A 57,671-nucleotide genomic window follows, 5' to 3' on the forward strand; every position below is an offset into this window, starting at 1 on the left:
ACCACCGCGGCGACCTTGTCGAGCCAGGGCATGGCGACCGGGTTACCGGTTTCCAGCACCACGATGGTGTTGGGGTTCACCGCCGCTACTGCCGCGATCATCGCATCCTGGCCTTCCGGTAGCGACAGGTCGGCTTGGTCAAAGCCTTCGGATGCCCACTTGGTGGCAAAGATGACCACCACTTCCGCGCGCTTCGCCTGCGCTACAGCGTCGGCGATGTAACGGCCATCACGGTAGAAAACCTGCGCCTTGGGCGCCAGCGCCTTGATCGCCGCCAGGGGCGAAGAGCGATGATAGGCCTGCGCCAGGAACGGCGACCATTCGCCGCCGCCGCTTAGCGGAACATTGACGGCTGGCCCGCCTTCGCCCTGCACCTGGCTGGAACCGCCGCCCGAAAGCACACCCGAATCCGCATAGCCGCCGATGAGCGCAATCGTCTTCGCGGTTTTCGCCAGCGGTAGTGCGGCGCGTTCGTTGCGCAGCAGCACGATGCCCTGCTTTGCGGTTTCCAGCGCAACCGCGCCATCGGCGGCAAAGTCGATCTTGCCGCCCTTGCTGACCGGATGCGTGTCCAGCCCGTTATCGTAGATGGCCCAGAGGATCCGCTTGTTCATGTCGTCAAGCCGCGCGGCGTAGGCCGGGTTGCTGCTGGCGGCAGCGGCCAGTTTGTCCCCGAAGAACACGCCGGGGTCGAGTTGCTCGCCAGACTGCTGGTCCAGCCCCTTGAGCGCCGCATCCAGACCGGGAACTGCGCCCCAGTCGGACATCACGAAGCCCTTGTAGCCCCAATCTTTCTTGAGCACGGTGTTGAGCAGGTAGTCGCTGGCGCAGGCCTGCTCCCCATGAATGCGGTTGTAGGCGCACATGACAGAACCCGGGTTGCCGATCTCGATGCCGATCTTGAACGCCAGCAGGTCGCTTTCGCGCGCATGGGCATCGGAAATCTGCACGTCGGCAAACTTGCGGCCCGTTTCCTGGCCGTTGAGCGCGAAGTGCTTGATCGTGGAAATGACGTGATTGGACTGGATGCCCTGAAGAGCATTGCCCACCAGCACGCCGGTCAGCAGCGGGTCTTCGGACAGGTATTCGAACGTGCGCCCGTTGCGCGGATCGCGCATCAGGTTCGCGCCGCCGGCCAGCAGCACGTTGAACCCTTTGGCGCGCGTTTCCGATCCGATCATCGCCCCGCCACGGCGCAGGATATCCGGGTTCCACGTGGACGCCATGGCCAGGCCCGAGGGCAGGGCGGTGGCCCCGTCCTTGCGAATGCCGAAAACGTAGGAGACGCCAAGACTGGCATCGGTTTCGGTAAGCGCCGGCACGCCAAGGCGCGGGATACCGGCCACGTAGCCAGCGCCTGGCACCGCGTCATCCGGGAACTTGGGCGGATTGGGCCCGATCGGCAGCGGCATGACCCCGTGCGTCAGGATGGTCTTTTCCGCCGGCGTCATCTGCTTCACCGTTGCGACCGCGCGGTCCTCGGCGGCCTTCGATGCGGCCGGGGTCGCGGTCTGTGCAAAGCTGGTGCCGGCGATCGCCAGTGCCGCAAGGCCCACGCTGCCGGCAATTACCCGCTTGAATGATGTTTGCATAAATCCCTCATGACGTGCGGCTGCGCCAAAGCGCATGTGATGACCGGCCCTCAATATCATCGCCGAGGCCCGGCACTGGAAATCTCGATGGCGGACACGATGGCTTCCCCCTTCGAAGGCAGAAACGCAAGATCCAGGACACCATTTGACACAGTGACGGTCGCGGTGCGCTTGATCGCGGCTGACAGTCCGGCAAGCGCGGCAATATCCAGCTTGCCAACCACGACCCGGCCATTGGCCGTCACGTCGAACACCCGCTGCCCGGCGGGCTTTTCAGGCTCCACGAAAGTCAGCGTGACCTGATAGCGCCCGTTGCCGACCGGCACACGGTAATGGAACGTACCTTCGCGATACGTGGCGGCGACGGCGCTGTCTGCCGTCCCGCTGATGACGGCGGCGACGGCAGGTTTGCCGTAATCGGCAGGCTTGTCCAGCGTGCCGGTCTTGCCGCCATCGAAGAAGGCATCCGATCCAAACCGTACGGAAGCGGGCGCGGCAACGATGGTTCCGGCATCGATACGGACATGCGCTTGCGCGTCGCTAGCAAGGTTCCAGGTTACACTGTCGCTGACAATCCCTGACGCGAATTGACCCTTGGCGACGATAGCATTGGCGCCCCCGTTGAGCGTTACGGCCTTCCATTCGCAAACGGCATCGACGCAGGCCTGACGGGTCCCGAGCGAGCGGCCATTAACGAACAGTTCGGTCGCCGGCGCATTGCTGTAAACGCGTACGTCAGTGATCTTGTACGCGCGATCGGCATAACGGCGGCCGTTGATGTGCACGCTTGGCGCAGCATTCCAGTTCGCCTTGTAGAAGTAGAAGGCGTCCTTGCGGGTCTTGCGGTCATAGGTGACCAGACCCTTGGTGTTGATGTCCTGCGCATCGCCTTCGTTGCGGATAGTGGTGGCAAAATCGAAGCTGTTCCACAGCCACGTCGCCCACAGATACGGCCGCGCCTTCAGCGCCTTCCAGGCCTCTTCATGAATGTAGCTTTCGTATTCTTCGGGCTGGCGGGCACCGCGCGAATCGATGGGGCCGCCGTGTACGTCGTCGGTGTGGATGGTGGTTGCGCCGCCTGCACCGTATTCGGTCACGGCCAGCGGTTGCGCCGGGCGCTTGGCATGAAGGGCGTCAAGTGCGGGCCCGAAATCGCCAGGTACGCCGAAATACCACCCGAAATAACGGTTGGCGCCGCCCAGATCGGCAGCGACAGCCGTGACAGGGATGTCCACGCCTTCATTGAACAGCCGGCCTTCGCAGCAGGTCGCCAGCGCAGTGGGGCGCGAAGGATCCTGCGCGTGGGCCAGCGTCTGCAGCCGGGCGAGCAGCGGCATGGGATCGGGGACCTTGCCGTCCTTGTACCCGGTGAGGAACGCCGGGAACGAGTTGCCGAAATCGACCTCATTCGCGATGCCCCAGTTTACCACCGAGGCATGGTTCTGGTTCTGGCGGATCAGTTCGCGCAGTTGCTGTTCGGCATTCGCCACCAGAGCCGGGCGGGGTTCAAGTTCGCCCTTGCGGGTCCAGGCCGAGACCAGCGGTATCTCGTCCCACAGCAGAAACCCGTAGCGGTCCGCAAGGTCGTGGATGGTCTGGCCATGCTGGTAGTGCGTCAGGCGGATGGCGTTCACCCCCATGTCGCGCATGGTCGTCATGTCATCGGCCACATCCGCCGGAGTGATCGCCCACCCTTTGCCTTCGCGGTCCTGGTGATAGCCCACGCCGTGCACGTCCACATGCTTGCCGTTGAGGAACAGGCCCTTGTCGGCATCGATCCGGATTGTGCGCACGCCAAACGGCTGGCTCACGCTATCCAGCACGCGGCCTTTGGCATCACGAACAGCGACTTGCAGAGTGTAAAGGTATGGATCCTCGACGCCTTGCCACAAGTGCGGTGCGGCTACATTCAATGCTGCGGACACGTCGCTGATCGTGCCGGGCGCCACTTTGACCGGAACCGTGGTGACTGCCGCTTCGCCGCCCTGCCGGTCGATAAGCCGGGCCTGAAGGGTCAGGTTGGCGGTGCGGGTTCCATCGTTGGCGATGCGCCCCGAAAGGCTGATGCGTGCCGTCTGCGCGCTTGCGGATACCGTCGTCGCCCGGAAGCCCGGCCCGCCGTAATCGGCCATATCCAGATGGACCGGATCTGTCAGGACGAGCCGCGCGGGACGGTATATGCCGCCGTGGACGAAGAAATCGCCGGTCAATGGCAGCACATCTGCCGTGGGTGAATTGGCGGTATCAACGGCGGTGTTGTCCGCACGAACGACGAGGACGTTGACCTGACCCGGCTTGATCGCCTTGGTCGCATCGACGCGAAAGCGCGAAAACCCGCCTGCGTGATCCCCCAGTTTCACGCCGTTCAGCCAGACGCTGGCGATCCGGCTGACGGCGTCGAATTCGATCCAGGCGCGCTTGTTACGCGCCGATGCATCGGGGGTGAAGGTCAGGCGGTACCAGCCGGGGCCCTGCGTCTTGTCAACCGTATCAGCCCGATTGAGGTGACTGGCGGGATCGGGACGGTAATAGCCGACGCGGTTCCACGTATGCGGCAGGGCTACCGCCTGCCAAGCGCTATCGTCGAACGACGGGGTAACTGCCAAGGCCGGCGCGTCCCCTTTCTGGAAACGCCAACCGGTATCGAGATCAATCGTCTGCCGGGGTTCCGCACGTGGCGACGCATCCAAGCTTTGTACTGCTGGCTGATGGGCGCGGGCAACGCCGGGGATCGTCAGCGCAAGCAGAACGCCCAAGGTAAACTGGCTTTTCGACACGGTGATTGCTCTCCCAGCTCTTACCATATTGATCTTACCACTCCTTTCGGCGGTGGGTGATGAGTTGTCAATGGAGCTGACTACGGCGGGTCAACCGTTGGCGGGTTAGGCGTGGTAAAATTGTCGAAGCAGGATAAAATCACCAATTGGCCTAACAATCAGCGTTGACCTTACAAAGTCCGTTGATAAAGAGGCCTTACCAGATCGCTTCACAAGCGGCTTATCCGGAGGAGGTTACCTTGCGCCATTCATCAGTCCTGTTCGCCACGTCAGCGGTTCTTGCGCTGGCGGCAATCCCCGCGCATGCGCAATCCGCTTCCCCCGCCGCCGCCCAAGCTGCCGACGCTGCGCCGCAGGCTGCCGAGCAGAGCGGCGGCCTGGAAGAAATCGTGGTGACCGCGCAGAAGCGCGAACAGAACCTGCAGGACGTGCCTGTCGCTGTCAGCGCGATCGGTGCCGACCAGATCGAAGCGCGCGGCGTGGCGACGTTCACTGACGTTGCCCGCGTTTCGCCCAGCTTGACCATCACTGAAAATACCAACGCAACTGGCAGCAGCATCAACTTGCGCGGTATCGGCACGTTTTCCTTCAGCATCGGCATCGAGCCCAGCGTCGCCATCGTCGTGGACGACGTGGCGCTGCTGCAGCAGGCGCAGGCGTTCTCGGGCCTTAACGACATCGCGCGCCTCGAAGTGCTGCGCGGTCCGCAAGGTACCCTGTTTGGCAAGAACGCGTCTGCCGGCGTCATCAACATCGTCACGCAGGGCCCGACCAAAACGCTGACCGGTTCGGTCGGCGCGGTGCTGACCACGGATGACCAGCGCCGGATCGAAGGCATGCTGTCGGGTCCGCTGACGCAGGGCGTCGGCTTCCGCCTGAACGCGTTCTACGATGACCGCGATGGTTACGTCAAAAACCTGAACACCGGGCACGATCTCAATGGCGAACGCAGCTATGGCGTTCGCGGCCGTGTTGACGTGGAAGCGGCCTCCAATCTCGATGTCGTGCTGACCGGTGCATACTCCAACACCAAGAGCAACGGCCTGGTACGTACGTTCCGCAGCGTGAATCCGGGCGCCAGCGTATTTGGCGCGCCGATCGCAGGATCGATCGTCGGCATCGAGCCGTCCGACGACAACTACAAGATCCGTCTTGATACCGAGCCGGAAAACGTCAGCAAGCAGGCGATGTTTACCGGGCACGCAACGCTTGATCTGGGCGGCGCCAATCTGGTGTCGATCACGGCTTATCAGGACTGGCGCTTCAATTTCATCGAGGATCTGGACACGCTCGGCACGCCGACTCTGCTCAACACGGCTGATCCCACCAGCATCCTGCCTAACGGCTCTTCGGCAGTCGCCAACTTCCACGCGAAGAACTTCACGCAGGAATTGCGCCTCGTTTCCACCGGCAGCCGCCGTCTCGATTACCTGTTCGCACTGTTCTACGCGAACGGCGATACCACGCGTGACTATGCACGTGGTCCCAACGCGGCGACCAGCTGGGACGCCAGCGCCAAGACCGAAACGTTCGCGGCCTTCGCGCAGCTGACGTACGACATCACCGATACCACGCACCTCGATGGCGGCATCCGCTATAACCACGAGAAGATCGGCGCGAGCTTCCTCAACACCACCAACGTGGCGGTGCCGCCGGCCAACAACGCCAGCTGCCTTTCGGAATGCACTGGCTCCGGCACCGATGACCGCGTGACTTACAAGGTTTCGCTGCGCCAGGATGTTGCGGACCAGGTGATGGTCTATGCCTCGTACGCCACCGGCTACAAGGGGCAGGGCTTTGACATCAGCACCGGCTTCACGCCGACCCGCGCGGCCAACCCGGTTCGCCCGGAAACCAGCCAGGCCTATGAAATCGGCGTCAAGAGCCGCTTCCTGGACGACAAGGTGCAGCTGAACCTCACCGGCTTCTGGACCGACTTCAAGGACTTCCAGGCCCAAGGCGGTGTCACGCTGCCGGACGGCACGATCATCCCGCAGTTGAGCAACGTCGGCAGCCTGCGCAGCCGCGGTGTCGAAGCGGAATTGTCGGCCCGGCCTACCCGTCTTCTGCGCATCGACGCTTCGGCGGCCTATACCGACGCGAAGATCCGCGAATTCGCCAACGCCCCTTGCTACACCGGCCAGACCGCTGCGCAAGGGTGCCTTCCGGTCGCCGGCGGCGCGACTTTCCAGGACTTGTCGGGCGCCACGTTGGCAAACTCTCCCAAGTTCAAGTACAATATCGCCGTCAATTACGACGTCGAAACGCCGTCGTTGCCCTTCGATGGTTTCGTGACGGCGGAGTGGGCGTACCAGAGCCGCGTGAAGCTCGACCTGCTGGGTAGCCCGGTCTCCTACCAGGGTGCTTACGGCGTGTTCAATGGCAGCATCGGCATCCATGGGCGCGATGAGAAGGACTTCCGCGTCGCCCTGTTCGTCAACAACCTGTTCGACAAGAGCTATGCCACCTCGCTGGGTTACACCGGCAGCTCCAACGCGCAGGCCGTGGCGCAGCTGCTGCCGCGCAACTCGCGCCGCTACTTCGGCATTCGTACCCGCGTCGGCTTCTGAACGTGACGACCCGGGCGCCGCAGTAAACCTGCTGCGCCCGGGTCTATCCACGGTCCGACCCGAAATTGAGGAATGATGGTGTGATCCAGCGTAGCAAGCGCCATGTCCGCAATCTGCGCTGGTGGATCATCGGCCTGGTGACGCTGGGAACGGTGCTCAATTACCTGGCGCGCTCCACGCTGTCCGTCGCCGCGCCCACGCTCAAAGCCGAGCTTGGGATGTCGACCGAAGCCTATAGCTACGTGGTTCTTGCGTTCCAGCTGGCCTACACTGTCATGCAGACTGTGGCTGGCGCAATCCTCGACCTGCTTGGCACGCGCCTTGGCTTTTTCCTGTTCGCTGTAGGCTGGGCACTTGCCAACATGGCGCACGGCCTGGCCTCCAGCTGGCAGGGGCTGGCTTTCTTTCGCGGCCTGCTCGGCGCCACCGAAGCGGCCGCCATCCCGGCGGGGGTAAAATCCGTCTCCGAATGGTTTCCGGCCAACGAGCGCCCGCTTGCCACCAGTGCTTTCCAGATGGGCACCAGCGTGGGCGCGATCGCCGCGCCGCCGCTGGTCGTGTTCTGCATCCTGACATGGGGCTGGCAATCGGCATTCCTGATCACCGGTGCGCTCAGCCTCGTGTGGGCGGTGATGTGGTGGGTCACTTACGAAACGCCGCAACGCCACACGCGGTTAAGCCCGGAAGAAAACGCGCTGATCGCAAAAGGGCAGGCAGTCGATGCGGCAGCCTTGCGCCCGTTTACGCGGGGGCAGGTGCTGCGCTCGCGCGGGTTCTGGGCCATCGCCATCCCTCGTTTTTTTGCCGAGCCTGCGTGGCAGACCTTCAATTTCTTCATACCGCTTTATCTCGTTGCGGTCTGGCATCTCGATCTCAAAAGCATCGCCACATGGGCCTGGATGCCGTTTGTCGCGGCTGATCTGGGTTCGCTGGCCGCAGGACTGGTGCCACCGTGGCTGATGAAGCGCGGCGCCAGCGTTCTGACATCGCGCAAGGTGACCATGTCGGTCGGTGCGATCTGCATGATCGGGCCGGCCTGTATCGGCCTGGCCGGTTCGCCCGGCGTGGCGATCGCCCTGTTTTGCGTGGGCGGTTTCGCGCACCAGATGTTGAATGGGGCGCTGATCACTTTGTGCTCGGACGTGTTCGATAGCCGCGCGGTGGGCACCGCCAGCGGGATGGCCGGCACGCTGGCCTGGATCGGCGGGATGCTGTTCACGCTGCTGATCGGGCAGAGCGCTGACGCCTATGGCTACGGGCCGCTGTTCGTGGCGCTCGGTGCGCTCGACATTATCGGCATGGCCATACTCTGGTTCCTTTTGCGCCAGCGCCGGGCACCGCCGGCCAGCAGCATTCCTTCCGCCTGAGCCATCGTAGTGGCCCAGTCCAGACACATTCGATTTACGCGACTCGCAGGAGACCACAGATGAAAATCACATCGGCCAAGGTCATCGTTACATGCCCAGGTCGCAACTTTGTGACCTTAAAGATCATGACCGACCAAGGCGTTTACGGCATCGGCGATGCGACGATGAACGGGCGTGAAAAGGCGGTCGTGGCCTATCTGCAAGAGCACGTCGTGCCCTGCCTGATCGGCATGGATCCGCGCCGGATCGAAGATATTTGGCAGTATCTCTATCGCGGTGCCTACTGGCGGCGCGGCCCGGTCACGATGCGGGCGATCGCCGCCGTTGACGTGGCCTTGTGGGATATCAAGGCCAAGATGGCGGGTATGCCGCTGTATCAGCTGCTCGGCGGTCGCAGCCGTGATGGCGTGATGGTCTACGGCCATGCCAACGGCAACGACATCGCCGAGACGGTGGATGCGGTGGGCCACTACATCGACATGGGCTACAAGGCGATCCGCGCACAGACCGGCGTTCCCGGCGTCAAGGACGCCTACGGCGTGGGCCGTGGCAAGCTCTATTACGAGCCGGCCGACGCATCGCTGCCGTCCGTCACCGGTTGGGACACGCGCAAGGCGCTGAACTACGTGCCCAAGCTGTTCGAAAAACTGCGCGAAACGTATGGTTTCGACCACCATCTGCTGCACGATGGGCACCACCGCTACACCCCGCAGGAAGCGGCTAACCTGGGCAAGATGCTTGAGCCGTACCAGCTGTTCTGGCTGGAAGATTGCACCCCGGCGGAAAATCAGGAAGCCTTCAAGCTTGTGCGCCAGCACACCGTCACCCCGCTGGCGGTAGGTGAAATTTTCAACACGATCTGGGACGCCAAGGACCTGATCCAGAACCAGCTGATCGACTATATCCGCTGCACCATCGTCAGCGCCGGCGGCGTGACGCACTTGCGCCGGATCGCCGATCTGGCCGCGCTGTACCAAGTGCGTACCGGTAGCCACGGCGCTACCGACCTGTCGCCGGTCACCATGGGCACCGCGCTGCATTTCGACACCTGGGTGCCCAACTTCGGCATTCAGGAATACATGCGCCATACCGAGGAAACCGACGCGGTGTTCCCGCATGACTACCGGTTCGAAAGCGGCGAATTGTTCTGTGGCGAGACCCCGGGCCACGGCGTGGACATCGACGAGGACCTGGCGGCCAAGTATCCGTACAAGCCCGCCTATCTGCCGGTTGCCCGTCTGGCAGACGGCACGATGTGGAGCTGGTAAGCGGCACGCGATAAAGAAAGGCAGGTCATGACCCGTATCGTATGCCTGGGTGAAGCAATGGTGGAGCTGTCCGGCTCGGCCGGCGCGTGGCGTGTCGGGTACGGCGGCGACACGCTCAACACCGCAGTTCACTTGGCGCGTGGCGGGCATGACGTAGCGTACATGACCGCGCTGGGGGAGGATGCCTTCAGCGCGAACTTGCGCCTGGCATGGGAAGGCGAAGGGTTGGATTGCAGCCTGGTCCTCACGCACCCCTCGCGTCACGCCGGGCTTTACGCCATCACCACCGATGTGGCGGGCGAACGCAGTTTCACCTACTGGCGCGACACCAGCGCCGCGCGAGCGTTGTTCGAGCTTGATGCCGTCGATCAGGCGATGGCGATCGCCGAAACGGCGGATCTGTTCTGCTTTTCGCTGGTGTCATTGGCGATCCTGCCGCCCCAAGGCCGACAGGACCTGCTGCGCCTGGCAGGCCGCGTGCGCGATAACGGCGGGCAGGTTGCATTCGATGGCAACTACCGCCCGCGCCTTTGGGAAACAACCGAGGCGGCGCAGCGGGCGCGAGACAAGGCCATCGCGTTTGCCGACATCGGGCTGCCGACCCTTGAAGACGAAGTGCTGCTGAGCGGCGCCGGCTCAGCCGAGGATGTGGCCCGGCACTGGCGCACATTGGGATGCAAGGACGTGGTGGTGAAGCTGGGCGCACAGGGCTGCCTGCTCCCCGACGGCGCCATCTGCCCTGTCCCGCAAACCCTCCAGCCGGTAGATACCAGCGGTGCTGGCGATGCATTCAACGGCGGGTATTTGTCTGCCAGGCTGCGCGGCGCTTCTGCGCATGACGCCGCGCTGGCAGGCCATGCGCTTGCCGGGTGGACGGTTATGCGCCCCGGCGCGATCCCGGCGGTGGATCGGCTGGCGCCCTATGGCCAGCCCGACAGTTCTCACGCGTAATCGTAAGGGCCACCGCGCGCCAACGCTGCGCGATACGCGGGCAGGGCGTGGATCTTGGCCAGCCAGGCAATGGTGGCCGGGCGGCCCTGGTCCAACCCGGCACGGTTCCGGGCGGCTTCGAGCGGAAAGCTCATCATCACATCCGCCGCAGTCATCACCTCGCCAGCAAACCACGGGCGCGACGCCAATTCTTTCTCGACAAAATCGAGGTGCACATCGACCATCGGCTGGATCCGCTTTTGCGCGGCTTTTCCGAACAGGGGCACCTTGCCCAGTACCAGCTTGAGCAGCAGCGGCGGCATCATCGAGCCTTCGGCGTAATGCAGATAAAAGCGGTAAAGGCTCGGGTCGGCCCCAACCGTATCAGCACCCAGCTCGCCGTTCGCCTTGTCTACCAGATATTCCATTATCGCCGCAGTTTCCGCAACCGTGCGCTTAGAACCGTCCGGCATTTCATCAACGATCACCGGGGATTTTCCCAGCGGGTGCACTGCCTTGAGTTCAGGCGGTGCCAGCATGGTCTTGGGATCGCGCTCGTAGCGCTTGACGTCATACGGCAGGCCCAGTTCTTCGAGCAGCCATAGGACACGTTGCGATCGGGAATTTTCGAGATGATGAACGGTAATCATAGCGCGCGTAATTTCACAGGACAGCGCGGCTGACAATCCGATTGTCAGCCGCGCGCCTTATCCGGTTATCGCGTTTCAGCGCATGCCGGGGCCACGGTTGCGCTGGGAATAGCGCTTGAACGCGTAGCCACCGAGCGCTGCAGCCACCATGCCTGCAGGGCCCAGGCGGCGCAGCACAGTCGCCGCGCCCAGGCCCAGCAGCGCGCCCTTGGTGCCGCTCACGCCGCTCATCTGGTCGGACACTTTCTTGCCTGCAATCGCACCGATAATCTTGCCGATCATGTCATTCTCCTTTGCGGGCACAACGGCAGGACAGGCCTGATGGTTCCGTGGCGAATGCCAGTCAGGCCACCGTCAGATCCTGCGGGGCAACGCCGTAGTAGTTGGATACGCGGTCCGCGTAAGCCTGGTTGAAATCGGGCGCGTTGTTCGACCAGCTCGGCCCGCCTTCCAGCAGCCGGCGGTCGATCGTCACGATGTAGCCATCGGCCACGTGGTCGTACGACAGCAATTCAAACGGCAGCGGATAATAGCTTTTGCCGATGCCCAGGAACCCGCCGAGGCTGAGTACCGCATAGTTCACCAGGCCGGTGCGCTTGTTGATCATGAAGCTGTGGACCGACCCGATAGTGTCGCCATCGCGACCGGCAACCTTGGTCCCATCGACCTTGTTGGATGCCAGCAGCAGGTTGGTGGGCTGCACTTCGGCGGGAGCGGCGTTGTGATCCGACATAGAGCGTTCCTTTCGTGTCGAGAGGCTGAACCGCCACGCAGGCGCATCGTTCCAGCGCCTCTTGCGCTACGCGGGAGTAAAGGCACCGTTGCCCAGCACATCCTCAACAGCCTGCACCAGGGGGTGCGTCCGGTGTTGCGGGTCGGCCATGTAGAAGCCTAGGGTCCGGCGGTGATCGAAGCCTTGCAGTGGCACGTGGCGCACCTGTGCGCAGCGGTAGCTTTCGGGCATCACCGTGACGCCCATCCCGGCCGCGACCATCTGGAGCGCGCGTTCGTCGTTGGTGGTGCGTAGCGAGAAGTGCGGGCGGACGCCGCGCGCCACGAAGAAACGGCTGGTCTGGGACAGCATTTCGCAGTGCCGCCGCACGATCATCGGCGCATCGCGCAAGTCGGCGGCGTCTATTGCCGTGCGATCGGCAAGTGGGTGGTCGAGCGGCAGGACCAGCATGTAGCCCTCGTCCAGGATCATGCGCTGGGTGAAGTGATGATTGGTGGGGCGCATGATGGTCAGTGCCACGTCCAGCCGGTCACGCTCCAGCATGCCCAGCAGTTCGCGCTCGCCGGCGAACACGACCTCGACCGGGCCGGGCAGTGCATCGCGCGCGGCATGACACGCGGTGGAGACGGCAGCGCCGGGGACGCTGGTCAATACGCCGACCCGCAGGCCCTGCTTGTGCTCGGTGTCTGCGATCGCGGACAATACGGCGTTGAATTCCCGCTCGATCCGGCGGGCATGGGCCAGGAACAGCGAGCCCGCCTCGGTCAGTTGCACGCGCTGATTGCTGCGTTCGAACAGCGGACGTTCCAGCGCGCGCTCCAGCTTCGCGATTCCGACCGACAGCGTGGGCTGCGAGACGTTGCAATGCGCGGCGGCGCGCGAGAAATTGCCCTGGTCCACCACCGCCAGAAAATACCGAACCAGATACCGCTCTATCATAGATACCGTATATACACTCGTTATCGAGTTTCAATTTTTCATATGGCGGGTCCTGCGCTAGCTTTGCCGGCAAGGAGAGAATGCCGATGACCGACTTCGATTTCGCCCTGGGTGAAACGGCGGACATGATCCGCGACACTGCCGCCCGCTTCGCCGCCGACAAGATCGCGCCGCTGGCCGCCGAGATCGACGCGAAAGACTGGTTCCCGCAGGACCTGTGGCCGCAGATGGGCGCGCTGGGTCTGCATGGTATCACCGTGGACGAGGCGGACGGCGGGCTTGGCCTTGGCTATCTCGATCATGTGGTGGCGCAGGAGGAGATCGCGCGCGCCTCGGCTTCTATCGGTCTGAGCTATGGCGCGCATTCCAACTTGTGCGTCAACCAGATCCGCCGTTGGGGCAATGCCGAGCAGAAGGCGCGCTATCTGCCACGGTTGATTTCCGGCGAGCATGTCGGCAGCCTGGCGATGTCCGAGGCGGGGGCGGGATCCGACGTGGTATCGATGAAGCTGAAGGCGGAAAAGAAGGGCGACCGCTACGTCCTGAACGGCACCAAGTTCTGGATCACCAACGCCACGTATGCCGATACGCTGGTGGTGTATGCGCGCACCGGGGAGGGCAGCCGGGGGCTGACCACGTTCCTGATCGAAAAAGGCATGAAGGGCTTTTCCATCGGCCAGAAGATCGACAAGATGGGCATGCGCGGCTCGCCCACCGCTGAACTGGTGTTCGACGATTGCGAAGTGCCGGAAGACAACATCATGGGCCCGCTGAACGGCGGCGCCGCGGTGCTGATGAGCGGGCTGGACTATGAACGCACGGTACTGGCGGGCATCCAGCTGGGTATCATGCAGGCGTGCCTGGATGTGGTGCTGCCTTACGTTCGTGAGCGCAAGCAGTTCGGCAAGCCGATCGGCGCGTTCCAGTTGATGCAGGCGAAGATCGCGGACATGTATGTCGCGCTCAATTCGGCGCGGGCGTATGTCTATGCCGTGGCGCGGGCCTGCGATGCGGGGCGCACCACGCGTTTCGATGCGGCGGGTGCAATCCTGCTGGCGAGTGAGAATGCGATGAAGGTTGCGCTGGAAGCGGTGCAGGCTTTGGGCGGCGCGGGCTATACCAAGGACTGGCCGGTGGAACGCTATATGCGCGATGCAAAGCTGCTGGATATCGGCGCGGGCACCAACGAGATCCGGCGCATGTTGATCGGCCGGGAACTGATCGGAGCATGAGCGCCCCCGTCCTGACCTCCGCCATTTCCAGCGCCGATCCGGTGTTCCAGGCGAACGCGCAGCACAATCGCGCCCTGGCACAGGAACTTGCCGGCAAAGTGGCGCAGGCGGCGCAGGGCGGCAGCCAGGCCGCGCGGGACAAGCACACCGGGCGCGGCAAGCTGCTGCCGCGCGACCGGATGGAGTGCCTGCTCGATCCCGGCTCGCCCTTTCTGGAACTGGGCCAGCTGGCGGCGAATGGCTTGTACGGCGACGAAGTACCCGGCGCGGGGATCGTGGCGGGGATCGGACGAGTGTCCGGTCGGCAGGTGATGATCGCGTGCAACGATGCCACCGTCAAAGGCGGGACGTATTTCCCGATGACGGTGAAAAAGCACTTGCGCGCGCAGGAAATCGCCCTCGAAAACCGGCTGCCGTGCATTTACCTGGTCGATTCCGGCGGCGCGAACCTGCCCAATCAGGCAGAGGTGTTTCCCGACCGCGATCACTTCGGCCGCATATTCTTCAACCAGGCGAACCTGTCTGCGCGGGGCATCCCGCAGATCGCCTGTGTCATGGGATCGTGCACGGCCGGCGGGGCGTATGTCCCGGCGATGTCGGACGAAACGGTGATCGTGCGTAATCAGGGCACCATCTTCCTTGCCGGTCCGCCGCTGGTGCAGGCGGCCACTGGTGAGGTCATTTCGGCCGAGGATCTGGGCGGCGGCGACCTGCACGGGCGCAAGTCCGGCGTGGTGGATCATGTGGCGCAGAACGATGAGCACGCGCTGTCGATTGTGCGCGACATCGTCTCCACGCTACCGGCCGATTTTCAGCCCGACCTCAACCTGCAGGCACCCAGGCCGCCGCTGTTCGATGCGGAAGATCTGTATGGCATCATCCCGCAGGACGTGCGCGCGCCGTATGACGTGCGCGAAGTGATCGCGCGGATTGCCGATGGCAGCGAATTTCATGAGTTCAAGGCTTTGTATGGCACCACGCTGGTGTGCGGCTTTGCGCATATTCACGGAATGCCGGTGGCGATCCTGGCCAACAACGGCGTGCTGTTCAGCGAAAGCGCGCTGAAGGGTGCCCACTTCATCGAGCTGGCGTGCCAGCGCCGCATTCCGCTGCTGTTCCTGCAGAACATCTCGGGCTTCATGGTCGGCGGCAAGTACGAGGCGGAAGGAATCGCCAAGAACGGCGCCAAGCTGGTAACGGCCGTGGCGACGGCGCAAGTGCCCAAGATCACGGTGCTGATCGGCGGCAGTTTCGGCGCGGGCAATTACGGCATGTGCGGGCGCGCGTATCAGCCGCGTTTTCTGTTCACCTGGCCCAACGCGCGCATCAGCGTGATGGGGGGCGAGCAGGCAGCCAGCGTGCTGGCTACCGTCCACCGCGATGCGGCGAAGTGGACCGCCGATGAAATGGAGGCGTTCAAGGCCCCTGTCCGCCAGAAATACGAGGACGAGGGTAACCCCTATTACGCCACCGCGCGGCTGTGGGACGACGGCATCATCGATCCCGCACAGACGCGTGACGTGCTGGGGCTGGCGTTCGCCGCCGCGCTCAATGCGCCGGTGCCGCAGGAGGCGCGCTTCGGCGTGTTCCGGATGTGATGGCGCAGGCAGGGAAAGATACCGGGATGGCGATACGCAAGCTGTTGATCGCGAACCGGGGCGAAATCGCCTGTCGCATCATGCGCACCGCGCGCGCGATGGGAATCGCGACGGTGGCGGTCTATTCCGATGCGGATGCTCATGCGCTGCATGTGCGCTCCGCTGACGAGGCGGTACACATCGGGCCCGCACCGGTGCGCGAAAGCTATCTTTTGGGGGAGCGCATCATTGCCGCCGCCAGGGAAATCGGCGCGCAGGCCATCCATCCCGGCTATGGGTTCCTTTCAGAAAACGCGCAATTTGCGCAAGCCGTCATCGACGCCGGGCTGATCTGGGTCGGACCCAGTCCGTCGTCCATCACCGCGATGGGCCTGAAAGACGCAGCCAAGGCTCTGATGCAGGCCGCCGGCGTGCCGACCACGCCTGGGTATCTTGGTGCCGACCAAAGCCCGGAGCGGCTGCAGGCCGAAGCGGATGCGATCGGCTATCCGGTGCTGATCAAGGCCGTTGCGGGCGGCGGCGGCAAAGGCATGCGCAAGGTCGATGCAGCCGCAGATTTTGCCGATGCGCTGGAATCCTGCCGGCGCGAAGCTGCCTCCAGCTTCGGCAACGATCAGGTGCTGCTGGAAAAATGGGTGACCAACCCGCGCCATATCGAGGTGCAGGTGTTCGGGGACAGCCATGGCAACGTGGTGCACTTGTTCGAGCGGGACTGCTCGCTCCAGCGCCGTCACCAGAAGGTGATCGAGGAAGCCCCCGCGCCTGGCATGGATGCCGCCACGCGCGAAGCGATCTGCCAGGCGGCGGTGCGTGCGGCCAAGGCGGTCAACTACGTCGGCGCGGGCACAATCGAATTTATCGCTGACGGGTCGGAAGGCCTGCGCGCCGATCGGATCTGGTTCATGGAAATGAACACCCGGCTGCAGGTGGAGCATCCGGTGACCGAGGCGATCACCGGGCAGGATCTGGTGGAGTGGCAATTGCGTGTCGCCGCCGGCGAACCTTTGCCCAAAGCGCAGGCAGACTTGTCCATCAACGGCTGGGCCATGGAAGCGCGGCTTTATGCGGAAGATCCGGCAAAAGGTTTTCTGCCCTCCATCGGCACGCTGGAGGTTTTCGAACCGGGCAAAGGCTGCCGCATTGATACGGGCGTTGTTACAGGTGCGGAAATCTCGCCGTTCTACGATCCGATGATCGCCAAGGTGATAGCGCATGGCGAAACCCGCGAAGACGCACGCGTGACGCTGGCCACGGCGCTGGACGATACCGCAATCTGGCCGCTCAAGACCAATGCCGGCTTTCTGGTAAAAGCGCTGGAGCATCCCGATTTTGCCGCCGCACGGCTCGACACCGGCCTGATCGCGCGGGCCGGCGATGCGTTGATGCCGCCGCCAATACCCAGCGACGATGCGCTGGCGGATGCGGCGGCCGCGCTGGTGGCGGGCGGACCGCTTACCGGCTTTCGTCTGAACGCCCCGCGGCGGCAGGAGGCGCGCTTCCTGCTGGACGGAGAGGCGGTGTCCATCCGCTTCGATCCCGATGCCGCGTCGGACGAAGAACCGTTGCACGACGTGCTGGTGGCGCAGGCCGGGCAGGTCTGGCGCGTCAGCGGCTGGCGCGCATCCGGCCCCGCCGGCGCGGAAGGCGGTGACGGCGCGATCCTCTCGCCGATGCCCGGACGCATCATCGCGGTTAGCGTAACCGCCGGGCAGACGGTGACCAAGGGGCAGAAGCTGCTAACCCTGGAAGCCATGAAGATGGAACACACGCTGGTAGCGCCGTTCGACGGCACCATCACGGTGCTGAACGCCGTGCAGGACGCGCAAGTCAGCGATGGCGCACTACTCGTGCGGATCGAGCGGCAGGAGGAAGCCTGATGGCCGGCAAGCCCTTCGATAAGTGGACCATAGGCGAGACGCTGGTTCACGAAATCCGGCGCACGGTGACGGAAACCGACAATCTGCTGTTCAGCACGATGACGCACAATCCCCAGCCTCTCCACCTCGATATAGAGGCGGCCAAGGCCAGTGAGTTCGGCCAGATCCTGGTCAACGGCACTTTTACCTTCGCGCTGATGGTGGGGCTGTCCGTCGGCGACACCACGCTGGGCACGCTCATCGCCAACCTGGGGTATGACAAGCTGGTGATGCCTGCGCCGGTGTTCATTGGCGATACCCTGCGGGCGGAAACCACGATCGAGGCGCTGCGGCCCAGCGGCTCGCGTCCTGGCGCTGGCATCGTCACGTTTGCGCATCGCTTGCTCAACCAGCGTGACGAAGTGGTGTGCCAGTGTCTGCGCATGGCGCTGGTGAAGGGCACCATGGCGTGAAGTTGCGCTCGCTGCTGTTCGTGCCGGGTGACCGCCCAGAGCGGTTTGCAATGGCCGCCGCCAGTGGCGCTGATGCGCTGATCCTCGACCTTGAAGACTCCGTCGCTCCGGAAAAGAAAGCGTTCGCCCGCGATGCGATAGCCGCGTGGCTTGGGCAGGATCGCACGATACCCGCTTTTGTTCGGGTCAATCCGCTGGACGGCACCGAGACCGCGCACGACCTTGCGGCGGCGTTACCCGCCCAGCCTGACGGACTGGTGCTGCCAAAAGCCGAAGGCTCGGCCAGCGTCACGGCGCTGATCGAGCGCGGCGGTGGGCAGGCTTTGCCGCCAATCCTGCCTATCGCGACCGAGACGCCTGCCGCGATCTTTCAACTGGGCACATATGCCGCCGTTGCGGACCATCTTGCTGGCCTGACCTGGGGGGCGGAGGATCTGCCCGCCGCCATCGGCGCGATGACCTCGCGCGAGGCGGACGGCAGCTACACCGCGCCATACGAAATGGTGCGCAGCTTGACGCTGTTCGGCGCCCATGCTGCCGGTTTGCCGGCGATCGAGACGGTATTTCCCCGCATCGATGCGCCCGATGCGCTTGCCGGGTATGTGGCGCGCGCCCGGCGGGACGGGTTTACCGGGATGATGGCGATCCACCCCGCCCAGGTCGATGCCATCAATCGAGGCTTCACGCCCACCCCGCAGGAGCTTGCCCGCGCCCGCGCGGTCGTGGACGCGTTTGCGGCGAACCCCGGCGTCGGTGCCCTGAAGCTGGACGGCCGGATGATCGACCGCCCGCATCTGGTGCAGGCCCGGCGCATCCTGGCGCTGGCTTAGCCTAGGGTGTAGTCCGCGATATACGGCGTATGATCGGACAAAGGCGTTCCGTTGTCCTGAAAGCCGACCGGCACCACGATGTTCTGCAACGACAATTCGCTGCCTGCGCCTGCCCGGAAGAACTGCTTGTCCTTCGCGCGTTTGCGAACCACAGCGAGCCCTTCGTTTACCGCGCTATCGCTGCGCGAGGCGGCAAGCTGGGTAGCTTCCACGCCGCCGTTGACGATGCCGCCATCGGCTGCAACGGCAGCGATGCGCTGCGGATCGTGCCCTATGTTGAAGTCACCGCCGAAGATCACGTCCGTGCCGGGCGCGACGTTGGCGTGGATGTAATCGCGCGCGGTCGCGATCTGGCGCATGTAGGCAGTGTCGGCACGGGCGATCTCCACCCCGGTTGCCGCGCGCGAATTGAGGTGCGTATCGGCAATGGCGATGGGTTGGGAATGGCCCGGAACCTGGATCCATGTCAGCAGCACCCCCTTGGACGCCAGGCAGTCGTAACCGGCACACATGTCGGCGGGAAACGCCATCCGGCGGGTCTGGACGATGGGATAGTCGGACAGGATCACCAGGCCGCTATCTACCCACTTGCCCACGCCTTCGCCCTTCAGCCAGGAATCCTGCGCGGCGAATGATTTGCCCGCCAACGAAGGATCGTTGGCCATGTCTCCCGCCTTCGGGCCCCATGCAACATAGGTATAGCCGGCCGCGCGCGCGATCGCCTTGGCTTGTCCGATGAACGCTTCCTGCAGCAGCACCACGTGTGGCTGTTGTCCGGTTTCTCGCAGCGCGCCCAGCCGCTGGCCGATTTGCGCCAGTTTGCCGGGGCGCCCGAATGCCGCGGGAAACGGCAGGCCCTCGACATTGTAGGTCATGACCGACAGCGTATTAGTGGGCTGCGTGGCGATCCTGGATATCGGCGCTGGGGCCAGATCGGCCGCCGGCGATGGCAGCGGCACGTTGAGAGCCAGGATTGCCGCTACGACGCCGAGGGTCGTGATGTGTAGACGCTTCATGAAGATACTCCCGCCATTTCCGATCATGAGACGCCGCGCGGTGTCTCGATCCGCACTTCAAAAAACTTTGTGCGGGTATTCACGGCCGAAGGAGTCATACCATTGACCCGCGCTTTCGCCGGGCCATTCACAGGGCGGCGGCACCGATGCAGACATTCACTACCCCGATCACCGCCCCAACCTGGACGCGCGCGCAGCCATGTCCCCGCAATACTTCCGGTATAGCGTGAGACGGCCATGACACGCCCTCTGCAATCTCGTACAGACCTGCTCCTGCTGGGGAAGGAGACCGGATTTGCACAAGGTGGACGCGCAATGACGTCGGACGGTCAGGAAGTGCCTGCCGACGCCGGATTGCGCCAGTTGTGTCTGTCGATGCGGATCGAACTGCGCCGCTTCCTGCTGGCGCGCCGGATCGGCGAGGCGGATGCGGAAGACCTGCTGCAGGATCTGTATCTGCGGGTGCAGGCCAGTGTAACCGGTCCCGTGCGCGCGCCGCGCGCGTACCTGTATCAGATGCTGAACAACATGGCGCACACCCGCCGCCGGACCGAACTGCGCCAACAATCGCGCGATGCGCACTGGCTTGATGCGCCGGCCGGGGCGGCAGGGCCGGACACGGAGATGGCCGACCTTGCGCCCGACCCGGAAACCTCGCTGCTGGCCCGCGATCACCTGGCCCGGGTTGAAGCCCGGCTTGAGGAACTGCCCGAACGCACAGCGCACGTGTTTCGCCAGTACCGGGTTGAGGGGGTGTCCCAAAAGGCGATCGCCAACGAACTGGGCATCAGTCTGAGCGCCGTCGAAAAACATCTGCAGCGTGCCTACAGTGCGGTGCTGGAGATCCGCAGCCGGCTTGATCCGGGCGCAACCGGCCGGACAGGAGGCACCGATGACAGGGCTCGCTGAGAATACCATGCGCGCAGAAGCGATCGCCTGGCACCTGCAACTGAGCAGCGGCGGAGATGCCGACTGGGACGGTTTCGCCCGCTGGCTGGAAGCCGATCCGCGCCATAATGACATGTACGAAGCGGTGTACGATGCCGATCAGGCGCTCGATCCCGTGGCCGAACTTGCTCGCAGCAGCCAGGAGCCTGCGTTTACGTGGTTCACCCCGATCCAGCCCAGCCGCGCCCGGCGCTGGAAGTGGCCGGGGATGGCTGCTGCTGCCGCGCTCGTCGCGTTTGGCAGCTGGGTGGGAACCGGCGGCCTCAACAGCGACTATGCGGTCAGCACCGCGCCTGGCGAAATGCGCACGCTGACGTTGTCCGATGGCACGCGCATCATGCTCAATGGCGGCAGCACGATCGAGCTGGACAAGAACGATACGCGCGTGGCTGAACTCAAGGCGGGCGAAGCGCAGTTCACTGTGCATCACGATGCCCAGCAGCCCTTCACCCTCACTGTGGGTGACCAGCGGATCGTGGACGAGGGAACCGTGTTCAACGTGCGTCGGGCGAAAAGCGCGCTGCGGGTCGAAGTGGCGGAAGGCGGGGTGCGCTTTGAAAATGGCGTCAACCGGCTGCGGCTAACCGCCGGGGATACTCTGGACGCGAGCGAAAGCGGCATTGTCGAGGGGGCCAAGGCTGTCAGCGATATCGGTGGCTGGACCCGCGGCAGGCTGGTTTATCGCGATGCGCCGCTGATGGAAGTCACCGCCGACATCACCCGCGCGCGCGGGATCGCCATCGAATTGGGACCGGACCTTTCCGACCGTCGCTTTTCGGGCGTTATTCAGCTTGATGGCGATGCCGCTACCCTGCAGAAGCGAGTCGGCGTTCTGCTGGGTTTGAAGGTGGCGGCAACAGCCGATGGATGGTCGATTTCGCGGTAAATGCCGGACGGGGGGATGGCTTCTTGCGTTTGCCTGCCTGGCCTTTGGAACATCTGCTCAAGCGCGATCGGACCAGCAGTTCACAGTGCAGGGTGGCCGGCTGTCCGATGCGCTGATCGCGTTTTCAGAACAGGCGAACATTTCCATCGCGATTACCGAGCCCGGCCTCGAAGCTGTGCGCACCAAGGGCATCAATGGCCGCTATGACGTGTCCGATGCACTTCAGGCGCTTCTGAAAGGGAGCGGCTATGCCTTTGTATTTGTTGATGCCCGCACAGTCCGTTTGGTCCGCAAAAGCGTGCCGGCTCCGCGCGCGCCTGCACCCGCGCCGGTAGCAGTCGCGCGCGCTGCCATCCCGCAACAGCCCCTTCCGCCCAGGCAAGGCCCGGACATCATCGTGATCGCCACCAAGCAGCGGCTGGGCCTGGCGACGTATCCGGCCAGCATCTCGGTGGTGGAACCGGACCGGGTGGAACTGGCGCGGGCAGGGGGGCAAGGCACCGCTTTCATTCTGGGCAAATTGCCGCAGCTGTCGTCCACAAATCTGGGGCCGGGGCGCAACAAGGTATTCATCCGCGGCATCGCGGACAGCAGCTTCAATGGGCCTGGTCAGGGCACCATCAGCCAATACTTTGGCGAAACGCGCCTGATCTACAGCGCGCCTGACCCTGACCTCGCGTTGTACGACGTTGGCCGCGTGGAGGTGCTGGAAGGGCCGCAAGGCACGCTGTACGGCGCGGGCACGCTTGGCGGCATCATCCGGCTGGTGCCCAATGAACCCGATCTGCAATCCACCCAGATCAGCGCCTCGGCCGGGTTGCGACTGACGCAGGAAGGCGAACCCGGCGGTGACGGCGCGCTGACGGTGAACCTTCCGCTGGTGAACGACACGCTGGCCGTGCGGGCCGTCGCCTACAAGAGCACCGACGGCGGCTACATCGACGATGCCGAGCGCGCGCTGCACGATATCAACCGCAACGAAAAGACCGGTTTTCGCGCGCTTTTGCGCTGGAAGCCGGATACGGACTGGACGGTCGATGTTACCGCCCTGACCCAGGACATCGACTCCCGCGACGGGCAATATACTTTGAAGGGCGAGCCCGATCTGGTGCGGCGTTCCGCCATCGCTCAGCCGTTCGACAACGATTACCGGCTTGCGGACGTTACGGTCCGGCGCGGCTGGGACGATGTCCAGCTGGTGTCCGCCACCGGCTATGCCAACCATGACATCAAGACCACCTTCGATGCCACGCCGATGACTTCGGGCGCCCCCCCGGTGGAGTTTACCGAAGACATCAAGGTGCGCCTGCTCTCTCACGAAACCCGCGTATCGGGCAGTCTTGGCGGTTCGGGAACGTGGATCGCGGGCATCAGCCTGGTAGACAACCAGGACCGCGTCGTGCGCCGCCTGGGTGACCCCGGATCGACGGCGTTGCTCACCAGCATCTCCAATTCCACCCTCGACGTCGCCGGATTTGGAGAAGCGGGGATTCCCGTGTCGCGCAATCTTGTCATGACCTTGGGCGGCCGGGTGAGCTACGTACACCAGACCAGCGAATTCATCGGTCAGAAGGTGCCGGAAGGCGAGGAGCCGGCCAGTACCCAGGCGCGCGTGCTGCCGTCCGCCGGGCTCTCGTGGACGCCGCGGCCCGGTCTGCTTATTTACGGCCGGTTCCAGCAGGGCTACCGTCCAGGGCAGTTGCAGGTCACCGGCTCGTCAAACTCGCAAAGCGCCGAGCGGTTTGGTTCCGACCGGATCAGCACCATGGAAGTGGGCCTGCGCTTCGGCATGGAGAAAGGCGCGCGCCTGTCCGGCAGTCTGGCCGCATCGCTGGCCTTATGGCGCGATGTGCAGGCCGATCTCGTCGGGCTGGACGGTTTGCCATACATCGCCAACATCGGTTCGGGCCGGGTCGAGAATCTGGCCGCGTCGCTGGCCTGGCATCCGGACGATTTCTTTTCTGTAGAGGCGGCAGGTTTCCTCAATTCGAGCGAACTGACCAGTCCTTCGGCCCAATACGGTGAGGAAACCGATCGCGATCTGCCTAACATCGCCGATCTGGGCTGGCGGGTAGCCGCCAAGTTCGATCGGCAGTATGCGTGGGCAAAGCTGACGCTGGACGCTGCGGTGCGCTATGTGGGCTATTCCAAACTTGCGATCAGCGGGCCGTTTGCGCTGGGTCAGGGCCGGTATTACGATGCGTCCACCGGTGCGCGCCTAGGCTTTCGCGGCTGGGGCCTGTCGATCGATGTCGACAATCTGCTCAACACGCGGGCCAACACGTTCTCTTACGGTAACCCTTTTTCGGTCACGCAAGGGCTGCAGCAAACGCCGATGCGGCCGCGCTCAATCAGGATCGGTATCGATGCGAACTTCTGACAGACGCCTGCTTGCCTCCATTCACGACGTGTCGCCCCGCTTCGAAGGCGAGGTGGATCGTCTGGCCGACCTTATCACACGGCGGCTCGGGCCTTCGCGCTATGCGATGCTGGTGGTGCCCGACCATTGGGGACAAGCGCCACTGTCCAACGCATCGGCGTTTCAGGCGCGCCTGCGCGCCTGGGCGGACTGCGGGATCGAGATGTTCGTCCATGGGTGGTACCATCGTGACACCTCCGATCATCAGGGCGCTGCCAGCCTGAAGGCGCGGCACATGACGGCGGGGGAGGGTGAGTTCCTCGGGCTCTCCTACGCCGACGCGCTGCAGCGCATGCGCGATGGCAAGGCTTTGGTGGAGGACGTGATCGGGCGGCCGGCAGCCGGATTCATCGCGCCGGCCTGGCTTTATGGACCGGGCGCGATGCAGGCGCTGGGCGAATGCGGCTTCGCGCTGGCGGAGGATCATTTCCGCGTCTGGCAGCCCGGCCACGAGGACACGCCGCTGGCGAAAGGGCCGGTGGTGACCTGGGCATCGCGCAGTACGATGCGCACCGCTTCCTCGCTGGCGTTCGCCGCCTTGGCGCGCACCGCGTTACAACCGCTGCGCACGCTGCGACTGGCGATGCATCCGGGCGATGTGACCAAGCCCTCCATCCTGAAAAGCGCCGATGCCACGCTGCACGCGTTCGCGGCTACGCACACTCCGGGCAGATACGCTGACCTGACGGAATAAAAATGTAACCAAGGCACGATATCGCGGTGCGGGTCCTGGCAGGGCCCGGAGTCACAGGGATATGACAGAGCCTTTGCGGATTGCGATACCCATACATAGCTTCGAGCCCGGTGGGGTAGAGCGTGTGGCTCTCAATCTGGCGGAGCACTGGCAGCGCAGCGGCCACGCGGTGACCATCGTGCTGGGCCGCGACGAGGGACCGGACCGGGGCCGTGCGTCCGCATCGCTTTTCTACAAACTCTACCCTAGCGCCGTTCCGACCGCACGGTTCGAGACCGTGTGGATGATGTGGTGCTTCGCGCGGTACCTTTCGCGCGAGCGGGCAGACGTGATCTTCTGCCCCGGAAACACTTACGCGGTGGTATGTGCAGCGATGCGGCTGCTGCTGGGTGACCGGTGCCCGCCGGTCGTCATCAAGGTCAGCAACGATCTGCTTCGCCGCGACACGCCGTGGATCGCGCGAGCGTGCTACAGCGTCTGGCTTCGCGCGCAGGGCATGATCTTCGAGCGGTTCGTGGCGCTGGCAGAACCCATGCACGGCGAAATCATGCAGGCGATGACCGTTGGCGCGCACCGGGTGGTCACGATCCATGATCCGGCGATGACGCGAAGTCGGTTCGAGAACCTCGCCGCCATCCCGCGCGTTCAGGCAGAGCGGCGCGGCTACCGGTTTCTGGCGCTGGGTCGTCTGGTTCCGCAAAAGAACCTGCCGATGCTGGTCCAGGCGTTCGCGGCGGGCTTTCGCCCTGGCGATACGCTGGCCATCGTCGGCGATGGGCCGGAACGGCCCAAGCTGCAGGCGCTGGTGCGCCGCTTCGCGCTGGACGATCAGGTGACTTTCGTCGGCCATGTCCTCGATCCTGATGCCTATCTGCGCGATGCCGACTGCCTGTTGCTCTCCTCCAATTACGAAGGCGTGCCCGCGGTCGTGCTGGAAGCCATCACGGCCGGCCTGAACGTCATCGCCACGGACTGCTCGTGCAGCATGGGCGAGCTGATCGGCCACGGCGCGCGCGGCCGGTTGATCCCGGTGGGCGATGTGGCGGGCATGGCACACGAGATCGCCCACGCGGACGAATTGCCCCATCTGGACGCCGCGCAGCGCAACTACGCCGCGCGCTACACGATCGAGGCCGCAGCGGGCGCGTATGTTGCCGCGATGCGCCGCGCGATCGCTTCAGCCCGCCAGATGCGGGTGATGATGGCTTCTCCCACGCTGCGCTGATCATGCACGGCCCGCACGTCATTCAAGTTTCAAGGAAACGGTAGTGATCCACAGAGCACCCCCAACAGCGGCAACGGCTATCGCCGCCGCGCCATCGGTGGATGGGCCTGCAATTCTGTTGCGCGCGCAGGACACGGTATCGTGGAAGCGGCGCACGGCGTTGCTGCCGGTACTGTTCTCGGCGCTGATCGGGCTGGGCGTTGTGCTGGAGCTGCGCGGCATGAACATGGCCAAAGTCCTGGCCATGGTCCCGCGCGACGCCGCATTCTGGGTGGTATTCGCGGTCAGCTATCTTGCCGGCCCTGCCAGTGAGTGGGTGATCTATCATCGGCTGTGGCGGCTTCCCATAGAAGGCTTTGCCGCGCTGCTGCGCAAGCTGGTGTGCAACGAACTGCTGCTGGGGTATCTGGGTGAGGCCTATTTCTACACCTGGGCCCGGCGGCGTGCGGAGATGACGGCGGCGCCCTTCGGCGCGATCAAGGACGTGTCCATCCTGTCCGCCATGGCCGGCAACGGAGTGACACTGCTCCTGCTCATCGCGCTGTGGCCGATGCTTGGTTCGATCCACGTCGGGCTGGAAAACCGGGCGGTGCTGCTGTCGTTGTGCGTGGTGCTGGCCACGTCGATGGTGGCGATGGCGTTTCGCCGGCGGATATTTTCGCTGGACCGGGAAACCCTGACCTTCATAACGGGCATGCACCTTGGCCGTATCGTCGCCACCACGGTGCTGTCCGCCGTGCTGTGGCACATGGTGCTGCCCGGCGTGCCGGTGAACGCCTGGTTGCTACTTGCCACCTTGCGCCTGCTGATTTCGCGCCTGCCGTTCATCCCCAACAAGGACGTGGTGTTTGCCGGCGTCGCCGTCTTCACGCTCGGCCACGAGACGGACATCGGCGCGCTGATGACGATGATGGCCTCGGCGATCCTGCTGGTGCACCTGCTCGTAGGCTTGGCGCTGGTGGTCTCCGACCTGCTGCGCCGCGCGGTGCGGGTATGACCATGCGCTGGCATATCCCATGCCTGCTGGCGGCAGGCCTAATCGCCTCCTCTTCGGTCTTTGCGGCGACGATCCCGTCCTCGCCCGAGTTGGGGAAGAAGGAAGCGCAATGCCGACGTGACGAGCATGGGCCGTCCCTGCTCGTCAATGTGCTGGGTCTGAAGGACCGTCAGGGCAACCTGAGGCTCGAGGTCTATCCCGCCAACGACGATGATTTCCTGGCCGACGACAACGCGCTGGTCGGCGCTGGAAAGGTGTTTCGCCGGGTGGAAGAACCCGTGCCGCAAACCGGCAACGTGCGGTTGTGCGTGCGGGTGCCCGGGCCCGGCACCTATGCGGTATCCCTACTCCATTCGCGCGATGGCAAACGCAAGTTCAGCTGGACCATCGATGGGATAGGCTTTTCCGGCAATCCGCGACTGGGGTGGAGCAAGCCCAAGGCCGCCAGGGTGGCGATTACCGCTGGTTCCGGCCCAACGCCGATTTCCATCGTCATGAATTACCGCAGCGGTCTTGGCATGAGCCCGCTGAAAGTGAAGGGCTGATCCTTTGAAGATCGTCGACGTTTGCGCTTTCTACAGCCCCCACGGTGGCGGTGTGCGTACGTATATCGAGCAGAAGCTGCTGCTCGGCCCGCAGCTGGGCCACGAAATCGTGGTGATCGTGCCGGGCGAGAAGCACGAGACGATCGAGCGCGGCCCGGGCGCGCGCATCGTGACCCTGCCGAGCCCGCGCTTTCCACTGGATCGCAAGTACGGCTACTTCGCGGATGAGCCAGCGCTGCATGCCGCGCTCGACGCCGAGCACCCCGACGTTGTGGAAGTGTCCTCGCCCTGGCGGAGCCCCTCGATGGTGGCGCGCTGGCAGGGTAGCGCGCGGCGCAGTCTGGTCATGCACGCGGACCCGCTGTCGGCTTATGCCTACCGCTGGTTCATGCCGGTGCTGTCGCGCTCGTACATCGATCGCGGGTTCGAGCGGTACTGGGACCATCTTCGCCAGCTTGGCGGGGCATTCGACATGACGATCTGCGCGAACCACGACCTTGCGGCGCGGTTGCGCGAAGGTGGCGTTGCCGGCGTGCAAGTCCATCCCCTCGGCGTGGAGACCAGCGTGTTCACGCCTGACCGGCGCGATCCGCAGCTGCGCGCCCGACTGCTTGCCCTGTGCGGGCTGGACGAGACCGCGTGCCTGCTCGTCGCTGCCGGGCGGCTGGCTCCGGAAAAGCGCTGGCCGATGGTGGTGGATGCCGCCGCTGCGGCCAGCCTGCGCTCGCCAGTGGGTCTCGTGCTTTTCGGGGAGGGCCGCGAAAAGCGGGCGATCCGCGCCGCGATCGGCGGCAATCCTCACGTTCGGCTGTTCGAGCCTGAGCGCAACCGTGACGCATTCGCCGCGATCCTGGCGAGCGCCGACGCGGTCGTACACGGCTGCGAGGCCGAAACGTTCTGCATGGTAGGCGCAGAAGCGCGCGCCAGCGGCACGCCGGTGATTGTGCCGGACAGCGGCGGTGCGGCAGATCACGCCCGCAACGGCGCCGGAATGACCTTCAAGGCCGGCAACCGCTTCGCCCTGACCAACGCCATCGTGCGGTTCAGCGAGGATCCCATCCGCACCCGCAACGCAGGTGGGGTGGTCAGCAACCGCGAACATTTTGAGGCGCTGTTCGCCGCGTACACAATGCCCCAGTCGCACCGCCGGTTGGCCTCTATCTAAAGCGCATGCCCCCGTTGGCCGCGCGTCGATTTCGCGGTAGACGGGGGCGATGAACCCCGGACGACTGGCAGCTTTTACCGACGGCGTGGTCGCCATCATAATCACCATCATGGTGCTGGAACTGAAGGTGCCTTCCGGGGGAAGCCTGCGCGATCTGGCAGGTAGCGCGCCAGTGCTGCTGGCTTACGCCCTTAGCTTCATCAATGTCGGGCTGTACTGGAACAACCATCACCACTTGATCCATGCCACCGAAAAGGTCAGCGGCGCGGTGCTATGGGCCAACCTGTTCCTGCTGTTCTGGCTCAGCCTCGTCCCCTTCGTGATCCGGTGGCTGGATGAAAGCATGTTCGCTGCCGGCCCTACCGCCGCTTATGGCATCGTGCTGGGCATGGCGGCGGTTGGATACAGTTTGACCGAACGCGCCATCATCGCCGCAAATGGCCGTAACTCGGCAGTAGCTCTTGCACTTGGCGCCGATCGCAAGGGCTGGCTCAGCCTGGTCCTGTATGGGATGGCGGTCCCGCTGGCGTTCGTCAGCCGATGGATCGCACTGGCACTTTATCTCACCGTCATCGTCATGTGGCTGGTGCCGGACCGGCGGTTTCAAAAGACCTGAGCGCGCGGGCAGCCGATCAGGACCCCGCGCCCGGACGCTGGAGCGTTGGCGGGACTTCGGCGATCAACGCCAGCACTTCAGGCGCGTGTTCCTGCCGGCAGATCAGCAGGTCGGGCAGGTACACGTTAGCCTGATTGTAGACCAGAGGCGCGCCGTCGATGCGCGAACAATGCAGGCCATGCGCCAGCGCCACTGCAACCGGGGCCATCGAATCCCATTCATACTGGCCGCCCGAATGCAGGTAAATGTCGGCCTGACCCAGGATGACCGCCATCGCCTTTGCACCGGCAGACCCCATCGGCACCAGTTGCGCGCCCAGCTTTTCGGCCACGGCGATCGCTTCCGGCGCAGGCCTGGTGCGCGACACTACCATGCGCAACTGCGGCGGCGCGGGTGGCACCGGCACCGGTTGGTCTGAACGCAGCACGATGCCGCCCTCGAAGCCAGGCAGCGCCACCGCGCCGATCGCCGCCACGCCATCGATCGCCAGCCCCACATGCACCGCCCAGTCGACCCGCGCCTCGCCATATTCGCGCGTGCCGTCGACCGGATCCACGATCCACACGCGTGACTTGGCCAACCGCTCGGCGTTGTCTTTTTCCTCCTCGGACAGCAGGCCATCATGCGGACGAGCCTCGCGCAGGGCGTGGCACAAGAACTGGTTGGCCGTCTGATCTCCAGCCTTGCCCAGCGCTTTCGGGCTGAACAGGCCGGCATCGCGCACGTCGATCAGGATGCGCCCTGCTACATGCGCAAGATGGGCCGCAAGCGCGGCATCGCTAATTGCGATGGCATCGGCAGGCGCGCTCACGGGATCAGCCTGGCAACGATCGCGTCAGCGGCCTCGTCCGGTGTCATGCCAGCCGTGTCGATGCGGATTTCCGGGTCCAGCGGGGCTTCGTAGGGACTGTCGATGCCGGTGAAGTTCTTGAGCTGGCCCGACCGCGCCTTCTTGTAGAGGCCCTTCACGTCGCGCGCCTCCGCATCGGCGAGTGGGGTGTCGATATGCACCTCGATGAACTCGCCGGGCTGCATCATCTGGCGGACCATCTCACGCTCCGAACGGAAGGGCGAGATGAACGCGGTGATCACGATCAGGCCGGCGTCGGTCATCAGCTTTGCCACCTCGCCCACACGGCGGATATTCTCGACCCGGTCGGCGTCGGTGAAGCCCAGATCTTTGTTCAAGCCATGGCGCACATTGTCGCCATCGAGCAGGAACGTATGGCGGTTCATCCGCGCCAGCCGCTTTTCGACCAGGTTGGCGATGGTCGATTTGCCCGCGCCCGAAAGCCCGGTGAACCATAGCACAGCGGGCTTTTGATGCTTCATCAGCGCATGATGCTCACGCGAGACGTCGGTGGCCTGCCAGTGGACGTTCTGGGCGCGGCGCAGGCTGAAGTGCAGCATGCCAGCCGCGACCGTCGCGTTGGTGATCTTGTCGATCAGGATGAAGCCGCCAAGGGTCCGGTTCTGCGCATAAGGCTCGAACACGATCTGCCTGTCGGTAGACAGGTTGGCGACACCGATGGCGTTGAGATCCAGCGTCTTGGCCGCCAGCTGTTCCATCGTGTTGACGTTGATCTGGTATTTGGGCTGCTGCACGGTGGCGCTGACCGTTTGAGTACCGATCTTGAGCCAGTACGCGCGGCCGGGCAGCATCTCCTCATCCGCCATCCACACGATGGTCGTCTCGAATTGATCGGCGACCTGCGGCGGACTGTCGCTGGCGGCGATTACGTCACCGCGCGAGCAATCGACCTCGTCGGCAAAGCACAGCGTGACGGATTGGCCGGCGACCGCCTGTTCCAGATCGCCATCAAGCGTGACGATGCGGCTGACGGTGCTGGTCTTGCCCGAAGGCAGCACCCGCACCGCATCGCCGACCCGGACCACGCCAGCAGCGATCTGCCCGGAAAAGCCCCGGAAGTCGAGATTGGGACGGTTGACCCACTGCACCGCCATGCGCAACGGCTTTTCCTGGTCGGACACCTGATCGACCTCCACGGTCTCCAGATGTGCCATCAGGGTGGGGCCGGTGTACCACGGGGTATGTTCGCTGTGCGCGGTGATATTGTCGCCCTTGAACCCCGAAATCGGGATCGGCGTGAAGGATGTGATGCCGATCGAATGCGCGAAGGCGGTGTAATCCTTCAGGATCGCGTCATAAACCGACTGATCATAATCGACCAGGTCCATCTTGTTGATGGCCAGCACGATGTTTTTGATCCCGATCAGGTGCGCCAGATAGCTGTGGCGGCGGGTCTGGACCAGCACGCCTTTGCGCGCATCGATGAGGATGACGGCAAGGTCCGCGGTGGATGCGCCGGTCACCATGTTGCGGGTATACTGTTCATGGCCCGGGGTATCGGCCACTATGAACTTTCGCTTTTCGGTGGTGAAGAAGCGATAGGCGACGTCGATGGTGATGCCCTGCTCGCGCTCTGCGGCCAGGCCATCGACCAGCAGTGCGAAGTCGATCTCCTGCCCTTGCGTGCCCACCCGCTTGCTGTCCGCCTGCAAGGCTTCCAGCTGATCCTCGAAGATCATCTTGCTGTCATACAGCAGCCGCCCGATCAGCGTGGACTTGCCATCGTCCACCGACCCGCAGGTGATGAAGCGCAGCATCGTCTTGTGCTGGTGCACATCCAGGTAGGCGTCGATATCCTCGGCGATGAGGGCGTCGGTCTTGTAGATGGGATCGGTTACAAGGTCGGTCATTGTTATGGTTCCGTCATGCCGGCGCTGCCGGAATTTGCGGGATCTGGATCGAAAGCCGGGGTCTGCGCAAAGCATCCACCTGAAGGTTCAGGACCTAAAAAAGCGGCCCACGACCTGTTTCGAGCTCAGAAATATCCCTCCTGCTTCTTCTTTTCCATGCCCGCGCCGCCCGCGTCCTTGTCGATCGCGCGGCCCTGCCGCTCCGACGTCGTGGTCAGCAGCATTTCCTGGATAACCTGCGGCAAGGTCGCCGCCTCGCTTTCTACCGCGCCGGTCAACGGATAGCAGCCCAGAGTGCGGAAGCGGATCGAACGTTCCACGGGCACTTCGCCCGGCGCCAGCGGAAAGCGGTCGTCGTCCACCATCAGCAACATCCCGTCGCGCTCCACCGTCGGGCGCTTGGCGGCGAAATACAGCGGTACGATCGGCACATCGTTCAGGTGGATGTACTGCCAGATGTCCAGCTCGGTCCAGTTACTGATCGGGAACACGCGAATGCTCTCGCCCTTGGCCTTTCGGGCATTGTAGAGGTTCCACAATTCGGGCCGCTGGTTCTTGGGGTCCCAACCGTGCGAGGCGGTGCGAAACGAGAAGATGCGCTCCTTGGCCCGGCTCTTTTCCTCGTCACGCCGGGCTCCGCCAAACGCTGCGTCAAAGCCGTAGAGGTTGAGCGCCTGCTTCAACCCTTCGGTCTTCCACATGTCGGTGTGCAGCGCGCCATGATCGAACGGGTTGATGCCCCGGTCCATCGCTTCCTGGTTGCGATAGACCAGCAGTTCCATCCCGCTCTCGGCGGCCATCCTGTCGCGCAGCTTGTACATTTCCTGGAACTTCCAGGTGGTATCGACGTGCAGCAGCGGGAAGGGCGGCGGCGAGGGATAAAAGGCCTTTCGCGCCAGATGCAGCATGACGGCCGAATCCTTGCCGACCGAATACAGCATCACCGGCTTGTCCGCCTCGGCCACGACCTCGCGCAGGATATGGATGCTCTCGGCCTCCAGTCGTTCGAGGTGCGTCAGAGTCTGTGCGTTGACCACTCGTCTCTCCTAAATCACGCCGGGTCCGGTAGCAGAAACGTTTCCGATACTGGACCTCCCATATGGTAGGGTTTAGGTTAATGTCATGCGGCCGGACGACAGCACTCTCCTCACAGCATTGCACCAGGGGGTGTTCGACCAGCCCTTGTGGGCGGGCTTTCTCGACAATCTGCGGGCGCGCACGGGTGCACACCATGCAGCCCTGCTGCTGCGCCCGATCGGCGAAAACACGCTGGTTCAGCTGTTTTCCGGCAATTTGCTCCCGCCGCCCGTGCAGCGCCTTCTGCGCGATGCTGCCGATGCTGATCGCGCGCCGGGTCGCCAGATGCGCGAAGACAGGGTTTATGCGCTGCAAGAAATGCTCGACCAACCCCGCGCGCTGGAGGCCCAACTTGAGGGTCGGATCATGCGGATTGCGGAGCGTGGCGGGCTGGATGCGTGGCTGTGCTGCATCGGCGGTCGCGAGACAAGCTGGGCGGTGGTGAGTGCATTGCTGACGGACTTGGCGTCGCATGTGCGCGTGGCGTTGCGCACGTTCGTGGCGCTGGAGCGGCAACGCTTCGACCCGGCGCTTTCATCCGAAGCGTACAGGCCACTCGATTACGGTTGGGCCACGCTTGACGGGCGTTGCCGTATCGTTGACTCCAGTGCGGGCATGGGCCGGTTGTTTCAGCGATCGCATGCCCTGCGGCGGGGGCGGTATGACCGGCTGACCCCGGCATCGCCGGCGGCGGATCGCGAACTGACCGCCTTGGTCAGACGCTTTGCCGAGGACCCCGAGGCCAGACCGCGCGCGATCACGCTCAGCCGCGATCCGCTGATCGACATGTTGGTGCGGCCGATCCGGAACCGCTCGCCGTCCACCAGCGCGTCGCCGATAGCCATCGTCTATGTCAAAGCGGATCGCTGGTCACATGCGGACCGATGCACCCAGCTGGTGGATCTGTTCGGCCTTTTGCCCAGCGAAGCGCGGCTGGCATGGGCAATTGCGCAGGGGCAGTCGATCGCGCAAGCTGCCGCCGATCTGGGCCTCACAATCGAGACGGCGCGCAACTATTCCAAGAAGATCTACGCAAAGACCGGATCGCGCGGACAGGCGGATCTGGTCCGCCATATCCTCACCAGCATGCTGGCGCTGGCCTGACCGGGCAATCAGATGGACGCGTCGAGCCGCTGCATGATCTCGCGGCGCCGGCGCTGGGCTTCGAACCGGGCGCGTTCCGGGTCGCCATCCAGAATGGCGGCGATGATCGCGCGCCGCTCCCGCTGCCAGCGCAGCGTGCCCTCTTTCCCGCCATAGACAGGGCCGCGCGGATATTCGGCGTAATGATGGACGGCAACGCGCGATAACAGCTCCATCAGGGGGCGATCCACCAGCAAGTACAGAATATCGAGCATACGTTGATCGAAATCGCCGCGCTGGCGTGCCGTGTTGCGCTCGCCGATCGATTCGGCGAGCGCCGCCAGCTGTCCCAGCAGCGCTTCGTCAGTGCCGCGCGCGGCGGCGGCCATGAGTTCGCAATCCAGCAAGGTGATGATGTCGATCGCCTCGGGGTGCGCCGAATGGTGCAGCGCCAGGAACCCGGAAATGGCGCGGCTCAGCCCTTCCGCAGCCGGACGCGTGCCGTAATAGCCGCCGCCGGGCCCCCTGCGAACCTGCAGAAAGCCTTCGTGCTCCAGCACACGCGCCGCCTGTTGTACGGTGACGATCCCCACGCCCAATACCTTGGCGAGATCGGGCAGGGAGCCGATCTGGGCCTCCGGCGGCTGCGCGAGGATCATTTCCCGCAGCCTTGCCACAGCCGCGTTGACCAGACCTTCTCGGGAATTGTGCTTGCGAATGCTCATCGTGCTCCTTCGAACTGGCGGGAATGCGTCCATAGCCGCTTTCGAAGCAAAATGGCATCGCAGCAGCGATCGACGAATTACATGCATGTTAATGGTCGCCCTATCACTTATCAGACTTTACCTCGGGGGATTATAATGGATAATGGGCCTATTAAAGGGCTGGAGCAAAGCCGAGCCTGTTGGAACCGCAGCGCGGTGACGACAGCCGTCGTTTGGGGAAGATGCAGTGAAAATCGGCATTTTAAGGGAATTCACGCCTGGCGAGCATCGCGTTGCGACCACGCCGTCGGCGGTCACACGCTTTACGAAGCTGGGCGTTGCGATACTGGTCGAAGCCGGTGCGGGACAGCGCGCCGGTTTTCCCGACGATGCGTACACGGCGCAGGGTGCAACGATCGTTTCGCGCGACCAGGCGCTTGCCGCTGATGCCATCCTGACCGTTCGTCCGCCCGCGCCCGCTGACATTGCCGGCATCCGGGCCGGCACCAGGCTGATCGGCGGCCTTGCGCCCTATGCCGATCCGGCGCGTCTGGCCGCCTATGCCGACCTTGGCATCGCGGCGATGGCGCTGGAACTGCTGCCACGCACGACCCGCGCGCAGGCGATGGATATCCTTTCCAGCCAGGCTAACCTCGCCGGCTATCACGCGGTTGTGCGTGCTGCCACCCAGCTCAACCGCTGCCTGCCGATGATGACCACCGCTGCCGGTTCCATTCCTGCGGCCAAGGCGTTCGTCATGGGCGTGGGCGTTGCCGGCTTGCAGGCCATCGCCACCGCCCGCCGGCTCGGCGCTATCGTCTCCGCCACCGACGTGCGGCCCGAAACGCGCGAACAGATCCAGTCGCTCGGCGCCAAGCCGATCTTCGAGGAGATCGGCGAAGGCGACGAGATTACTGCGGCGAGCGGCGGCTATGCCGGCGAGATGAGCGAAGCCTACCGCCAGCGCCAGGCCGCGCTGGTCTCTGGCCATATCACCAATCAGGACATCGTCATCACCACCGCGCTGATCCCCGGTCGCGCGGCGCCGTGCCTTGTCAGCGACGCGCAGATCGCCGCGATGAAGCCGGGATCGGTGATCGTCGATCTCGCCGCTGAAAATGGCGGCAATGTCGAAGGTGTCGTTGCAGGCGATATGGTCGAGCGGCACGGCGTGATTATTATCGGCCTTACCGATGGTGCATCGCGCATGGCAGTGGATGCGTCCAACCTTTTCGCGCGCAACTGCTACAATTTCATCGAGGCATTCTGGGACAAGGGCGCCAACACGCTGGCGATGCCGGCGGAGGATGCCCTTGTCGAAGCCACGCTGCTGACGCGGGACGGTCGGATCGTGCATCCGCGCTTCGCCCAGCCAATCGCCGCCTGACGATCCTGCGGGGGGACACATACATGACCGCGCTCAATCCAGACTATCTGTTCGTCTTCATCATGGCGGCCTTTCTGGGCTTCCAGCTGATCAAGAAAGTATCGCCGCTGCTGCATTCGCCGCTGATGTCGCTGACCAACGCGATCGCCGCTGTGGTGATCGTGGGGGCCATCGCCGTCACCGGTGGGGCGGGGGCGACCCCGCTCGCCAAGACGCTGGGGTTCATCGCCGTGTTCTGCGCGACGGTGAACCTGGTGTCCGGCTTCATGATCACCGACCGCATGCTCAAGATGTTCAAGCGGAAGGGGAGCTGATCGCCGTGGACGCATTCATTCCCTTCGCCGCCATCGCCGCATCGGCCCTTTTCATCCTGTCCCTGATGTGGATGAGCCACCCCAGCACAGCGCGGCGCGGCGTGCGCGCGGGCGAGATCGGCATGGCCATCGCCATCGTCGGCGCGCTCGTCCAGCATGAGGTGGTCGATTACCACCTGATCATCATCGCGATGATCGCGGGTTGTGCCGTCGGCATACCGATGGCGCTGCTGATGCCCATGACAGCGATCCCGCAGCGCACGGCCATGTCCCACGCCTTTGGCGCGCTGGCCGTCGGCCTGATCGGCGCGGCTGAGTTCTACAAGCACGCCCAGCCGCAGTTTGCCGGCGGCTTCGTTCTGTGGGCGCTGATGTTCGAAATGCTGCTGGGCTTCCTTACGTGCACAGCATCGGTCGTCGCTTTCGGCAAGCTGCAGGAAATCCTGCCGACCAGAGCCATCGTGTTTCCCGGCCAGCGCATCGTCAATGGCCTGGTCGCACTGGCAACCGTCGCGGTCGCGGCCACCCTCGCGCTCGATCCCACGCAGACGTATCTGTTCCCGGTGTTCGTGGGGCTGGCGCTGCTGTTCGGCGTGCTGCTGGTCATCCCGATCGGCGGCGCGGACATGCCCACTGTGATCGCGCTGCTGAACAGTTATGCCGGGCTTGCCGCATCGGCGATGGGCTTTGCGTTGGGCAACAAGCTGCTGATCGTGGCGGGCGCGCTGGACGGCGCATCGGGCTTCATCCTGGCGCTGGTGATGTGCAAGGCGATGAACCGCAGCTTCGCCAACGTGATGTTCGGCGGCTTCGGCGCCGTGGCGGCCAGCAGCGCGGGCGGGAAGGACGACCGCGTCGTACGCTCCGCCTCGGCCGAGGAAGCGGCGCTGCAGATGGAAAACGCCTCCAGCGTCGTCGTCATTCCCGGATACGGCATGGCGGTGAGCCAGGCGCAGCACAAGGTCAGCGAGCTGTATCAGGCGCTGACCAAAAAAGGCGTGGACGTGAAATTTGCGATCCACCCCGTGGCGGGCCGCATGCCCGGCCACATGAACGTGCTGCTGGCCGAAGCCAACGTCCCTTACGAACAACTGGTCGAACTGGACGACATCAACCCGGACATGCCGCAAACGGACATCGCACTGATCATCGGTGCGAACGACACGATCAACCCGTCCGCGCGCGACGATCCGGGCAGCGCGATCGCCGGCATGCCGATCATTGAGGCGGACCGCGCCCGCTCGGTGTTCATCATCAAGCGCTCGATGAACGCCGGCTTCGCGGGCATCGACAATCCGATCTACTACAACGCCAACACGCAGATGCTGTTCGGCGATGCAAAAGACATGGTCGGCGCCATCGCCAAGGAACTGTCGGGCGGCGGATCGGGCCACTGAGCACGCGCCAGGCAGCGGGCCGTCGCGCAAATACCCGCGGCGCCCGCGCCGTTCTCATCACGTCAATGGAATTGCAAACTCCGGATCGGCTTTCGCCATGGCGCGCTGGAATGCCGGGCGCTCGCCGATACGCTGCAGATACGCCAGGATATTCGGGTAGGGCGCCATGTCACGGGGCGCAAATACGCGCATCGTCGTCAACGGGAACAGCGTCAGGATGTCCGCCGCAGTGAAGTGCGGCCCGGCCAGATAGGGTGCTTCGCCCAGCCGTGCTTCGACTTGATCGTAGGCATTGTCCAGGCGCGCGCCCAGCGCGCCGAGGTCCGTGCCGGTCATGTGTGCCACCAGGCTGAGCATCCCTGCCGGCATGAACGAGCCGTTGGCGAAATGGAACCAGTAGAGATAATCGGTGTAGTGCGGTTGACCCGGCGCGATGCTGAGCCGGCCTCCACCATACGTTGCGATGATGTATTCGATGATCGCTGCGGATTCGCCCAGCACCAGATCGCCGTCGGTGATGACAGGGGCGGTGCCTGATGGCGACAGCGCCTTGTAATCGGCAGGTGCAAGCCGGCTCTGAGGGTCGCGCTCGTAGTGTTTGAGCGCGTAATCTATGCCCAGTTCCTCACAAAGCCAGACGATCCGGTCGGACTGCGAAATGCCCAGATGATGGACGGTCAGCATCGCTTTTATCTCCTGTTTATGATGTCAACATAGTCGACGGATCAATTCCGGTCATCGCCACTGACATGTCCCATAGCCGTTTTCCGATAGCAGGATCGCGCGCCGCCTGGCTGAGTTTGGCCGGACCCGAAGGCCCGCGCCATTCGCCAATACCCGTTGGACCATAATACCCCCCCGGCGTTACCGGCCCGGCAGCAGCGTGCAAGGTCGGCCATGCGCCCATCGCGGCGGTGTTGATGAACGGCTTGGCGACCGCAAACAACAGCGCCTCGAACCCCAGATGCCGCATCAATTCGGTGGAGGCGATACCCGGATGGCAACCGACCGCGGTGACTGGCGATCCCGCCGCGCGCAGCCGCCGGTCCAGTTCCACCAGAAACGCCGCATTGGCGAACTTGCTGGCGGCATAGCGGACATATCTGCCATAGTGCCGATCGGCATTGATGTCGTCCCAGTCGATCCGCCCGGACTTGTGGGCAATGCTGCTGGTGACGACCACGCGCGAACCAGGCCGTTCGGCAAGCTTGGCCAGGATAAGCCCTGTCAGCGCAAAACATCCCAGATGATTGACGCCGAACTGCAGTTCGTATCCTTGTGCGGTGCGCGATAGCGGCGGCATCATCACCCCGGCGTTGTTCACCAGTACATCGATATGCGGCTCGTCATTCACGATCTGCGCCGCGCGCTTCACGCTATCGAGATCGGCCTGGTCAAGCGGCAGGAAGCCAAGATCGGCGCCATGCACGTGCGCGCGGATGTTCGCCATCGCCGCCATCGCTTTGGTCTCATCACGGCAGGCCAGCACTACCCGCGCACCCTGGCGCGCCAGCACCAGCGACGTGCGATAGCCCAGCCCGGCATTGGCGCCCGTCACGACAAAACATTTGCCGGCCTGCTTGCCGACATTCGTGTCCGTGAAGCCGCCCATGCATCGCCCTCCTTTTATCCTGGCGAACCTTAGGGCGCTATCGAGCTGCCGTCCAACATGGTCTGAATGCGCTCCACCGACCGTCGGTGGATCTTAGGCTTTTCGCAAAAGCGGGGGGCAGCCACGACAGCAAACGCTTGCTAATCCCGCAGCTGCAGACATTATGGCGCGGGCTCAGGGGGAATGACGTGCGGCTTGCTGTTGGTGTGTGTTTGGCGACGCTGCTCGCCGCAGGGGTCGTTCATGCGGACAGTAATCAGGTGCTGCGCGGGCCGGCCCCGAAATGGGTGGTGCCATCGCAACCCTTGCCGGTTCCCGCTGATGCGGCGGGGGCGGTATTTTTCCGCCAGCAGGATGTCGAAGTGCATCTCGATGGAAAAGGCCAGCAGCAATACTCGGCGTTCCGGGTGAAGATACTCCATCCCAACGCCTTGCAGATCGGCAATCTGTCGCTGGCCTGGAACCCGGCCGCCGGTTCACCGCAAGTGCACGTTATCAAGATCTACCGCGACGGCGAAGTGATCGACGTTTTGCAGAAGGCCGCATTCGAAATCCTGCGGCGCGAAGACCAGTTGGAGGCCGCGCGGCTTGACGGCAATCTGACCGCCGTGCTGCGGGTGCCGGACCTGCGGGTGGGTGATGAGCTGGAATTCGCAGCCACGCTGCACACGAGCGATCCCACACTGGGCAAGGACGATGCCGGACTGCTGGTTCTGGGCGGTGCGCCCGCGCCGGGCCGCTATCACCTGCGGCTCAGTTGGGAGCAAGGCTACAAGCCGGCTGTCAAGATGACCGCGGATATGATGAAAGTGGCGCAGCAGGGCGCCGAGGCGGTGGATTACCGGTTCGATAATCCGCCCGCGCTGACGCCGGCCAAGGATGCCCCGCCGCGCTATCAATGGCAGCGGGTGGTGGAATACAGCAGCTTTGGCGATTGGCAGTCCATATCCCGGCGTTTCGCGCCGCTGTTCGTGCGCGCGGCCAGCCTGGGGGCCAGCTCGCCGCTTAAGCAGGAGGCCGCGCGCATCATGGCCGCCAATCCGCTAGCGCTCGAACGGGCCGCCGCCGCGCTCAAGCTGGTCCAGCAGGACGTGCGTTACATCTACGTCGGGCTTAACGGCGGCAATCTCACACCCGCCACGGCGCAGGATACGTGGCAGCGCCGCTACGGCGATTGCAAGGCAAAGACCGCGCTGCTGCTGGCCCTGCTGGGCGAGATGGGGATCGAGGGGCAGCCCGTGCTCGTCAACAACAGCGGCGGGGACGACGGAATGGACGAGCGGCTGCCCAGTCCGCGCATGTTCGATCACGTGCTGGTGCGGGCGGTGATTGATGGCAAACGCTATTGGCTGGATGGCACGCTGCCTCCGGTGGCGGGTCCGGTGGTCGAGCCGATCGTGCCGTATGAATGGGTGCTGCCGCTGACCGGGCAGGGCAGCGGACTGGAACATCTGGCCTGGAAGCCCGCCACGCGGCCCGACGGGTTGACCCTGTTCGAGTTCGATGCCCGGCAGGGCTTCGACAAGCCGGCCAGGATCACTAGCACCACGATCAAACGCGGGATCGAGGGCTTGCAAGAGGATGTGCAGTTGTCCGCCGTGACGCCGGCACAGATGCTCGCCGCCTTCCGCCAGAATGCGATCGGCGATACCTGGCAGACGATCGAGGATGTGAAGTGGCGGTATGACCAGAAGGCACAGGCCAGCGTGCTGATGATCGTTGGCACCGGCACGATCAACTGGGAAGACCAGGGCCGTGGATCGAAAGCGCTGGCATTGGCCGGCGGCGGCTTCAGCCCGCCGGAAAGGCGCCTGCGCGCGGCCGAGCAGGCCCAGGATCTGCCGTTCTACGACAAACCGAACTTCGACTGCCGCGTCACCACCGTGCGCTTGCCCACGACCACCAAACCGGGGCAGTGGTCGTTCAAGGACGATATCGACACGCGCATGTTCGGCCGTCACTATTACCGCGCCTTCGAATTGCGCGACGGGGCCTTGCGCATGGTCCGCGGCTCGCGCACCGAGCAGAAGGAAGTGGACGCCGCCGTCGCCCGGCATGACAATGACCGCATCGCCAGGTTCGATAACAGCATGGCCTGGATCACGTATGACCCGAGTGGCGAGAGCGCCCCGCCCAAAGCACCCATACCCGTGCCCGCGACGTACGATATCGACTGGACGGCGGACAACCTGCCGTGCCAACCCCAGATGGGAAAATAACGCCGGGCGTCCCTGCTTTGAACGGGGCGGGGTCGCGTTGCGTCTGCTTCAGGCGCCTGCAGGACGCTTAGCTGCAGGGTGGAGCGCGCAGGCTATCGTGCCGGTGAGAACGAGCGCGCCGGCAAGGATAAGCGCCGTCGACAGGCCCCAGCGCGAGACGAACACGGCGCCGATTGCAGCCCCTGCGAAAATTGCCACTACTGCCGCGATCCGGCGCCCTGCGTTGGGATTGTCACCGCCCGCCAGACCGGAATCCGCCGCCAGGCCGGTCAGCGTCAAGGTGAGCACGGTGGTCGTCAGGTCGGGTATCTTGAGCTGGCGGATCGTGGCGTTGCGAAAGCCCATGGTGACGGCGGTCAGCGCGATGATCGCATACAGCCGAACGTCTGGGGACTGGGTCGCGACATCGAAGCCGATCGCGACGAGCGCGGCGATCCAGAGCAGACCTGCCTCGACCAGCGCCGCGATCAACAGCCAGCGGCGCAGCGGCCGGGAGGCATGCGCCTTGCCGGTGCGGCCGGCGACCAGCGCGCCAAGGAGGAAAGCGGCGATCGCGACGATGTAGGACAGCGCGTGGAAGTTGGGCGTGCCGGCTGCGGCGAACCCCAGAAACACAACGTTGCCGGTCATGTTGGCGGTGAAAACCTTGCCCAGCCCAAGCACGCTGATCGCATCGACCAGACCGGTGGCGACGGAGAGGGTCAGCATCAGCGGTACCCGCGGATCGAACGATGAAGGCGTGGCGTTCATGGTTTGCAGTCCTTTGTCAAAACCGGAAATTGCTCTCGAACCCGAGCATCGTGATTGTCTTGGCGGGGCCGGTCTGGCGAATGAAGCCGCCGGGCGCGAAGACGGAGAAAGAGGTAGACAGTTCCAGCTCGGGCATCGTCTGCCAGGCGAGCGTGGCTTCGGCTTCCTTGCCGATGAAGCGCGCGGTGGCGGTGCCGGGCGCGCGGATCAGATTGCCGGGGATGTCATACACCCCGTCGCTGCGCGCATAGCGCCAGTAGGCCATCCCGGCGAGACTGGCCGAGACTTTCGGCGAAAGCGCCATCGCGACACGCGGATTGACGTTGATGATGTTGGTCGGCCCGACCGGCGACAGTTCGCCAAAATACTTGCCCTTGGGAAACAAGGCGTTGAACGTCCCCAGACGTCCGTCACCGGGCCGCGTATCGCCGCTGACGACATTGATGCGCAGAACCGCGTCCGGGGCCAGCGGCGCTTTGGGAAACGCACGGCCAATCTCGGTGCCGAGCGTCCAGGCCCCGATCCTTTGCCCCGCGAATCGGCCGAACTGCACGATACCCTCGACATTCCAGTGCCAGTTGGCGGCATGGCCGAAAACACGGGCACCGACGCTGCGGCGCACTTCGCGCCCCGTCAGCCCGCCGAACGTTGCGGCCGTATTACGGTAGTCCAGGTAATAAAGGTCAAGGCCGGAGCCGGCGCCGATCGCTGGCACAGTCATGTAGGCGCCGCGCAGCGATCTGGTGCGCGAGCGGGTATTGTCAAAGCTGCGGGTGCCTGACTGCACCGGATGCACCGCCAGCACGGTGATTGCCGCACCCCGCAGGGATAACAGGGCGCGTACCCCGTCGAAGGCGAGCGGCACGTTCGGCCCATAGCGCGTGCCGACGAGACGCTCGGACCCCAGCGACAGCATCTGCCGGCCAACGCGCAGGGTTGCGCCCGCGCTCGTCGTGCTGCCGGTGTCCGCTGCGCCGATGCGCACATCGACGAAACCCTGCAGCAGATCGACGCCAGTCTGGTCTACCGGACCGGCGGCAGGCGCGACGCCCACGGCATAGGCCACGATTGGCTGCACGAAGCCGCGCACGCCGATGGCGCCGGTGCCGATATGCAGATCCGCATACGGCATCGCGCGCAGCCACAGGTAGCTGTCATTCGGGGCCGGGGCACTGCCCCACAGATTGTGCCGGTAATTCTCGCTTCGGGCGCGAAGTTCGATGCCGGTGGTGAGGTAGGCATCGCTTTGGAGCGGGATGTATTTGAACGGGTCCGTCCAATGCGCGTCTCGCTGTGCCGGATCGGCCAGTTGCGTCCAGTGTTCATCGTAGCGGGTGATCGTCAGGGTGGGCGCCTGCCACGCTTCCGTCGCTGTGGCAGGCGCGGCCCCAGGTTCGGCCTGGGGCTCGGTCTGGGCCGCCGCCGGGACGGCGACACAGACCGCCAGAAGTGCAAGGCTACGCACGCCGCGTGGCCTTTCGACGCTGTTCACCCTCCGCCACCAATGCCGCAAGAACGAAGCCGCCGATAAGGCCGAGATGCTCAAAGAAGGCGTTGGTGGCCATGAACCGTTCCTGCCCCGCAGGCATGGTCCAGAAAGCGTTGGCGGTGATCGCGGCCAGCAGCGTAAAGATGCCCAGCATCCCGGCCCCCAGCCACACCAGTCGCCCGGACAGGATCAACAGCGGTCCGGTGATCTCGATCGCGATCGTCAGCGCCGCCCAGACCATCGGCGGATGCATCCCGAAATGCGCCTGCTCGGCAACCGCCGCTTGCCAGTCGCTCGCCTTGACGATGCCGCCCAGCAGGTAGGCGCCGCACAAGGCGAGGCGGGCGATAAAGCCTGTCCAGCGCCAATCCAGAATGGCGTCGACAAGGCGAGGGTCATTGCGCAAGTCCATGATCAGGGTTTCACAGGTGCGTGAATTTCGGCGATATAGCCGCCGGGAAAGCGGACCATCGCGGACTGGCGATCGCCTGCAGTATGCGCCGCCACCAGCGTTTCGACGCCTGCCGCCTTTGCCTTTTCAAGCGTCTGGGCAAGGTTGGCGACGGTATAGCCGGTCAGCTCGTGCCCGTAAGGCCACGGGACTTGCCCGTCCGACACGATCACATGCATGTCGCCATAGCCCGAGCGGAGCAGCACCCGGCGGTACGTCTTGCCCGGCTCACCGATGTCAGCGCCGTCCCTGGTGCGATCGTCCAGCACTTTGGCATGGGCATAGCCGCTCCAGCTTTTGAGAAAGGCGCTTGCGGCATCGCTGGTCAGGTAGACGCGGTTTTCGGGCACGGTCTGCAAGGCGGGATAGCTGGGCTTGCTGGTGTGCCAGTAGAACTGCATGTTCACGCCGCCCGGCCACTGCACCACGACATCGCGCCCGATCGGATCGGGAAAGGTGGTGATGAGCCGCACCGCGCCGTGCTTGCGGGCAGCGGCGACAGCCGCATCCATATCGCTGACGAGGTAGCCGGTGCGCTCGTGCCCAAAGGGATAGGGGATCGGCGTCAGAAAGCCGAAACCGGACACGGTGCCCGCCGGGGTCAGCGCAAGCTGCGATTTGGTCTTGCTCGGCGTCGGGGTAACCTGGAACTGGCCCTGCGGGCTAAGCTTGCCGCCGAAGGTGGCGACAAAGCTTTGCATAAACGCATCGTATTGCTGCTGCGGCACGTACACATGGGTCGTATCGTATTGTGGGCCGACCGAATAATCGGGCGTTGTCTGGGCGGCCTGCCCGGCCTGGGCGGTGGCGGGTGCAGCTGTCGCCATCGTGGTGGCGAGCAGCAGGGCGAACATTCTGGTCATGGTCATTCCTTTCGTGATGAGGATAAATCAGACGGCCCAGCAGCCGCAGCCGAATGCGCCCCAAAAGCTTTGCACATCGGCAACCGGCACATCGCGGCCCAGCGCTGCGGCATGGTCGTGGCCGTGAACCGCGCAGCCGCTGGCACAGCCGCAGGCATCGGCAAGCTTGGCCGAGGCTTCGGGCGTGCGGTGGTAGCCGCCGAATGTTGCGACCGGCGACCAGTCCGGCATCGGTTTGGGCAGCGCCGGCGCAAGCGGCGCATAATCGCCCTCGCCGAACACTACTTTGCCGCCAAGCACCGTCAGCACCGAGCGAAGGTGCGGAATGTCGCGTTCGGGCACGGTGAAATAGTCATCCGAAAGGACCGCCACGTCAGCAAGCTGGCCCGCTTTGATTTGCCCTTTCTTGCCGACCTCGCTGGAAAACCAGGTGTTTTCGTGCGTCCACATCGCCAGCGCCTTTTCGCGGCTTACGCGGTTTGCGCCCGGATACAGGCCAAGTCCGCCGACCGTCCGGCCCGTTACCAGCCAGTTGAGCGACACCCAGGGGTTGTAACTGGCGACGCGCGTGGCATCTGTGCCGGCACCCACATGGAGCCCGGCCGCCAGCATCTTGGCGATGGGCGGGGTGCGCTCGGCTGCCTTCGCGCCATAGCGTTCGACGAAGTATTCGCCCTGATAGGCCATGCGGTGCTGGATAGCGATCCCGCCCCCCAACGCGGCGATGCGGTCTATGTTGCGGTCGCTGATCGTCTCGGCATGATCGAAGAACCAGTTGATCCCGTCGAACGGAATGTCCCTGGCGACTTTCTCGTACACGTCGAGGGCGCGCCCGATCGTCTGGTCATACGTCGCGTGGAGGCGCCAGGGCCATTTATGCTCGGCCAGCAGGCGGATGACTGGCTCAAGATCGCCTTCCATGCTGGGCGGCATGTCCGGGCGTTCGACGCGGAAATCCTCGAAGTCTGCAGCGGAATAGACCAGCATCTCCCCCGCGCCGTTGTGGCGATAGGTGTCATCGCCCTGTCCGGGGCTGACCTGCTTTACCCACCCTTGAAAGTCGGCAAGCTCCTCCTTGGGTTTTTGCGTGAACAGGTTGTAGCTGATCCGCAAGGTCAGGTGGCCATCGGCGTGCAGCTTCTCGATGATGGTGTAATCGTCGGGATAGTTCTGGAACCCGCCGCCCGCGTCGATCACGCCGGTAACGCCCAGCGCGTTCATTTCGCGCATGAAGTGGCGCGTGGAATTAAGCTGATATTCCGGCGGCAGCTTGGGTCCTTTGGCGAGCGTGGAATACAAGATGGTGGCGTTGGGCTGCGCCAGCAGCAGCCCGGTGGGGTTGCCTGCTGCGTCGCGCACGATCTCGCCGCCGGGCGGGTTGGGGGTGTCCTTGGTGTAGCCCACCACGCGCAGGGCCGCCGCGTTCAACAGCGCGCGGTCGTACAGGTGGAGGATGAACACCGGCGTATCGGGCGCGACCGCGTTGAGTTCGGCGATCGTGGGCAAGCGTTTTTCCGCGAACTGGTGTTCGGTGAAGCCGCCGACGACGCGCACCCATTGCGGGGCGGGGGTGTTATCGACCTGGCGCTTGAGCATCGCCATCGCGTCAGCCAGGCTGGGCACACCGTCCCAGCGCAGCTCCATGTTATAGTTCAGCCCGCCCCGGATGATGTGCATGTGGCTGTCGATCAGGCCGGGAATGATGCGGCGGCCCTTGGCGTCGATGACTGTAGCGTGTGGCACGGCGGCGGCGCGCACGTCCTGCTCGCTGCCCACCGCCAGGAATGTGCCATCCCTGATGGCGATGGCCTGCGCCTGCGGGTTCTCGCGGTCGAGGGTGGTTACTTTCGCGTTAACGAGGATGAGGTCGGTCATAGCATGTTCCTTGTGGCGGCGGGCAGGGGGCAGGTCATGCGTCGCGCGGGCGCGCGGTGGCGGACGTGTCGCCCGGCAGGCGGCCGAGCACGGGCTCGGTGCAGGTGGTGGCGATCGCGGTCGCCACCGTCTCGCCGGCGATCACACTGCGCACGATCGGCACCACCTGCTCGCCAAGCAGTATCCCGAGCAGGCCGATCAGCGCGATCGCGGGCGGGGCGGGCGACTTGACGCCAAGCAGACTGTAGATCCCGCCGACCAGAAGGCCGGCGGCAAGCGCGATCAGATAGGGTTTCATCGCAAGGTGCTCCTCAAGCGTCAGGACAGGGGGACCGATCAGGCGCGAATGAACGCGAGCAGATCGGCGTTGAGGACCTCCGCGTTTACGGTAAGCATGCCGTGCGAGTAGCCCGTGTAGACCTTCTTGGTCGCGTTCGGCAGCAGCGCAGCCTGCAGTTCCACCGCGTTGGTGTATGGCACGATCTGGTCGTCATCGCCCTGCATCACCAGCGTGGGAACGGTGATGGCCTTCAGGTCATCGGTCTGATCGGTCTCCGAAAACGCCTTGATGCCTTCGTAGTGGGCCAGCGCGCTGCCGGTCATCCCCTGCCGCCACCAGTTGTCGATCACCGGCTCGATGACCGTCGCGCCGGGACGGTTGAAGCCGTAGAAGGGACCGGCAGCAAGATCACGGAAGAACTGCGCGCGATTGGCGGCCAGCGCGGCGCGCAAGCCATCGAACACCGACATCGGCAGACCGCCGGGATAGCGTTCGGTCTTGACCATGATCGGCGGCACCGCGCTCACCAGCACCGCCTTGGCGACCCGGCCTTGTGGCTGGCCGTACTGCGCGACATAACGGGCAACTTCGCCGCCACCGGTGGAATGGCCGATGTGCACCGCGTTCTTCAGGTCCAGATGCTCTGCGACCGCCGAAGCGTCCGCCGCATAGTGGTCCATGTCATGGCCCGTATCGACCTGCGCCGAACGTCCGTGGCCGCGCCGATCGTGCGCAACGACACGGTAGCCGTGGCCAAGGAAGAACAGCATCTGTGCGTCCCAGTCGTCCGAGGACAGCGGCCAGCCATGATGGAAAACGATCGGTTGGGCGTCCTTTGGACCCCAGTCCTTGAAAAAGATGTCGGTGCCGTCTGTGGTGGTGATGAAGCCGCTGGTCATGGTCGGTACTCCGTTAGGGTGAGTATGGATGGATAGATTGAATGCTGCTGCTGGTGCGGGAAAGGATGATCAGCCGTGACCACCTTCGGAAGCGCCGAACATGGTCTTGGCGTAGGTGACGCCCAGCCCGTATGCGCCGCCCAGCTTCCGGGCGATGCCGGTGGTGGAATCGTAGGTTTCGGTGCGGGCCCAGTCACGCTGAAGTTCAAGCAGATACTGCAGCGACGTCATCGGCTTGGCCCCAAGCTGGATCATCCGCTGCACCGCGCGCTCATGCGCTTCGGCGGAGATGTCACCGCAGGCGTCGGCGATGAAATAAGCATCGAAACCCTGGTCGATCGCGGAGGCGACCGGACCGACGATGCAAACGCTGGTCCACAGGCCGGCGAACACGATCCGCTCCTTGCCGATGCGATTGACCTGGTCGATAACCGCTGCATCCTCCCACGTGTTCATCGACGTGCGATCGAGCATGGGCTGATGGTCGAACGCCTCGACGATCTCGTCGAACATCGGGCCGGAGAAGCTCTTCTCCGCAACCGTGGTCAGTATGGTCGGTACGCCGAACGACTTGGCGGCATGGCTGACGAGCGCGGCATTGTTGCGCAGCTGGGTGGTGTCGATCGACTTCGTCGCGAACGCCATCTGCGACTGAAAGTCGATGAGGATGAGCATGTGATCGCTGGGCGAGATAAGCGTTTTGCCGGGGGTCGGGGTGGCAGTAGGCATGGGGTTTTCCTTCCGTGGGTAAAGCAGGTTTCGATTGGCTGGACCAAGAGTTAGGGCACAAAGCGACACAGGAATATCCGGATAAGATCGAGGTAGTTGTTCGATATTATCGAAAAGCTGAAGCCCTTGGCGTGGCGAGACTGGCCCACCATGCGGCCAGATGTCCGCGTTGGCGCACTGGCCTGGCTGTGGCTGTGGCTGACCCGGGTACTTCCCCGCCGTCGCGCTAAGGTATATCTGCGCTGGCGACACACGCGAACCCATCATCCAGTGACAGCACCACCCACCAGCGCCGGACTTGAAGCGGCTTTTCTCGAAAACCGGGAGACGCTGGTGCGTTTCCTGCGCGCGCGCGGCGCCGGGGATGCGGCGGAGGATCTGGTGCAGGAGGTGTGGCTGAAGATCAGGGCGCGCGCGCCCGGCCCCATCGCCGCGCCGCTGTCGTACCTGTTCCGCACCGCCGACCTGCTGATGATCGACCGCTTCCGCTCCGTGAAACAGGCCGGCGCGCGGGACCGGGACTGGACCCATGCCAACGCCGGAGACCCGCCCGGCGTGTCGGCCGAACCCTCGGCGGAGCGGCGCGTTGGCGCGGCGCAGGAGGCGGCAAGCGTGCTGGCGTTGCTGGACGGGCTGGGCCCGCGCACGGCGGCGATCTTTCGCCGCCACCGCATCGATGGTGCGCCGCAAAAGAGCGTTGCGGCAGAGCTGGGCCTGAGCCTCAGCACCGTGGAAAGCGAGTTGCGGGTGGCGTACCGCGCCCTTGCCGACTGGAAGGAGCGCGAGACATGAGGCTGCGCACGAACGACTCCGTCTTCGCCGCAGAAGGAGCGCGTAATGGCGACTGACGGTGCAATTCGGGAACAGGCCCTCGACTGGGCGGTGCGCGCAGGCGATCCCGCGTTCGCCGACTGGGAGGCGTTCATGCTCTGGCTGGAAGCCGACCCTGCCCACGCGCGAGCGTATGAGGACGTGACCGCCGCTGTGGCGCAGGCGGCCCATGTGATTGCCGTTGCAGGGCCCGCCAATGACGATGCGGCGCCGGAGCACCGGCCCGCCCGGCGCCGCTGGCTGGGCGGCGCCATCGCGGCGTCGCTGGCGTTGGTGGGCGCGTTGTCGCTGTTCCAGGGTCAGAGCCGTGCGCTGTACACCGTCCACACCGCGCCGGGGGAAACGCGCACGATCGCGCTCGATCCGGGCACGCGCGTCGATATCGCCGGCGGCACCAGCCTGGTGCTGGATCATCAGGACGCCCGGTTCGCCCGGCTCGATGAAGGCCAGGCGCTGTTCACCGTCCGCCACGATGCGTCCCACCCCTTCGAGGTTGCCGTGGGGGATCAGAAGCTTGTCGATGTCGGCACCGTGTTCGACGTGCGCCACGATGCCGGCGGCGCGCTCAGCGTGGCGGTGGCCGAAGGCGCGGTCCAGTTCGATCCCGGCGGCGCGGACGTGCGCGTCTCACCCGGCGAAGTGCTGCGGCGCGCGGCAGGGACCTCTGCCCTCACGGTCTCGAAAGTGGCCACCGCGCAAGTCGGCGAATGGCGCGAGGGACGGCTAACGTTCGAGACGGCCTCGCTGGCGGATGTCGCCGCCCAGCTGCGGCGCGTCACCGGGATCGCCTATGCCGCCGCGCCCGGTAGCGCCGGCGCCGTGTCCGGCTCGATCCTCGTCGCGCCACTGCGCAAGGATCCCACCGCCATCGGACCGCTACTGGGGCTGTCGGTGCACGCGCAGGGCCAGCGCTGGGTGATCGGGGCTCCCTGAGCGATGCACCGTGGCGTTCTGATTGCTGCGGCCGCAACGGCCCTGCCACTGGCCTTGCCAGCTCCCGCGCTTGCGGGTGAGAACGCGGTTGCGACGCGTGCGGGTCGGGCGGGCGAGGTGGCGATCGAATTGGCGCGCCAGACCGGATCGAGCATCATCGTGGCCGATGCGCAAGTGGCCAACCGCGCGGTGCCGGCGGTGCGCGGGCGCATGGCCCCGGCGGAGGCGGTGCGCCGCCTTGCCCGCGCGGCAGGGGGCCGCGCGATCGCGGTAGCGCCGGGCGCCTGGCGCATCGAGGCGGTGCCGCGTAGCATGGCTACCCCGCGACACGTGCCCGTGCGGACCACATCGGCTCCGCCGCCGCCACAGCCAGCCGCCGATCCGATCGTCGTCATCGCTTCCAAGCGTGACCTGCGGCTTGGGCAGGTGCCGGGGCAGGTCTCGATCCTGGATCGCGCCGCGCTGGAAGCAGGCGGCATCGGCGGGACCGAGAAGATCACCCAGCGCATCGCCACCGTCACCTCCACCCACTTGGGTTCGGGCCGCAACAAGCTGTTCATTCGCGGCATCGCCGACAGCAGCTTCACCGGGCCGACCCAGGCGACCGTGGGGCAGTATCTGGGCGACCTGCGGCTGACCTACAATGCGCCGGACCCTGACCTGCGCTTGTCCGACATGGCGCGCGTGGAAGTGCTGGAGGGGCCACAGGGCACGCTGTACGGTGCGGGATCATTGGGCGGTATCATCCGTCTGGTCCCCAACCCGCCGGTGCTGGGCGAAAGCAGCGGGGCGATCATGCTAGGCGCCGCGCTGACGCAGGGCGGCGCGCCGGGTGGGGACGCGGCGGCGACGATCAACCTGCCGGTGACGCAAAGCGTTGCCGTGCGCGCCAACATCGATGCGACCAGCCTTGGCGGCTACATCGACAAGCCGCTGCTGGGGCGAAACGACGTCAACCGCACCCGCATTCTGAGCGGGCGGGCCAGCGTGCGGGCGCGACTGGCGCCGGACTGGACGGTCGATCTCATCGCGCTGGGCCAGTCCACCTACGCGCGCGACAGTCAGTACGCCACGCGTGACGGCGAGCCGCCGCTCAGCAGCGACGCGCGGGTGCGCGAGGGATCCAACGCCGACTACGCGATGGGGCAGCTGGTGATTGCGGGCTCCATCGGCGCCATTCAGATACGCTCCACCACCGGCGCGGTGCGCCAGCATCTGGCGGAGCGCTACGACGCCAGCCTCGATGCTGACAGCCCGCGCCTGTTCCTGCAGGAGAACCGCACCCGCATGATCGCCCACGAAACGCGCGTATGGCAGCCTGAGCGTGGCGGTTTTGGATGGATCGTGGGCGTCAGCTATACGCACAATGCCACCGTGCTTTCGCGCCGTTTCGAAACCGGGCTGACCACCGCCGCCGCCACCGGCGTGCGCAATACCATCGACGAATTCACGCTCTATGCCGAAGGTAGTCTCCGCCTGCGCCCAGGCCTGACCGCGACGGTCGGCGGCAGGGTGACCCATTCGCAACTGGGCGGTGCCGGCGAGGACGTGGCCGCCGCCGTTGCCTTCGCGCGCGCTGCAGTGACCGCCGACCGAACCGCCACGACGTTCCTGCCGGCCATCGCGCTAAACGCCGAACTGCTGGACAGCACCGCGCTGTATATGCGGTATCAGGAGGGGTTCCGGCCTGGCGGCCTGGCGATCGAGAGCGATTTCGTGCGCCGTTTCAAGGGCGACCATACCAGCACCTGGGAGTTCGGCGTGCGGCACGGACGACCGGGCGCGGGCACGTTCGACGTCTCCGCCAGCGTGTCCTATACCCGCTGGCGCGACATTCAGGCCGATTTCATCGACAATTCCGGCTTGCCCAGCACCGCCAACATCGGCGATGGCCGGGTGTGGTCGGCGAGCCTGACCGGCGGCGTCCAGCTTGCCACCGGGCTGCGCATCGAGGCCGGCGCAACGTGGAACCAGAGCAGGGTGGACATGCCGCCCGGCGAACTGCTCGCGCTTGTCGCCCGCGCCTTTCCCGTAAGCCAGCTGGCCAGCACCGACCTGCTGGACGCCACCCTCGCCCGCTCGATGCAGGTGCCCAACATCGCCCGGTTTTCCGGCCGCGTCGGGCTTGGCTGGAACCATCAGTTTACGGACGCGGTGCACCTGACCGCCAATGCCTGGGCCGGTTATGTGGGCAAGTCGCGGCTCGGCATCGGGCCGCAGCTGGGCCAGTGGCAAGGGGATTATCTGGACAGCGGCGCGGACCTGCGCATCGGCACGGCACGCTACGGGGTGACGCTGTCGATGGACAACCTCACCAACGCGCGCGGCAACCGCTTCTCGCTGGGCACGCCGTTTGGCACCGCGCGCGAGCAGGTGACCCCGCTGCGCCCACGCACCGTGCGCCTGGGGCTCGACGCGCGGTTCTGACCTGCGGCCATTCTCAGCAGCAACGCCGCCGGACTTTTTTCAAGGCTGCCCCCGAAGGTCTCCGTCTGTGAGGTCATTACCGACCTGAGGGGATCACGATGCCGCGTTACCTGTCTGCCAAGACGCTTTCCAAGACCTTGCTGACCACTACCGCCCTGTTCGCCATCACTGCCGCCGCGCACGCCGAGGACGTGACCACCAAGCGGACCACCCCGCTGAAAACATCCACCATAAAGAACGGCGCGGCCGATGCGATCACCGTCACCAAGGACGGCGGCGTTACCCTGACTACCGGCATCGCGATCACGCAGGACAGCAACCACGCGGTCACCAATGCCGGCACCCTGACCGTCACCAACGCGGACGGCGCGGTGGGCATCAATGCCCTTGCCGGCATCAGCGGCGATATCGTCAACACCGGCACGATCGTCATCGACGAGCCTTACACCCCCACCGATACCGACAAGGACGGCGACCTTGACGGTCCTTTCGCGTTGGGGTCCAACCGCTTCGGCATCCGCACCCAGGGCGATCATATCGGCAAGCTGACCCAGAGCGGCACGATCACCGTGGAGGGCAACGATTCGACCGGGATCGCGCTTGGCGGCACCCTGACCGGCGCTTTCACGCACGATGGCACCACTACCGTGGTGGGGGACCGCACCGTGGGCGTTTCGGTCCAGCGGATCGACGGTAACGTGCGCCTTGCCGGCTCCGTCGGCGCGCAGGGCAGGGACGCCATCGGCGCGCGCTTTGCAGGCGACGTCAACGGCGCGATGGTCGTGCAGGGCACTATTGCGGCCACCGGCTACCGCTACGCCACTGCGCCCGCAGACCCGTCCAAGCTTGATGCCGACGATCTGCTGCAGGGCGGCTCCGCGCTGATCGTCGAGGGCAACGTGACGGGGGGCATCATCCTTGCGGTTGCGCCCAAGGCCGATGCCGCCAAGCCCGATTCCGACGCTGACGGCATCGAGGACGCCAAGGAAGGTAACGCCAAGGTCGTCTCCTACGGGTCTGCCGCCGCGACGCAGATCGGCGCTACCGACCATGCCATCGCCATCGGCCCGGTCAGCGGCACCGCCAGCAGGTTCGGCCTGATCGTTGACGGTTCGATCGAGGGGCAGGGCGTTTACAAGGGGGTCAACGCCAATGGCCTCGTCGTCGGCGGACGGGGCGGCGGCGTGACCATCGCCAACGGCATCGGCATTTCGGGCACCGTGAGCGCCACCGCGATAGACACCAGCGCCACGGCGCTGCGCATTGGCGCGGGCGCGACGACGCCCGTGCTGCAGAACACCGGAACCATCACCGCGGGCACCGGCACGGCATCGCCCGCCGGGGCGATCGCCACTGCCGTGCGGATCGATCAGGGCGGCAGCCTGCCCACGCTCAGGAACAGCGGCACGATCAAGGCTGTTGCGGGCGAGAAGGGCACGGCCATCGCCATCGTCGATGCCAGCGGAACGCTGGGTCTGGTCGAGAACGCCGGAACCATTTCGGCCACCGGCACCAAGGCCGGCGAAGGCCGCAACATCGCCATCGATCTTGCCAATGCGATCGGCGGGGCCACGATCCGGCAGACCGCCGTCGCCTCGGGCGTGGCCGCACCCGCGATCGTCGGCGACGTGAGGCTGGGCGCAGGCAACGACGTGCTCGACCTGGCCGACGGCACGGTGGCCGGCAACGTCAGCTTCGGCGGCGGCGCCAACACGCTCTCGCTATCCGGCGATGCGGCGCAGACCGGGGCGGTCAGCTTTGGTACGGGCAACGACGCGATGTCGCTTACCGGCACCAGCGTCTATTCCGGCGCGGTCGACTTTGGCGGCGGGGCGGACGCGCTGACCCTTGCGGGCACGGCGCGCTTCAGCGGCATGCTCGCCAATGCCGCCACCCTGGCGGTAAAGGTAACGGGCGGCACGCTCGACATCGCCCGGCCCGCCGCTATCGGCGCGCTGGATGTAGGCGCAGCCGGCGTGGTCGTCGTCACGCTGGACAAGGCGGCGGGGGCGGGCTCGGCCTACACCGTTGCGGGCAATGCCAGCTTTGCGCAAGGCGCCAAGCTGGCGATCCGCCTGGCCGACGTTTCCACTGCGGCGGGCAGCTACCAGGTGCTCACCGCCGGCACCCTGACCGGCCGCGATACGCTGGCCACCGCGACCGATCTGGTGCCCTACATGTTCAAGGCCGAGCTGGACAAGCAGGCCGCCGCCAACACGATCGTCGTCGACGTGTCGCGCCGCACGGTCAAAGAACTGGGCCTCAACCGCTCGGGCGCGGCGGCGTACGACGCGGTGTTCCAGGTGCTGGGCAAGGACAAGAAGATTGCCGACGTGTTTCTGGGCATCACCAACGGCGACCAGTTCCGTGGTGCGGTGGGCCAGCTTCTGCCAGACCACGCGGGCGGCGCCTTCGAAGGCATCAGCCTGGGCGCCCGTGCCCTGGCGCGCCAGATGCAGGATCCGCAAGGACCGATCGCCCGCAGCGGCCGCTTCACCACCACGCTCAACATGGCGGTGTGGGGCAGCGACCGCAAGACCGGCGAAAGCGCGGCCTACAAGCTCAACGGCTATGCCTGGTCGGCCACCGGCGAGTACGAGACCAAGGCGGGCCGCTTTGGCGGAACCTTCGCCTACCTGTGGAACAACCACAAGAACGGCGACATCACCAACGTCGATTCCAACGCCTTCGAAATCGCCGCGCACTGGCGCGCCAAGTTCGGCCCGCTCAGCGCCTTCGCGCGCGGATCGTTCGGCAAGGCGGACTTCAAGGGCGCGCGTACATTCGCGGGCGTCATCGGCACCGAAACGGTGACCCGCACTATGGACGCCAAGTGGAACGGCACTTTCACGACGGCGGCGGGCGGCTTGGGCTATGAAGGCGGCTCCCAGTTCTTCTTCTTCCGCCCCGGCGTGACGATGGACTACGTGCGCCTGAAGGAAGATGGCTACACCGAAACCGGAGGTCAGGCGCTGGACCTCACGGTCAACGCACGTACCAGCGACGAGCTGGCGGTGAACCCCAGCCTGACGGTGGGCGTGGATTTCCTGGGTATGCGTGCGCAGGACCAGAACTGGTTCCGCGTCGAGACCGAGGGTGGCTGGCGCGAGATCGTCAAGGGCGGCCTTGGTGCCACCACCGCGCACTTCACCGGCGGGCAGGACTTCACCGTGACCGGCGACGATGCCTCCAGCGGTTGGTTCGCGCGGTTGAGGGCCATCGGCGGCTCGTCAGGCTTTACGATGGGCGGTGAAGTCTCCGCCGAAGACCGGTTCCAGCGGGTGGACCTGGCCGTGCGGGGCTCGATTTCCATCGGTTGGTAGGGCGCACAGGCGGGATCATGCAAGGTGCGCCCGGTTCACGCGCCTTGCACGATCGGCGGTGCTAGGCGATATTGAACTGCTTGCGCAGCGTGCGGTCAAACAGCGCGCGTGGCAGAAAGCGTCGCGGAAAGGCAGTTTGCCGCGCTGCCTTGCCCGACGGGTAGCGCAACTGCGGCTTTCTGGTCTGTGCCGCGCCGACGATTGTCTTGGCGACGGCTTCTGCCGTATCGCCGGTCGCCATAGCCGTGTTGAACGCGGCCTAGTAGCGGGGGAATGTCTGGCTGTAGGCCGCGACGGGCAAGTCGCCGCGTGGTGAATTGGCTTCGATGGAAGTAGGCTCGATCACCGCGACGCGGATACCGAACGGCCGCACCTCATGGTCCAGCGATTCCGAATACCCCTCGATAGCGTGCTTGCTTGCCGTGTAATGGGCACCGAACGGACCGGGTATCAGCCCCACGACCGAGCCGATATTCAGGATCCGCCCGCCGCCCTGTTGGCGCATGAGGGGAAGGATTGCGTTCGTCACCCGAACCACGCCCAGAAAGTTGGTGTCGAACAGAGCGCTAACCTGCTCGATCGAGCTTTCCTCCGCCGCGCCAGAGATGGCATAACCGGCATTGTTTACCAGCAGTTCGATGCGACCGAGTTCGGCGTGCGCGGTGGCCACTGCGCGACAACGGAGGCGTCCGATGTCACGTCGCACGCGATCATCCGAATGCCGTCGCGCACCTCGCCCGAGTCCACTTTGCGGCTGGTGCCGACCACCCGATAGCCAGCCCGGGCAAGGGCCAGTGCCGCCGCCTTGCCGATGCCGCTTGAAGCGCCGGTCACGAATGCAGTTTTCGGTGCGTGCAGTGCAGTCGGCATGGCTTTTTCTCGATCTGGAGCGCGGCTTTGGGCATGTCAGGGCGGATGGTGATCGGCATCACAGGGGGCCGCAACAGGATGCAGCCCCCTTGAAGGCTTAGCTGTCGGACG

Annotated in this window: 50 protein-coding genes and 1 pseudogene (2 of these 51 cut by a window edge); 27 read left to right on the plus strand and 24 right to left on the minus strand. The window is 64.8% G+C overall.

All coding sequences use genetic code 11. The features are described 5' to 3' along the window. Together ASE49_RS16530 and ASE49_RS16535 are read right to left on the minus strand one after the other, a co-directional pair. Positions 1-1,592 carry the 5' portion of a glycoside hydrolase family 3 C-terminal domain-containing protein gene (locus ASE49_RS16530; RefSeq protein ID WP_056775084.1) on the minus strand. It extends 631 nt beyond the left edge of the window, so only the first 1,592 of its 2,223 coding nucleotides appear in the window; it begins with the start codon at positions 1,590-1,592; its stop codon lies beyond the left edge, outside the window. A 56-nt stretch (positions 1,593-1,648) separates the two neighbouring features. Further along, positions 1,649-4,396 (minus strand): glycoside hydrolase family 2 TIM barrel-domain containing protein, encoded by a 2,748-nt coding sequence (locus ASE49_RS16535; RefSeq protein WP_082456538.1) that lies wholly within the window; start codon positions 4,394-4,396, stop codon positions 1,649-1,651. A 212-nt stretch (positions 4,397-4,608) separates the two neighbouring features. On the opposite strand from ASE49_RS16535, the gene ASE49_RS16540 reads away from it, so the two are divergent. From ASE49_RS16540 to ASE49_RS16555, 4 genes are all read left to right on the plus strand, one after another. Beyond that, entirely contained in the window at positions 4,609-6,939 is a 2,331-nt protein-coding gene (locus tag ASE49_RS16540) for a TonB-dependent receptor (protein ID WP_056775088.1), read from the plus strand. An 80-nt stretch (positions 6,940-7,019) separates the two neighbouring features. Then, the gene (locus tag ASE49_RS16545) at positions 7,020-8,306 is read left to right on the plus strand and encodes an MFS transporter (RefSeq protein WP_056775091.1); all 1,287 of its coding nucleotides are present in this window, start codon (positions 7,020-7,022) and stop codon (positions 8,304-8,306) included. 59 nt (positions 8,307-8,365) lie between these two features. Then, positions 8,366-9,574 carry a D-mannonate dehydratase ManD gene (gene manD / locus ASE49_RS16550; RefSeq protein ID WP_056775094.1) on the plus strand — a complete coding sequence of 403 codons (1,209 nt, stop codon included), beginning with the start codon at positions 8,366-8,368 and terminating at the stop codon, positions 9,572-9,574. Positions 9,575-9,601: 27 nt separating this feature from the next. Further along, a complete protein-coding gene (locus ASE49_RS16555; protein WP_056775097.1) occupies positions 9,602-10,525 on the plus strand; it encodes a sugar kinase in 924 nt (307 codons plus the stop codon). On the opposite strand, the gene ASE49_RS16560 is transcribed toward ASE49_RS16555, so the two are convergent. The 4 genes from ASE49_RS16560 to ASE49_RS16575 form a co-directional block, all read right to left on the minus strand. Then, positions 10,516-11,154, minus strand: a complete 639-nt coding sequence (locus ASE49_RS16560) for a glutathione S-transferase family protein (RefSeq protein ID WP_056775099.1) — start codon at positions 11,152-11,154, stop codon at positions 10,516-10,518. The two genes, ASE49_RS16555 and ASE49_RS16560, sit on opposite strands and share 10 nt — an antisense overlap. A 75-nt stretch (positions 11,155-11,229) precedes the next feature. Beyond that, positions 11,230-11,436 carry a hypothetical protein gene (locus tag ASE49_RS16565; RefSeq protein WP_056775272.1) on the minus strand — a complete coding sequence of 69 codons (207 nt, stop codon included), beginning with the start codon at positions 11,434-11,436 and terminating at the stop codon, positions 11,230-11,232. Between the two features lie 61 nt (positions 11,437-11,497). Next, the gene (locus ASE49_RS16570) at positions 11,498-11,887 is read right to left on the minus strand and encodes a PRC-barrel domain-containing protein (protein WP_056775102.1); all 390 of its coding nucleotides are present in this window, start codon (positions 11,885-11,887) and stop codon (positions 11,498-11,500) included. 66 nt (positions 11,888-11,953) lie between these two features. Next, on the minus strand, positions 11,954-12,826 hold the full coding sequence (locus ASE49_RS16575) for a LysR family transcriptional regulator (RefSeq protein WP_056775105.1): 873 nt from the start codon (positions 12,824-12,826) through the stop codon (positions 11,954-11,956). 86 nt (positions 12,827-12,912) lie between these two features. Here ASE49_RS16575 and ASE49_RS16580 point away from each other — a divergent pair, with 86 nt between their 5' ends. The 5 genes from ASE49_RS16580 to ASE49_RS16600 are packed head-to-tail and all read left to right on the plus strand — an operon-like array spanning position 12,913 to position 18,815. Beyond that, a complete protein-coding gene (locus ASE49_RS16580) occupies positions 12,913-14,058 on the plus strand; it encodes an isovaleryl-CoA dehydrogenase (RefSeq protein ID WP_056775107.1) in 1,146 nt (381 codons plus the stop codon). After that, the gene (locus tag ASE49_RS16585; RefSeq protein ID WP_056775110.1) at positions 14,055-15,656 is read left to right on the plus strand and encodes a carboxyl transferase domain-containing protein; all 1,602 of its coding nucleotides are present in this window, start codon (positions 14,055-14,057) and stop codon (positions 15,654-15,656) included. Before ASE49_RS16580 ends, ASE49_RS16585 begins: the two co-directional genes overlap by 4 nt. A 26-nt stretch (positions 15,657-15,682) precedes the next feature. Next, positions 15,683-17,533 (plus strand): acetyl/propionyl/methylcrotonyl-CoA carboxylase subunit alpha, encoded by a 1,851-nt coding sequence (locus ASE49_RS16590; RefSeq protein WP_056775275.1) that lies wholly within the window; start codon positions 15,683-15,685, stop codon positions 17,531-17,533. Beyond that, positions 17,533-17,985, plus strand: a complete 453-nt coding sequence (locus ASE49_RS16595; RefSeq protein WP_056775114.1) for a MaoC family dehydratase — start codon at positions 17,533-17,535, stop codon at positions 17,983-17,985. Before ASE49_RS16590 ends, ASE49_RS16595 begins: the two co-directional genes overlap by 1 nt. Continuing rightward, positions 17,982-18,815, plus strand: coding sequence for an HpcH/HpaI aldolase/citrate lyase family protein (locus ASE49_RS16600; protein WP_056775116.1), 834 nt, complete (start codon positions 17,982-17,984; stop codon positions 18,813-18,815). The genes ASE49_RS16595 and ASE49_RS16600 overlap by 4 nt, the downstream gene beginning before the upstream one ends. On the opposite strand, the gene ASE49_RS16605 is transcribed toward ASE49_RS16600, so the two are convergent. After that, on the minus strand, positions 18,812-19,831 hold the full coding sequence (locus ASE49_RS16605) for an endonuclease/exonuclease/phosphatase family protein (protein WP_056775278.1): 1,020 nt from the start codon (positions 19,829-19,831) through the stop codon (positions 18,812-18,814). The genes ASE49_RS16600 and ASE49_RS16605 overlap by 4 nt on opposite strands. A 315-nt stretch (positions 19,832-20,146) precedes the next feature. Between ASE49_RS16605 and ASE49_RS16610 the strand changes: the two genes are divergently transcribed. The 9 genes from ASE49_RS16610 (at position 20,147) to ASE49_RS16650 (ending at position 29,326) form a co-directional block, all read left to right on the plus strand. Beyond that, entirely contained in the window at positions 20,147-20,740 is a 594-nt protein-coding gene (locus ASE49_RS16610; RefSeq protein ID WP_056775119.1) for an RNA polymerase sigma factor, read from the plus strand. Then, the gene (locus ASE49_RS16615; protein ID WP_056775122.1) at positions 20,724-21,665 is read left to right on the plus strand and encodes a FecR family protein; all 942 of its coding nucleotides are present in this window, start codon (positions 20,724-20,726) and stop codon (positions 21,663-21,665) included. Before ASE49_RS16610 ends, ASE49_RS16615 begins: the two co-directional genes overlap by 17 nt. Positions 21,666-21,750: 85 nt before the next feature. Further along, positions 21,751-24,045, plus strand: a complete 2,295-nt coding sequence (locus tag ASE49_RS16620) for a TonB-dependent receptor domain-containing protein (protein WP_235523033.1) — start codon at positions 21,751-21,753, stop codon at positions 24,043-24,045. Continuing rightward, entirely contained in the window at positions 24,032-24,778 is a 747-nt protein-coding gene (locus ASE49_RS16625) for a DUF2334 domain-containing protein (protein WP_056775127.1), read from the plus strand. The genes ASE49_RS16620 and ASE49_RS16625 overlap by 14 nt, the downstream gene beginning before the upstream one ends. A 61-nt stretch (positions 24,779-24,839) precedes the next feature. After that, complete coding sequence (locus tag ASE49_RS16630; RefSeq protein WP_056775130.1) at positions 24,840-26,003, plus strand: glycosyltransferase; 1,164 nt, start codon at positions 24,840-24,842, stop codon at positions 26,001-26,003. Between the two features lie 46 nt (positions 26,004-26,049). Beyond that, a complete protein-coding gene (locus ASE49_RS16635; RefSeq protein WP_442946034.1) occupies positions 26,050-27,000 on the plus strand; it encodes a hypothetical protein in 951 nt (316 codons plus the stop codon). Between the two features lie 2 nt (positions 27,001-27,002). Next, on the plus strand, positions 27,003-27,545 hold the full coding sequence (locus ASE49_RS16640; RefSeq protein WP_056775135.1) for a DUF2141 domain-containing protein: 543 nt from the start codon (positions 27,003-27,005) through the stop codon (positions 27,543-27,545). A gap of 4 nt (positions 27,546-27,549) precedes the next feature. Continuing rightward, a complete protein-coding gene (locus ASE49_RS16645) occupies positions 27,550-28,710 on the plus strand; it encodes a glycosyltransferase (protein WP_056775138.1) in 1,161 nt (386 codons plus the stop codon). Between the two features lie 49 nt (positions 28,711-28,759). Continuing rightward, entirely contained in the window at positions 28,760-29,326 is a 567-nt protein-coding gene (locus tag ASE49_RS16650) for a TMEM175 family protein (protein WP_056775140.1), read from the plus strand. 16 nt (positions 29,327-29,342) lie between these two features. Here the strand turns inward: ASE49_RS16650 and ASE49_RS16655 are convergent, their stop codons facing one another. From ASE49_RS16655 to cysD, 3 genes are all read right to left on the minus strand, one after another. Then, complete coding sequence (locus ASE49_RS16655) at positions 29,343-30,110, minus strand: 3'(2'),5'-bisphosphate nucleotidase CysQ (protein ID WP_056775282.1); 768 nt, start codon at positions 30,108-30,110, stop codon at positions 29,343-29,345. Positions 30,111-30,133: 23 nt separating this feature from the next. After that, a complete protein-coding gene (gene cysN / locus ASE49_RS16660; RefSeq protein ID WP_056775144.1) occupies positions 30,134-32,047 on the minus strand; it encodes a sulfate adenylyltransferase subunit CysN in 1,914 nt (637 codons plus the stop codon). Between the two features lie 125 nt (positions 32,048-32,172). Then, entirely contained in the window at positions 32,173-33,084 is a 912-nt protein-coding gene (gene cysD, locus ASE49_RS16665) for a sulfate adenylyltransferase subunit CysD (protein WP_056775148.1), read from the minus strand. Positions 33,085-33,169: 85 nt separating this feature from the next. Between cysD and ASE49_RS16670 the strand changes: the two genes are divergently transcribed. Continuing rightward, positions 33,170-34,228, plus strand: coding sequence for a helix-turn-helix transcriptional regulator (locus ASE49_RS16670; protein ID WP_056775149.1), 1,059 nt, complete (start codon positions 33,170-33,172; stop codon positions 34,226-34,228). Between the two features lie 8 nt (positions 34,229-34,236). Here ASE49_RS16670 and ASE49_RS16675 read toward each other — a convergent pair whose 3' ends face one another. After that, a complete protein-coding gene (locus ASE49_RS16675) occupies positions 34,237-34,932 on the minus strand; it encodes a FadR/GntR family transcriptional regulator (protein ID WP_056775152.1) in 696 nt (231 codons plus the stop codon). Between the two features lie 226 nt (positions 34,933-35,158). Here ASE49_RS16675 and ASE49_RS16680 point away from each other — a divergent pair, with 226 nt between their 5' ends. Genes ASE49_RS16680 through ASE49_RS16690 form a run of 3 tightly spaced genes read left to right on the plus strand, consistent with a single transcriptional unit; the run spans position 35,159 to position 38,009 of the window. Further along, complete coding sequence (locus ASE49_RS16680) at positions 35,159-36,298, plus strand: Re/Si-specific NAD(P)(+) transhydrogenase subunit alpha (RefSeq protein WP_056775155.1); 1,140 nt, start codon at positions 35,159-35,161, stop codon at positions 36,296-36,298. 23 nt (positions 36,299-36,321) lie between these two features. Beyond that, entirely contained in the window at positions 36,322-36,612 is a 291-nt protein-coding gene (locus tag ASE49_RS16685; RefSeq protein WP_056775158.1) for an NAD(P) transhydrogenase subunit alpha, read from the plus strand. Between the two features lie 5 nt (positions 36,613-36,617). Continuing rightward, positions 36,618-38,009 (plus strand): NAD(P)(+) transhydrogenase (Re/Si-specific) subunit beta, encoded by a 1,392-nt coding sequence (locus tag ASE49_RS16690; RefSeq protein ID WP_056775160.1) that lies wholly within the window; start codon positions 36,618-36,620, stop codon positions 38,007-38,009. Positions 38,010-38,066: 57 nt separating this feature from the next. On the opposite strand, the gene ASE49_RS16695 is transcribed toward ASE49_RS16690, so the two are convergent. Both ASE49_RS16695 and ASE49_RS16700 read right to left on the minus strand, forming a co-directional pair. Continuing rightward, entirely contained in the window at positions 38,067-38,693 is a 627-nt protein-coding gene (locus ASE49_RS16695; RefSeq protein ID WP_056775163.1) for a glutathione S-transferase family protein, read from the minus strand. Between the two features lie 16 nt (positions 38,694-38,709). Further along, positions 38,710-39,621, minus strand: coding sequence for an oxidoreductase (locus ASE49_RS16700; protein WP_056775165.1), 912 nt, complete (start codon positions 39,619-39,621; stop codon positions 38,710-38,712). 188 nt (positions 39,622-39,809) lie between these two features. Between ASE49_RS16700 and ASE49_RS16705 the strand changes: the two genes are divergently transcribed. After that, positions 39,810-41,840 (plus strand): DUF3857 domain-containing protein, encoded by a 2,031-nt coding sequence (locus tag ASE49_RS16705; RefSeq protein ID WP_235523035.1) that lies wholly within the window; start codon positions 39,810-39,812, stop codon positions 41,838-41,840. A gap of 48 nt (positions 41,841-41,888) precedes the next feature. Here ASE49_RS16705 and ASE49_RS16710 read toward each other — a convergent pair whose 3' ends face one another. From ASE49_RS16710 to ASE49_RS16745, 8 genes are all read right to left on the minus strand, one after another. Continuing rightward, positions 41,889-42,590, minus strand: coding sequence for a YoaK family protein (locus tag ASE49_RS16710; protein ID WP_056775168.1), 702 nt, complete (start codon positions 42,588-42,590; stop codon positions 41,889-41,891). Positions 42,591-42,606: 16 nt separating this feature from the next. Next, positions 42,607-44,055 carry an alginate export family protein gene (locus ASE49_RS16715; RefSeq protein ID WP_082456548.1) on the minus strand — a complete coding sequence of 483 codons (1,449 nt, stop codon included), beginning with the start codon at positions 44,053-44,055 and terminating at the stop codon, positions 42,607-42,609. Next, complete coding sequence (locus ASE49_RS16720; protein ID WP_056775171.1) at positions 44,048-44,491, minus strand: DoxX family protein; 444 nt, start codon at positions 44,489-44,491, stop codon at positions 44,048-44,050. Before ASE49_RS16720 ends, ASE49_RS16715 begins: the two co-directional genes overlap by 8 nt. 2 nt (positions 44,492-44,493) lie before the next feature. Beyond that, positions 44,494-45,393: a hypothetical protein gene (locus ASE49_RS16725; protein WP_056775293.1), complete on the minus strand. Its 900-nt coding sequence runs from the start codon at positions 45,391-45,393 to the stop codon at positions 44,494-44,496. Positions 45,394-45,420: 27 nt separating this feature from the next. Next, a complete protein-coding gene (locus tag ASE49_RS16730; RefSeq protein WP_056775174.1) occupies positions 45,421-47,268 on the minus strand; it encodes an amidohydrolase in 1,848 nt (615 codons plus the stop codon). A gap of 34 nt (positions 47,269-47,302) precedes the next feature. Next, a complete protein-coding gene (locus tag ASE49_RS16735; RefSeq protein WP_056775177.1) occupies positions 47,303-47,566 on the minus strand; it encodes a DUF1427 family protein in 264 nt (87 codons plus the stop codon). Between the two features lie 38 nt (positions 47,567-47,604). Then, positions 47,605-48,447 (minus strand): alpha/beta fold hydrolase, encoded by an 843-nt coding sequence (locus tag ASE49_RS16740; RefSeq protein WP_056775181.1) that lies wholly within the window; start codon positions 48,445-48,447, stop codon positions 47,605-47,607. A 69-nt stretch (positions 48,448-48,516) separates the two neighbouring features. After that, on the minus strand, positions 48,517-49,176 hold the full coding sequence (locus tag ASE49_RS16745) for a hydrolase (protein WP_056775183.1): 660 nt from the start codon (positions 49,174-49,176) through the stop codon (positions 48,517-48,519). Between the two features lie 270 nt (positions 49,177-49,446). Here ASE49_RS16745 and ASE49_RS16750 point away from each other — a divergent pair, with 270 nt between their 5' ends. The 4 genes from ASE49_RS16750 (at position 49,447) to ASE49_RS16765 (ending at position 56,690) form a co-directional block, all read left to right on the plus strand. Continuing rightward, positions 49,447-49,968 (plus strand): RNA polymerase sigma factor, encoded by a 522-nt coding sequence (locus ASE49_RS16750; protein ID WP_056775294.1) that lies wholly within the window; start codon positions 49,447-49,449, stop codon positions 49,966-49,968. Between the two features lie 45 nt (positions 49,969-50,013). Then, positions 50,014-50,940, plus strand: a complete 927-nt coding sequence (locus tag ASE49_RS16755; protein ID WP_056775187.1) for a FecR family protein — start codon at positions 50,014-50,016, stop codon at positions 50,938-50,940. A gap of 3 nt (positions 50,941-50,943) precedes the next feature. Continuing rightward, entirely contained in the window at positions 50,944-53,367 is a 2,424-nt protein-coding gene (locus tag ASE49_RS16760; protein WP_056775189.1) for a TonB-dependent receptor, read from the plus strand. A 98-nt stretch (positions 53,368-53,465) separates the two neighbouring features. Further along, the gene (locus tag ASE49_RS16765; RefSeq protein ID WP_056775192.1) at positions 53,466-56,690 is read left to right on the plus strand and encodes an autotransporter outer membrane beta-barrel domain-containing protein; all 3,225 of its coding nucleotides are present in this window, start codon (positions 53,466-53,468) and stop codon (positions 56,688-56,690) included. A 61-nt stretch (positions 56,691-56,751) separates the two neighbouring features. Here the strand turns inward: ASE49_RS16765 and ASE49_RS18805 are convergent, their stop codons facing one another. From ASE49_RS18805 to ASE49_RS16775, 3 genes and pseudogenes are all read right to left on the minus strand, one after another. After that, positions 56,752-56,931, minus strand: a complete 180-nt coding sequence (locus ASE49_RS18805; RefSeq protein ID WP_235523036.1) for a hypothetical protein — start codon at positions 56,929-56,931, stop codon at positions 56,752-56,754. A gap of 18 nt (positions 56,932-56,949) precedes the next feature. Beyond that, positions 56,950-57,560 (minus strand): annotated as a pseudogene (locus tag ASE49_RS16770) (SDR family NAD(P)-dependent oxidoreductase). 97 nt (positions 57,561-57,657) lie between these two features. Next, positions 57,658-57,671 carry the 3' end of an alkene reductase gene (locus ASE49_RS16775; RefSeq protein ID WP_056775195.1) on the minus strand. Its footprint extends 1,081 nt past the window's final position, so 14 of the gene's 1,095 nt are visible here — the last part of the coding sequence; its start codon lies off the right edge, out of view; the stop codon is at positions 57,658-57,660.

Origin of the sequence: Novosphingobium sp. Leaf2 (assembly GCF_001421325.1) — a bacterium.
In the GTDB taxonomy this organism is placed as follows: Bacteria; Pseudomonadota; Alphaproteobacteria; order Sphingomonadales; family Sphingomonadaceae; genus Novosphingobium.

Coding starts and splice junctions, on each gene's coding strand:
- ASE49_RS16570 (WP_056775102.1), bottom strand. CDS start 11,887: ATGTCGGATCACAACGCCGCTCCCGCCGAAGTGCAGCCCACCAACCTG.
- ASE49_RS16755 (WP_056775187.1), top strand. CDS start 50,014: ATGGCGACTGACGGTGCAATTCGGGAACAGGCCCTCGACTGGGCGGTG.
- ASE49_RS16725 (WP_056775293.1), bottom strand. CDS start 45,393: ATGACCAGAATGTTCGCCCTGCTGCTCGCCACCACGATGGCGACAGCT.
- ASE49_RS16580 (WP_056775107.1), top strand. CDS start 12,913: ATGACCGACTTCGATTTCGCCCTGGGTGAAACGGCGGACATGATCCGC.
- ASE49_RS16595 (WP_056775114.1), top strand. CDS start 17,533: ATGGCCGGCAAGCCCTTCGATAAGTGGACCATAGGCGAGACGCTGGTT.
- manD (WP_056775094.1), top strand. CDS start 8,366: ATGAAAATCACATCGGCCAAGGTCATCGTTACATGCCCAGGTCGCAAC.
- ASE49_RS16555 (WP_056775097.1), top strand. CDS start 9,602: ATGACCCGTATCGTATGCCTGGGTGAAGCAATGGTGGAGCTGTCCGGC.
- ASE49_RS16590 (WP_056775275.1), top strand. CDS start 15,683: ATGGCGATACGCAAGCTGTTGATCGCGAACCGGGGCGAAATCGCCTGT.
- ASE49_RS16730 (WP_056775174.1), bottom strand. CDS start 47,268: ATGACCGACCTCATCCTCGTTAACGCGAAAGTAACCACCCTCGACCGC.
- ASE49_RS16720 (WP_056775171.1), bottom strand. CDS start 44,491: ATGGACTTGCGCAATGACCCTCGCCTTGTCGACGCCATTCTGGATTGG.
- ASE49_RS16535 (WP_082456538.1), bottom strand. CDS start 4,396: ATGGTAAGAGCTGGGAGAGCAATCACCGTGTCGAAAAGCCAGTTTACC.
- ASE49_RS16685 (WP_056775158.1), top strand. CDS start 36,322: ATGACCGCGCTCAATCCAGACTATCTGTTCGTCTTCATCATGGCGGCC.
- ASE49_RS16745 (WP_056775183.1), bottom strand. CDS start 49,176: ATGCCTACTGCCACCCCGACCCCCGGCAAAACGCTTATCTCGCCCAGC.
- ASE49_RS16765 (WP_056775192.1), top strand. CDS start 53,466: ATGCCGCGTTACCTGTCTGCCAAGACGCTTTCCAAGACCTTGCTGACC.
- ASE49_RS18805 (WP_235523036.1), bottom strand. CDS start 56,931: ATGGCGACCGGCGATACGGCAGAAGCCGTCGCCAAGACAATCGTCGGC.
- ASE49_RS16710 (WP_056775168.1), bottom strand. CDS start 42,590: ATGAACGCCACGCCTTCATCGTTCGATCCGCGGGTACCGCTGATGCTG.
- ASE49_RS16610 (WP_056775119.1), top strand. CDS start 20,147: ATGACGTCGGACGGTCAGGAAGTGCCTGCCGACGCCGGATTGCGCCAG.
- ASE49_RS16560 (WP_056775099.1), bottom strand. CDS start 11,154: ATGATTACCGTTCATCATCTCGAAAATTCCCGATCGCAACGTGTCCTA.
- ASE49_RS16565 (WP_056775272.1), bottom strand. CDS start 11,436: ATGATCGGCAAGATTATCGGTGCGATTGCAGGCAAGAAAGTGTCCGAC.
- ASE49_RS16675 (WP_056775152.1), bottom strand. CDS start 34,932: ATGAGCATTCGCAAGCACAATTCCCGAGAAGGTCTGGTCAACGCGGCT.
- ASE49_RS16760 (WP_056775189.1), top strand. CDS start 50,944: ATGCACCGTGGCGTTCTGATTGCTGCGGCCGCAACGGCCCTGCCACTG.
- ASE49_RS16575 (WP_056775105.1), bottom strand. CDS start 12,826: ATGATAGAGCGGTATCTGGTTCGGTATTTTCTGGCGGTGGTGGACCAG.
- ASE49_RS16625 (WP_056775127.1), top strand. CDS start 24,032: ATGCGAACTTCTGACAGACGCCTGCTTGCCTCCATTCACGACGTGTCG.
- ASE49_RS16640 (WP_056775135.1), top strand. CDS start 27,003: ATGCGCTGGCATATCCCATGCCTGCTGGCGGCAGGCCTAATCGCCTCC.
- cysN (WP_056775144.1), bottom strand. CDS start 32,047: ATGACCGACCTTGTAACCGATCCCATCTACAAGACCGACGCCCTCATC.
- ASE49_RS16700 (WP_056775165.1), bottom strand. CDS start 39,621: ATGGGCGGCTTCACGGACACGAATGTCGGCAAGCAGGCCGGCAAATGT.
- ASE49_RS16605 (WP_056775278.1), bottom strand. CDS start 19,831: ATGAAGCGTCTACACATCACGACCCTCGGCGTCGTAGCGGCAATCCTG.
- ASE49_RS16630 (WP_056775130.1), top strand. CDS start 24,840: ATGACAGAGCCTTTGCGGATTGCGATACCCATACATAGCTTCGAGCCC.
- ASE49_RS16695 (WP_056775163.1), bottom strand. CDS start 38,693: ATGCTGACCGTCCATCATCTGGGCATTTCGCAGTCCGACCGGATCGTC.
- ASE49_RS16735 (WP_056775177.1), bottom strand. CDS start 47,566: ATGAAACCCTATCTGATCGCGCTTGCCGCCGGCCTTCTGGTCGGCGGG.
- ASE49_RS16670 (WP_056775149.1), top strand. CDS start 33,170: ATGCGGCCGGACGACAGCACTCTCCTCACAGCATTGCACCAGGGGGTG.
- ASE49_RS16585 (WP_056775110.1), top strand. CDS start 14,055: ATGAGCGCCCCCGTCCTGACCTCCGCCATTTCCAGCGCCGATCCGGTG.
- ASE49_RS16650 (WP_056775140.1), top strand. CDS start 28,760: ATGAACCCCGGACGACTGGCAGCTTTTACCGACGGCGTGGTCGCCATC.
- ASE49_RS16615 (WP_056775122.1), top strand. CDS start 20,724: ATGACAGGGCTCGCTGAGAATACCATGCGCGCAGAAGCGATCGCCTGG.
- ASE49_RS16740 (WP_056775181.1), bottom strand. CDS start 48,447: ATGACCAGCGGCTTCATCACCACCACAGACGGCACCGACATCTTTTTC.